We start from the raw sequence: 48,229 nt of genomic DNA on the forward strand, positions 1-48,229 counted from the left end.
CAACAACACCTTGCTCAAACAAGCCATTTACTTAGCAAGCTACCAAATCATATAACAGAGTCCTGCACACGCCTTGCTGCAGATAACTTGAGATTTGGAGCTAGCAGATGACTGTAAAAGTAACTGAACGCGACGATTCACACATGTCCCACGAAGGCGTAGCCGCCGGTATCCGCATCTGGGATGTGCATCAACAAGACTTGCTGGTCGGCATGTTTCACAACGAGACCGATGCCCAGAACTACAAGGCCGAACTCGAAGTGCTGGAGCAGCAGCGGGATCTGAAATCCGCCTGATTCAACCACAGCATTGAAAACGACAAACCCCGCCATGCGCGGGGTTTGTCGTTGTTACAGCTTCACCGATTTACCACATCAGATCATCAGGGATCTGATAGGCCGCGTATGGATCGTCCTCGACGCTGACTTCTTCCGTCTGCACGTTGAGCTGCACGATGCGCTGTGGATCGCGCTCCTGAATCTTCAGGGCCGCTTCACGGGGGATCACTTCGTAGCCGCCGGCATGGTGCACGATGGCCAGCGCACCGCTGCTGAGCTTGTTGCGCATCAGCGCGTTGACGCACAGGCGCTTGACCTTCTTGTCATCGACGAAGTTGTAGTAGTCCTCGGTGTTGAGCTTCGGCAGGCGGGTCACTTCGATCAACTGCTTGACCTGCGCGGCACGGGCCTTGGCCTCGGCCTTCTCCTGCTGCTGACGGTTCAGCTCCTGGTCGCGCTTGACCTTCTCGGCCATCGCTTCCTGGGCGGCGCGCTGCTGCGAATCGTCCAGTTCGATCTGGCCTTTGTGGGCCAGACGCTGCTGCTTCTGCTTGTCTTTGCTGACCTGTTTGGCCTGCTTCTGGTTGACCAGGCCTGCTTTGAGCAACTGGTCGCGAAGGGAAATGCTCATCAATGCTTACTCACTTGGGCAACGGCTCAGCCGCAGCTGGGCAAATTCTTTTCCTGGCGTTTGGCTTCGCCCCACAGGGCGTCCAACTCTTCGAGGGTGCAATCTTCCATGGGACGGCGGGTGTCGCGCAATGCCTGTTCGATAAAACGGAAACGTCTTTCAAATTTGCCGTTGGCGCCGCGCAACGCGGTTTCCGGGTCAACCTTCAAGTGCCGGGCCAAGTTGACCACGGAAAACAACAGATCGCCGATCTCGTCGGCCACGGCCACCGGATCGTTTTCGGACATGGCTTCGAGGACTTCGTCGAGCTCTTCACGCACCTTGTCGAACACCGGCAAGGCGTCCGGCCAGTCGAAACCGACCTGCCCGGCCCGCTTCTGCAACTTGGCTGAACGGGACAGCGCTGGCAACGTGGCCGGCACGTCGTCGAGCAATGACAGTTGCTGCGGCGCGGTGGATTGCTCGGCGCGCTCTTCGGCCTTGATCTCTTCCCAGCGCTGCTTGACCTGTTCTTCATTCAAGCGCGGCACGTCGAGCGGTGCATACAGATCGCCCGTTGGAAAGACATGAGGATGACGACGAATCAGTTTGCGGGTGATGCTGTCGATCACCCCGGCAAATTCGAACCGCCCTTCTTCGCGAGCCAACTGGCTGTAATACACCACCTGAAACAGCAGATCGCCCAACTCGCCCTGTAAATGATCAAAGTCTGCGCGCTCAATGGCATCGGCCACTTCGTAGGCTTCTTCGAGGGTGTGCGGGACGATGGTCGCGTAGGTTTGCTTGATGTCCCACGGGCAACCGTGCTGCGGATCACGCAGACGGCTCATCAGGTGTAGCAGGTCTTCAAGGCTGTACATCATTTTTCTGTCTCACCACAAAACCCATGTGGGAGCGAGCAGGCTCGCTCCCACAGTTGATCGGCGTCGATGTTCACGGGGTGCGGTTACGCCGCGTTTCGATGATGTTCGGCAACTGCGAAATCCGCCCCAGCAAGCGCCCCAGCGCGTCCAGCCCCGGAATCTCGATGGTCAGAGACATCAGCGCGGTGTTGTCCTCCTTGTTCGAGCGGGTGTTGACCGCCAGCACGTTGATGCGCTCGTTGAGCAGAACCTGCGAGACGTCGCGCAACAGGCCGGAACGGTCGTAGGCGCGGATGATGATGTCTACCGGATAGGTGAGCACCGGCACCGGGCCCCAGCTGACCTGGATGATCCGCTCCGGTTCACGCCCGGACAGTTGCAGCACCGAGGCGCAGTCCTGACGGTGAATGCTCACGCCACGGCCCTGAGTGATGTAACCGACAATCGCATCGCCTGGCAGCGGCTGGCAGCAGCCGGCCATTTGCGTCATCAGGTTGCCGACGCCCTGGATCTGAATGTCGCCGCGCTTGCCCGGTTTGTACCCGGTGGCTTTGCGCGGGATCAGCTCCAGTTGCTCGTTGCCGCGCTCCGGCTCGACCAGTTGCTGCGCGAGGTTGACCAGTTGCGCCAGACGCAAATCACCAGCACCGAGGGCGGCAAACATGTCTTCAGCGGTTTTCATGTTGGCCTTGTCGGCCAGCTTGTCGAAATCCACCGCAGGCAGACCCAGACGCGTCAGTTCGCGCTCGATCAGGGTTTTACCAGCAGCGACGTTCTGATCGCGCGCCTGCAACTTGAACCAGTGGACGATCTTCGCCCGCGCCCGCGAGGTGGTGACGTAACCGAGGTTCGAGTTCAGCCAGTCGCGGCTCGGCGTACCGTGCTTGCTGGTAATGATCTCGACCTGTTCACCGGTCTGCAGGCTGTAGTTGAGCGGCACTATGCGGCCGTTGATCTTCGCGCCACGGCAGTTGTGACCGATCTCGGTGTGCACGCGGTAGGCAAAGTCCAGCGGCGTCGCGCCTTTCGGCAAGTCGATGGCGTGACCGTCGGGGGTGAAGATGTAGACCCGATCCGGCTCGATATCGACGCGCAACTGTTCGGCCAGACCGCCGATGTCGCCCAGTTCTTCGTGCCACTCGAGCACCTGACGCAGCCAGGAGATTTTCTCTTCGTAGTGGTTCGAACCGGATTTGACGTCGGTGCCCTTGTAGCGCCAGTGCGCGCAGACGCCGAGTTCGGCTTCCTCGTGCATCGAGTGCGTGCGGATCTGCACCTCAAGCACTTTACCCTCAGGGCCGATCACCGCCGTGTGCAGCGAGCGGTAGCCGTTTTCTTTCGGGTTGGCGATGTAGTCGTCGAATTCTTTCGGGATGTGCCGCCACAAGGTGTGGACAATGCCCAGCGCGGTGTAGCAGTCGCGCATTTCCGGCACCAGCACGCGCACCGCACGCACGTCGTAGATCTGGCTGAATTCCAGACCCTTGCGCTGCATTTTGCGCCAGATCGAATAGATGTGCTTGGCCCGGCCACTGATGTCAGCCTCGACGCCGGTGGCCTGCAATTCGTCTTTGAGCTGGGTCATCACGTCGCTGATGAAACGCTCGCGATCCAGCCGTCGCTCGTGGAGTAACTTGGCGATCTGCTTGTATTGATCCGGCTCCAGGTAACGGAAGGACAAGTCCTCCAGTTCCCATTTGATATGACCGATGCCGAGGCGGTGCGCGAGCGGCGCATAGATGTCGAAGACTTCCCGGGCGACACGGTTACGCTTTTCGTCGTCGGCGGTTTTCACTGCGCGAATGGCACAGGTGCGTTCGGCCAGCTTGATCAGCGCGACGCGCACGTCATCGACCATTGCCACAAGCATCTTGCGCAGGTTTTCCACCTGCCCTTGCGTGCCCATGACCATCGACTGACGCGGGCTGAGGCTGGCGCTGATGGCCGCCATGCGCTGCACGCCGTCGATCAGCTTGGCCACCACCGGGCCGAAGCGCTGGCCGACGGCAGCGAGTTCGATCTGGCCTTCGCGAACACCGCGATACAGCACCGCTGCGACCAGCGAATCCTGATCGAGCTTGAGGTCGGCGAGAATCTCGGCGATCTCCAGTCCAGTGCTGAAGCTGCCGGAGCCTTCGGCCCACAGATTCTTTTTCGCATTGGACTGCTGTTCGGCCTCGCGAGCGTACTCGCAGGCTTCCTTCAAGGCTTCGCGATCCAGTGCCAGATCGACACTGACCGCATGATCGAGCCAAGCCTCGAGATTGATACTGCCGTCAGTGTTGATCGGCTGGTGTGCTCTCACCTGTACCATCTTGCTTTACCTTCCCTACGACGCAGACTCAATGCGTCAAATCGCTGACCTTCGTTGCCCGCTTGCGCTCGTGGGGCTGGATCGAGCGCTGCACGGGCAGGTCAGGCGGATTCAGACGAGCCATCCTGGCTCGCTTCAAATAACGCCATGGCCTCGACATGTGCCGTCTGAGGAAACATATCGAGAATCCCGGCACGTTTTAACCGGTAGCCCTGCTTGATCAATTCCACCGTGTCGCGCGCCAGCGTGGCCGGATTGCACGACACATACACCAACCGTTTGGCACCCAGGGTCGCCAGCTTGCGTACCACCTCGAAAGCACCGTCTCGCGGTGGGTCCAAGAGTACCGCAGAAAAGCCGCTTCCGATCCACTGGGCATCGCTCAAAGGCTGGGATAAATCGGCTTGAAAAAACTTTGTGTTATGCAAATTGTTACTAGCGGCGTTCGCTTCGGCGCGCTCGACCATGGTCTGCACACCTTCCACCGCGACAACTTCACGCACGGCTTTGGCCAGCGGCAAAGCGAAGTTGCCCAGGCCGCAGAACAGATCCAGCACGCGCTCGTCGCTGCCCGGTTTCAGCCAGTCCAGCGCCTGCGCCACCATCGCTTCATTGACGCCGGCATTGACCTGGATGAAATCCCCTGGCCGGTAAGCCAGATCCAGACCCCACTGCTCCAGGCGATAGCCGAGCGACTGGCTGGCCTCCACCGGTTGCGGCTCGCCTTCACCATGCAGCCACAATTGCGCTTCATGGAACGCGCAGAAATCCTTGAGGATCGTCAGATCCGCTGCCGACAGCGGCGCCATGTGCCGCAGCAACACCGCCAGTGACGAGCCGCTGAACAACTCGACATGCCCCAGCGCCTGCGGCTTGCTCAAACGACGGAGCATCTCCGGCAAACGGGTCATGATCGGCTGCAAGGGCTGTACCAGCACCGGGCATTCGCTGATCGCGACGATGTCCTGGCTGCCGGCAGCGCGCAAACCGACTTCGAGTTTCTTCGCCTTCATGTCCCAGCGCACCGCAATCCGGGCACGACGGCGATAGCCGAATTCAGGACCGGTCAGCGGTGCTGCCCACTCTTCAGGTTCGACAGCGGCAACGCGCGACAATTGCTCGGCGAGCATGCGCTGTTTCAGGGCGAGTTGTTCGTCATGGGGCAGATGCTGAACGCTGCAACCGCCGCAACGACCGGCGTGCTGACACGGTGCCGGGCGGCGCAGTTCGCTGGTCTTGAACACACGCTCGGTGCGCGCCTCGACCACTTTGCCGCGAGCGCCGAGCACCCGCGCCTCGACCTCTTCACCGGCAAGGGCGCCGAGGACGAACCAGGTTTTGCCTTCGAAAAACGCGATACCGCGCCCGTCATTGGCCAGGCGCTCGATGCTCAAGCGCTGCTTTTTGCCGGTCGGGATTTGCGCGGCCTTGCTACCGCCGGTGGGCTGGAAGCGCAGGCCTCTCTCGTGCTTGGCCATCAGTTGGGCGCGTCGAAAATGCCGGTCGACAGGTATCGGTCGCCACGGTCGCAGATGATCGCGACGATCACCGCGTTTTCGACTTCCTTGGACAGGCGCAGCATCGCTGCCACCGCACCGCCCGAGGACACGCCACAGAAGATGCCTTCTTCACGGGCCAGACGACGGGTGACGTCCTCGGCTTCGCTTTGCGCCATGTCGACGATGCGATCAACGCGGTCGGCCTGATAAATCTTCGGCAGGTATTCCTGCGGCCAGCGGCGGATGCCGGGAATGGCCGAGCCTTCCATCGGTTGCAGGCCGACGATCTGCACGCTGTCGCTCTGCTCTTTCAGGTAGCGCGACACGCCCATGATGGTGCCGGTAGTGCCCATCGAACTGACGAAATGGGTGATGGTGCCCTGGGTCTGACGCCAGATTTCCGGGCCAGTGGTGGTGTAATGCGCTTCGGGATTGTCGCCGTTGGCGAACTGATCGAGCACCTTGCCACGGCCTTCGGCCTCCATGCGCTGCGCCAGATCGCGCGCGCCTTCCATGCCCTCTTCCTGACTGACCAGAATCAGCTCGGCGCCATAAGCGGTCATCGCCGCCTTGCGCTCGGCGCTGGAGTTGTCCGGCATGATCAGGATCATCTTGTAACCCTTGATCGCCGCAGCCATGGCCAGCGCAATGCCGGTGTTACCCGAGGTCGCTTCGATCAGCGTATCGCCGGCGTGGATCTGCCCACGCAATTCGGCACGGGTGATCATCGACAGTGCCGGGCGGTCCTTGACCGAACCCGCCGGGTTATTCCCTTCGAGCTTGAGCAATAGGGTGTTGCTGGTAGCACCGGGCAGGCGCTGCAAACGCACCAGCGGCGTGTTGCCGACGCAATCGGCGATGGTTGGGTACTGCAGGATCATGGCGTATTCGCAATCCAGACGTGCGGGGGCGCCTATCATACCGGCAAACCCGCGCAGGCCATATCACGCAAAGTGCGGTACTTATGGTTTATGGGAATAAGCAGCAAGAGTCTCACCACTGGTGAGACTTTTACGCTGGGTCATCTTGATTGGCGGTGTTGCGTATGGCCTCTTCGCGAGCAGGCTCGCTCCCACAGGGAGTAGTGTCATTCGCAGAATAGTGTCAGCAGTGATGACACTATTAACTGTTGTTCACACAATCTGCGCCGATCCGAGTTCCAAGGTGGGAGCGAGCCTGCTCGCGAAGGCGTCAGTCGGCGCAACACCATCATCCGCGACCAACCGCAAATTCAGCCGCAACCCCGCCCCGCCATTCTCCGCCCACAGACTCCCCCCCTGACGCTGCACGGCATTGCGCGCGATGCTCAACCCCAAACCAAATCCGCCATCACCGGGCCGCGAGCCATCCAGCCGAATGAATGGCGAAAAGATCCGCTCCAGATCACCTTCCGCTACGCCACCGCCCTGATCTTCCAGCCACAGATGCCAGTAATCGCCATCGCGCCGGCCATCGAGCCGCACCATCCCGCCCTGTGGCGAATGGCGAATGGCATTGCGCAAAATGTTCTCCAGTGCCTGCGCCAGGGTATTCAGATTGCCACGCACCCAGCACGACGCCTCCACCGAACACCGCAATTGCAGACTCGGCCAGCCGCTTTCATAACAGGCGTTGTCGGTGAGCATTTCCCACAGGGCCTGGATCTGAATCGCCTCATCCGGCAATGGCGTGCGGTCGGTGTCGAGCCAGGCCAGTTGCAGGGTGTCTTCGACCAGCCGTTGCATGCCGTCGACCTCGCGACCGATGCGCTCACGCAACTGCAACAGTTCCTGCTCGCTTTCGCTGGCCACGCGCAGTCGGCTCAGCGGTGTGCGCAATTCGTGGGACAGATCGCGCAGCAGTTGTTGTTGCAGGGCGACAGTCGATTGCAGGCGCTCGGACATCGAGTCGAAGGCCCGCGCCAGCTCGCCAAGTTCATCCGGGCGTTGAGTGATGCCGCTCGACAGGCGCACGTTCAACTGATCGGCGCGCCAAGCGTTGGCCTGTTCACGCAGGTTGTTCAGCGGCACCACCAGCAAGCGATAGAGGCCGACGCAGAGCAGCAAGGTAAACAGCCCGGGAATCACGCCATTGGTGATTACCCGCCAGAACACCCGGTATTTGCCCGGCAAGAAGCGCTCGGGCAGTTCGATCACCAGGCTGCCGGCAGACGACTCTTTGGGAAACGGTATGCGTAACCATGGCCGGCCTTTCGTGTGAATCGGCCAGTCGAGGCCGCGCAAGAACGTCAGGCGCTGGAGCTCCTGATCAGTCAGCGGATCACGGCCCAGCGACTGCAAGTTGCCGCCAATGACGCCCACCCAACTGGCCTCGCGCAATTCCATGCTCTGCAACCAGTCAGCGACCCCGTCACGCCCGCCCCGCTGCCAGGCGCGCTCGGCTTCACCGGCATATCGCGTCAAGGTGCCGCGCGCCTCGTCGGAGAGGAACTGATTGCGCTCCTCCATGTAACGACCCCATGACCAGCTCAACCAGATCATCAGCAGACAGAACGCCACCAGCAGACACGCCAGTTTCCAGAACAGCGAATGCCACCCCGGAAGCTCAGAGCGTTTCATCGGCGGCACTCAACACGTAACCCTTGCCCCACACTGTTCGCACTTCCCGCTCGGTGTAACCGATGGCCTTGAGTTTGCGCCGGATCTGGCTGATGTGCATGTCGAGGCTGCGATCATGGGCGGCGTAACCGCGCTGCAGCACATGCTGATAAAGGAAGGCCTTGCTCAGCACTTCTTCGCCATTGCGATTGAGGGTTTCCAGCAGGCGGAATTCGCTGCGCGTCAGCCCGGCAGGCTGTTCGCGAAAGAACACTTCGCACTGCCCGTCGTCGAAGCGCAACGTGCCCGTCTCCACAGGCTCGGCGAGCGCTGCAGGGCGACGATCAAGAGCGACCCGGCGCAGGATGGCTTCGATGCGCACATGCAGCTCGGCCATGCTGAAGGGCTTGGGCAAGTAATCATCGGCGCCCAGACGAAAGCCGCTGATGCGATCGGCTTCGGCGCCCAGGGCCGACATCAGCAACACCGGCGTCGAATGGCTCTGGCGCAATTGCGTCAGTACGTTCAAACCGTCCAGCCCCGGCAACAGAATGTCCATCAGCACCACGTCGAACGGCTGACGCCTGGCGATGTTCAGGCCTTCCTGGCCGTTCTGGCACCACGTCACCTGAAAACCGCTGCGGCCCAGATGTTCGTGCACATAGGCGCCGAGCACCGGGTCGTCTTCGATGGAAAGAATGCGTGGCTGGCCAGCGGAAACAGGAGTCATGAGTATCTGCAAGTAATTCTCAGTTGGGCGCAATTATTCAAGATTGTCGGGCACCGGGCAACTCAAGGTTCAGCGATCTGACCAACGAGCAGACCGATCAGCCACGCATTTTTCCGAAGATTGCCCGCGAGCAAATCGCTACACTGCGCCAATGTCGCGTGCCGGATGCACGCATGAGTCAACGGATCAGCGGGATGCAGGAGATAGGCGTGCTCAAGAAACTGGGAATCAAAGGTCGTGTGTTGTTGCTGACCTTGTTGCCGACCAGCCTGATGGCGCTGGTGCTGGGTGGCTATTTCACCTGGACGCAGCAGGCCGACTTGCAGACCCAATTGATGCAGCGCGGCGAGATGATTGCCGAGCAACTGGCCCCACTGGTGGCGCCCGCCATGGGCCACGGCAACACTGAATTGCTCGAACGCATCGCTACCCAATCCCTCGAACAGCCCGACATGCGCGCCGTCACTTTCCTCGCGCCGGATCGCTCGCCGCTGGCCCACGCCGGCCCGACCATGCTCAATGAGGCGCCGAGCGGTAACACTGCGCAACTGCAACGGCGCAGCGGCAATGACGCGACCCGCTATCTGATGCCGGTGTTCGGCAAGCACCGCAATCTGGCCGGCGAATTGATTCCGCAAGAGTCCGAGCGCTTGCTCGGCTGGGTCGAACTGGAGCTGTCGCACAACGGCATGTTGCTGCGCGGCTATCGCAGCCTGTTCGCCAGCCTGCTGCTGATCGCCGCCGGACTTGCCGGTGCCGCCCTGCTCGCCTTGCGCATGGGCCGCACGATCAACCGCCCGCTGGGCCAGATCAAGCAAGCCGTTGCGCAGCTCAAGGACGGCCACCTCGAAACCCGCCTGCCGCCACTTGGCAGTCAGGAACTGGATGAACTGGCGTCGGGCATCAACCGCATGGCCGGCACCCTGCAGAACGCCCGGGAAGAATTGCAGCACAGCGTCGATCAGGCCACCGAAGACGTGCGCCAGAACCTGGAAACCATCGAGATTCAGAACATCGAGCTGGATCTGGCGCGCAAAGAAGCGCTCGAAGCGAGCCGGATCAAATCCGAATTCCTCGCCAACATGAGCCACGAGATCCGCACGCCGCTCAACGGCATTCTCGGCTTCACTCATTTATTGCAGAAAAGCGAGCTGACCCCGCGCCAGCTCGACTATCTGGGCACCATCGAAAAATCCGCCGACAGCCTGCTCGGGATCATTAACGAGATTCTCGACTTCTCGAAGATCGAGGCCGGCAAACTGGTGCTCGACCATATTCCGTTCAACCTGCGCGATCTGTTGCAAGACACCCTGACCATCCTCGCCCCCGCCGCGCACGCCAAACAGCTTGAGCTGGTCAGTCTGGTGTATCGCGACACGCCGCTGTCGCTGGTCGGTGATCCGCTGCGCCTCAAACAGATCCTCACGAACCTGGTGAGCAACGCGATCAAATTCACCCGCGAGGGCACCATCGTCGCCCGGGCGATGCTGGAAGATGAACACGAAGACAGCGTGCAACTGCGTATCAGCATCCAGGACACCGGCATCGGCCTGTCGAGTCAGGACGTGCGCGCACTGTTCCAGGCGTTCAGTCAGGCGGATAACTCCTTGTCACGCCAACCCGGCGGTACCGGTCTGGGGCTGGTGATTTCCAAGCGCCTGATCGAGCAGATGGGCGGCGAAATCGGCGTCGAAAGCACGCCGGGCGAAGGCTCGGAATTCTGGATAAGCCTGAGCCTGCCGAAAACCCGCGACGATGCCGAAGACCTGCCGTCGCCCCCCCTGCTCGGACGCCGCGTGGCGGTGCTGGAGAACCACGAACTGGCGCGTCAGGCCTTGCAGCATCAACTGGAAGACTGCGGCCTCGACGTCACCACCTTCAACACCCTGGAGAGCCTGACCAATGGCGTGACCGGCGCCCACCAGACTGATCAGGCAATCGATCTGGCGGTGCTCGGCATCACCAGCAACGACATGCTTCCGGAGCGTTTGAACCAGCACATCTGGGACCTCGAACACCTCGGCTGCAAGGTGCTGGTGCTGTGCCCGACCACCGAGCAGACGCTGTTCCATCTGTCGGTGCCGAACCCACACAGCCAGTTGCAGGCCAAACCGGCATGCACACGCAAATTGCGCCGCGCGCTGTCGGATCTGGCCAACCCGCGCCAGCCGCGCAACGAGCCCGGCGAGCCGCTGTCGAGTCGCGCGCCGAAAGTGCTGTGTGTTGACGATAACCCGGCCAACCTGTTGCTGGTGCAGACCCTGCTCGAAGACATGGGCGCCAAGGTGCTTGCGGTTGAAAGTGGCTACGCGGCGGTAAAAGCGGTGCAGACCGAATCCTTCGACCTGGTGTTGATGGACGTGCAGATGCCGGGCATGGACGGTCGCCAGAGCACCGAAACCATTCGCCAATGGGAAAGCGAGCGGCATTGCACACCGCTACCGATCGTCGCGCTCACCGCGCACGCGATGGCCAACGAAAAACGCGCACTGCTGCAAAGCGGCATGGACGACTACCTGACCAAACCGATCAGCGAGCGGCAACTGGCGCAGGTGGTGCTCAAATGGACCGGCCTGGCCCTGCGTAACCAAGGGCCGGAGCGGGTCGACAGCGCCGCTGGCGGCAACGACCTGCCGGTGCTCGATCATGAGGAAGGTCTGCGCCTCGCCGCCGGCAAGGCGGATCTGGCGGCGGACATGCTGGCGATGCTGCTGGCCTCGCTGGAAGCCGATCGTGAAGCCATTCGCAATGCCCGCGACAGTCACGACCAAAACGCCTTGCTGGAACGGGTGCACCGCCTGCACGGTGCCACCCGTTACTGCGGTGTACCGCAGTTGCGCGCCGCCTGCCAGCGCAGCGAAACCCTGCTCAAGCAGGACGATCCGAAAGCGTCGATGGCTCTGGATGAACTGGAGCGAGCGATCAACCGTCTGGCTGCGCAAGCGCGGATCAGCGCCTGATCCACGGCAATACCGGGCATCGCGCGGGCGGCTAAAGTGGGTGCAGGTGATGCAACCCGCGTCGATGCTCCAGGAGGATTTCATGCGCACAATCGTTTTCAGCAGCCAGACCTACGACCGCGACAGTTTTCTCGCCGCCGATTGCCCGGCGGATCTCGAACTGCATTTTCAGCCGGCCCGGCTCAGCCTCGACACCGCGCCGCTGGCCGACGGCCACGAAGTGGTGTGTGCGTTCATCAATGATGACCTTGGCGCGGCAGTGCTTGAACGCCTGGCCGCTGGCGGCACACGCCTGATCGCCCTGCGCTCGGCGGGCTACAACCATGTTGATCTGTCCACGGCAAAACGCCTGGGACTGGCCGTCGTGCGCGTGCCGGCCTACTCGCCGCACGCCGTCGCCGAACACGCCGTGGCGCTGATCCTCGCTCTCAACCGGCGCTTGCACCGCGCCTACAACCGCACCCGTGAAGGCGATTTCAGCCTGCATGGCCTGACGGGTTTCGATCTGGTCGGCAAGACCGTCGGCATCGTCGGTACCGGACAGATCGGCGCGACCTTCGCGAAAATCATGCACGGGTTCGGCTGTGAGTTGCTGGCTTACGACCCTTTTCCAAATCCGGAAGTGCTGGCCCTGGGCGCACGTTATCTGAGCCTGCCGGCGCTGCTCGCGCAGTCGCGGATCATCAGCCTGCACTGCCCGCTCAATGAACAGAGCAAACACCTGATCAACCGGGACTCCCTGGCGCACATGCAGGCGGGCGCCATGCTGATCAATACCGGGCGCGGTGGACTGGTCGACACGCCGGCGCTGATCGAGGCCTTGAAGGACGGACAGCTCGGCTATCTGGGGCTGGATGTCTATGAAGAAGAGGCGCAGCTGTTTTTCGAGGATCGCTCCGACCTGCCTTTGCAGGACGACGTGCTGGCACGCTTGCTGACCTTTCCGAACGTGATCATCACCGCGCATCAGGCCTTCCTGACGCGCGAGGCACTGGGCGCGATTGCCGCGACCACCCTGCACAACATCACGACCTGGGCGGCAGGATCGCCGCAGAACCAGGTCGAGGGTTAAGCGTTATTTTGGCGAGAGCGAGGACGCCAGAATCAACAGCGCCAGCCAGCCAAAACCAAACAGCCGGGCCTTGGCCGAATAGCCGCTGCGCAGCAGGAACCAGACGAACACCATCGGCAACAGAAACACCATGATCTTCAGCCAGCCCTCCACCGGACGACTGCCGGCGACAGCGCTCGGTGGCTGAACCGGTTCCTCGACCTGCTGGCGCCGACGACGCCCCGCCGCTGCGGGCATCACTTTCGGCAGCGGTTCAGGTTCCGGAGCAAGGGCAACGGCCTCGGGAACGGCGCGGTTACGCGGCAGACTGCCGAACGAAATCGTCGATGCCTGAGCAGGACCGGGTACGACCTGCGCCTGGGCTTGTGGCGGGACTTGCGCGCGGGCTTGCTGCTCCGCCATCGGAGCACCGCAATGAATGCACGCCGGGGCTTCGGAGCTGATGCTCTTCTTGCATTCATAACATTCGATCAGCGCCATGTTCCGTTCCTTCAGAGTAGAGGCCGGCAGTTTGCCATGTGCGCAAGTCGATTTGAACCGGATCGAAGGTCGCAAGCGCGCATCATTCTGCAATCGAGCCCGTGCTAGCATGTCGCGCATATTTGGAGGACCCATGGTCGAACACGATTTCCGCTACACCCTGATGAACCCGCAACACACCCTCACCGAATGCCGCGCCCTCGTTCCTGGCCGCTATCAGGTTACCGGCAACGGTGGCTCGATCCGCATCGGTGACGTCCTGTTGGTCACCCTCAAAGGCAGCAAGGACTTGTCCATGCGCCTGAGCGTTGAAACCGTCCGCCACCTGATCAACCCGCCGGGCCAATGGACCGCGATGACCAAGGGCCCGGTGTTCGGTGAACTGGCGATCCACACCTGGCAGGTCAACTGCGACAGCTGCGCCAAAGAACTGAGCTTCGAGTTTGCGGTAGATGCCAAGCTCGGCAAGACCGCCGAAAAACCGGCAGCCACGGCGCGCATTGCCGAGCTGGGCTGGAAAGCCGTCGGCGGCAAGCACCTGTGCCCGAAATGCCAGGAGCCTGCGTGATGAAACGCCTTGCCCTGACCGCTCTGGTCGGTGCCGGCCTGGTAGGCTGCGCCGCGGAGCCTGTGCAACTGCAACAGAACCGCAGCTACATTCTGGAGTGGATCGGCGAACGCCCATTGATGGATTACAGCCACCTGACCATTACCCTTGGCGATGATGGCCGTGCCTACGGCAACGGTGGCTGCAACCATTGGTTCGCGCCATACACCCTCGAAGGTGACAAGATCAGCTTCGGCAAGATCGGCAAGACCCGCAAGCTCTGTGCACCCGCGCTGATGGAGCAGGAACAACGCTTCCTGCAGGCGCTGGAACATGTCCAGCGCTGGGACATCTCGCCAATCGAGCAGATGCGTTTCTGGCCAGCTGAAGGCAAGCCGCTGCGCTGGTGGCTGGAAGAGGGTTGAGTCTCAGGACCGCCAAGCCCTCACCCTGCCCCTCTCCCGACGATTGATCCGACGTTTCGGGAGGGCTGGGGTGAGGGGCTTTTGACGTTACTGGGTCGCCTGCAACGCCTCAAGCTTCGCCATCACCCCCGCCGCCGTCTGCTCGCCCATCAGTTGCTCACGCACTTTGCCCTTGTTGTCGATGATGTAAGTCACCGGCAGTGCCTCACTGCGCGGCACGTCAAACAGCTCCGCCGGATCTTGCGCCAGTACGGTGAACTTGATGCCGAGTTTTTCACTGGCCTCTTTCAGCTCCGCGCCCTGCACGTTATCGAAGTTAACCCCGAACACCCCGACATTCTTGCCCTTGAGCTCATCCGCCAAATGGTTGAGCTCAGGAATTTCCGTGCGGCACGGGCCACACCATTCTGCCCAGTAATTGAGCACCACCCATTGCTTGTCCAAACGTTCGGACGCAACTTTCTGCCCGTTCTGGTCAATGCCATAGTCGTTGCCGCAGCCCCCCAGCATCAACGCCCCGATCATCGTCAATGCCGCTGCCAATCGCCGTGTCATGTCTTGTTCCTTGTGAAAATTTGAATGCGCCTGCGACCCATCGCCTCCGAAGGTTCTGGATTGCGCGCTGCACAGTTAGAATAGCCGCCACTTTACGCCAGAAGCGACCCGACATGACCGATCTGACGCTTTATCACAATCCGCGCTGCTCGAAATCCCGCGGCGCGCTGGAACTTCTCGAAGCCCGCGGCCTGGCCCCAAACGTCGTGCGCTACCTCGAAACGCCGCTGAGCGCCGCGCAAATCAAGGCGCTGCTCGGCAAGCTCGGGATCAGCGCACGCCAACTGCTGCGCACCGCAGAAGATGAATACAAAATGCTTCAACTGGCTGACGAAAGTCTCAGCGAAGCGCAATTGATCGACGCCATCGCCCAACATCCGAAACTGATGGAGCGGCCGATTCTGGAGGTCGGCGACAAAGCCGTCATCGGTCGTCCGCCGGAAAATATTCTGGAGTTGTTGCCGTGAGCGCGCCGTACATTCTGGTGCTGTATTACAGCCGCAACGGCTCGACCCACGAGATGGCCCGGCAGATTGCCCGGGGTGTCGAGAAGGCCGGACTGGAAGCCCGCCTGCGCACTGTGCCGGCAATCTCCACCGAGTGCGAAGCGGTGGCCCCGGATATCCCGGACGAAGGCGCGCTGTATGCCACGCTCGATGACCTGAAGAACTGCGCCGGCCTGGCGCTGGGCAGTCCGACACGTTTCGGCAACATGGCAGCGCCGCTGAAATACTTCCTCGACGGCACCAGCAACCTGTGGCTGACCGGTGCCCTCGTCGGCAAACCGGCCGGGGTGTTCACTTCCACCGCCAGCCTGCACGGCGGCCAGGAAACCACGCTGCTGTCGATGATGCTGCCGCTGTTGCACCACGGCATGCTGATCACCGGTCTGCCGTACAGCGAGTCGGCGTTGCTGGAAACCCAGGGCGGCGGTACGCCTTACGGTGCCAGTCATCACGCCGGCGCAGACGGCAAAAAAGGCCTCGATCAGCACGAAGTGGCACTGTGCCGCGCGCTGGGTCTGCGGCTGGCGAATACCGCTCAGAAACTGGTGGGCTGAGATGGCGAAGAAGCCGAAGATTCTGCCCTCGGTCGAGTGGCTTGAGCCGAGGGTGAAGGCGATGCGGGTGCTCAGCCTGCTGAGTTTTTTTGCTCTTGCCGGTTTGCTGGCGGCCTACTACCTGCTGTTCGCCGACCTGCACGGTGCACGGCCGTGGGTGATTCTGCTGGTCGAGCTGATCCCGTGGATCATTCTCGCGCCGGCGATGATCATGGGCAGCGCACGCGGGCATTCGTGGATGTGTTTCGTGGTGAATCTGTACTTCATCAAAGGCGCACTGGCGGCGTATGACCCGAACCGGCAACTGTTCGGTGTGCTGGAGATGGTCGCGAGCCTGGCGGTGTTCTGCTCGGCGCTGCTGTATGTGCGCTGGCGGTATCAACTGAATCGCAGACTGGCCGGCGAGGGTGAGACTTCCGTCGCCTGACAGACCGCCATCGCTGGCAAGCCAGCTCCCACAGGGTCCGTGTTGAAACACAATATTGTGATCCATACAAAACCCTGTGGGAGCGGGCTTGCTCGCGAATGGGGCGACGCAGTCTTAATGATTCACTGTGTAGGCGAGCATCATCGAAATCTGGCTCATCGGCCGCCCACCGCTCTGTTCATGCCACTGATTGAAAGCGTCCTGCACAATCGCCAGATCACGCTGACTGGTTGGCACTTTGTCGACGATCTTCTGCGCATTCAGCGCCGCGACCACGTCGTAGCTCGGCACGAACGTATCCTTGCCGACCATGCGCAAAAAGCGCGGCGCCGACAGCCCGCCCAACTGATGACCATGCTTTTTCAGATAGGTCCACAGGCCGACGATATCGGTCACTGGCCAGTCGGCGATCAGCGCGCCGAAACTGCCCTTCTCCTTCTCGACATCAAGAATGAACTGCGCATTGCGCGGCACGCTCTTGAGCTTGCCGAGGTGGCGGATGATCCGCGCATCCTGCATCAGGCGCTCAAGGTGTTCGGCGCTCATCAGCACGACTTTTTCCGGGTCGAACTTGAAGAACACTTCTTCGAAGGCCGGCCACTTGGCGTCCACCAGGCTGTGCTTGAGGCCGGCGCGGAACACGCGCAGGGCCATGGTCGAGAGGTAACGGTCGTCGCTGATCTTGCGCAATTGCGCCGGGGTCTTGGGAACGGGCAGATGGGCTTCCAGTTCAGCCGCCGAACCGAAGCGGTTCAGACAGTATTCGTGCAGCCACTTGTAATCGCGCATGCCCTCTCCTATCGAATGAAGCGAAGAAACCAATGTGGGAGCGAGCCTGCTCGCGAAGTGGAAGTTTCAGTCAACAAATCAGTTGAATGACACACCGCTTTCGCGAGCAGGCTCGCTCCCACATTTGAATTGTGTTTACAGGTTGACGACGTTAACGAAGCGCGACGCGGCGGTCTCGTCGATCTTCAGGCTGGTGAAGTCGAACAGATTGCGGTCGGCCAGTTGCGAAGGCACCACGTTCTGCAGACTGCGGAAGATCGATTCGGTTCGGCCCGGCGTCTTGCGGTCCCACTCCTGAAGCATTTCCTTGACCACCTGACGCTGCAGGTTTTCCTGCGAACCGCAGAGGTTGCACGGGATGATCGGAAATTCCTTGAGGTCCGAATAGGCCTGGATGTCTTTTTCGTTGCAGTACGCCAGCGGGCGGATCACCACATTGCGGCCGTCGTCGGCGCGCAGCTTCGGCGGCATCGCCTTGAGGGTGCCGTTGAAGAACATGTTGAGGAAGAACGTCTCGACGATGTCATCGCGGTGGTGACCGAGGGCCATCTTCGTCGCGCCGATTTCATCAGCAAAGGTATACAGCGTGCCGCGACGCAGGCGCGAGCACAGCGAGCAAGTGGTCTTGCCTTCCGGAATCAGCTCCTTGACCACCGAGTAGGTGTCTTTCTCGACGATGTGGTACTCGACGCCCAGTTCTTTCAGGTAGGCCGGCAGCACGTGCTCGGGAAAGCCCGGCTGCTTCTGGTCCATGTTCACGGCGACGATCTCGAATTTGATCGGCGCAACCTTCTGCAGGTGCAGCAGCACGTCGAGCATGGTGTAGCTGTCCTTGCCGCCGGACAGGCAGACCATGACCTTGTCGCCATCTTCAATCATGTTGAAATCGGCGACCGCTTCGCCGGCCTGGCGGCGCAGGCGCTTTTGCAGTTTGTTCTGGTTGACCGTAAGAGTGCCCATGACGCGAAATCCGTGAGGTGTGACGAAAGGCCGGCATTTTACGCAAAAACCCCGGGGTTGTGGGCATAGGTTGTCGCCGCCCGCCGACTGCACCTGCACAGACCCCGAGGCGATTAAGCCCCGTGTTTACAGCGCGATTTGCTCTAAGCCCCTGATACCTGTGCGGGCAAGTCCTTTCTATACTGCAAATTAAGGTCGCACACATCTGAAGACCTGAATTTGCTCGGCCTCATTGGCCCGTAGGCGCTCCGCTGGGGGGCGATGGCAATAACAAGAGGAGTGACTGGCATGATCCATCACGTAGTGGGACTTTTTACCCACCCCGATCAGGAATGGAAGGAAATTCGTGGCGACCAAGAGGAAAGCATCAGCCACATGTACCTGACGCACACGCTGATTCTGGCGGCGATCCCCGCTGTCTCGGCGTTTATCGGCACCACTCAGGTTGGCTGGGTGATCGGCAACCGTGCGCCGGTGATGCTGACCGTCGAAAGCGCGATCTGGATGACGGTCATGTCGTATCTGGCGATGCTCGGCGGCGTTGCGGTGATGGGCGCGTTCGTGCACTGGATGGCGCGCACTTACGACGCCAACCCGAGTCTGGCGCGCTGCGTGGCATTTGCGACGTACACCGCGACACCGTTGTTCGTTGGCGGACTCGCGGCCCTGTATCCACACATGTGGCTGGGGATGATCGTCGGCACGGCCGCCATCTGCTACACGGTTTACCTGCTGTATGTGGGCTTGCCGACCTTCATGAATATTCCGTCGGATGAGGGTTTCCTGTTTTCCAGCTCGGTGCTGGCGGTGGGCCTGGTGGTGCTGGTGGCCATCATGGCGTTTACCGTGATTGTCTGGGGACTGGGCGTCGGGCCCGTGTACACCAACTGACTTCCCGAGAAAAACAACATCTGCCAATACAGGCCGCCGCAAGGCGGCCTTCTTGCAGGGAGCATGACCATTCGGCAGCTCGGCGATTCGCAAGCACACGGGGTTGCGGCATACTCGATGCCTCTGGAGACCCATCAAGCATGCCCGAGCAACTCAATACCCGCGTCGAAGACTGTTACCAACTCGCAGAATCCTTTTTCAAACGTTCCTTCCCACGCCCCGTCGTGAGCCTCAAGCTGCGCGGACAGAAAGCCGGGGTCGCGCATCTGCACGAGAACCTGCTGCGCTTCAACCCGCAGCTGTACCGGGAAAATGCCGAGCACTTCCTCAAGCAAACCGTGGCTCACGAAGTCGCGCACCTGATCGCCCATCAACTGTTTGGCGACCGCATCCAGCCTCACGGCGAAGAATGGCAACTGATCATGCGCGGCGTTTACGAACTGCCGCCGGATCGCTGCCACACCTATGCCGTGAAACGCCGCAGCGTGACGCGCTACATCTACAAGTGCCCGTGCGCCGACAGTGATTTTCCGTTCTCGGCGCAGCGCCACAGCCTGGTGCGGCAGGGGCGGCGGTATTTGTGTCGCCGATGCCGGAGCACGTTGGTGTTCAGTGGTGAGATGCGCGTCGAATAGTCAGTTTTTTATTGCCTGTTCTGGCCTCTTCGCGAGCAAGCTCGCTCCCACCCAGGAATGCAATCTCCTGTGGGAGCGAGCTTGCTCGCGAAAGGGTCGGTACAGGCACTAAAGAATCACTTTGGATGAACGCAATTCAGCAATCCGCTCAGCACTAAGCCCCAACTCCCCCAACACCTGATCCGTATGCTGCCCCAACACTGCCCCGACATGTCGCGGCGCCGGCAACGCTTCGGAAAACTTCAGCGGACAGGCCATCTGCGCCTGGGTCGAACCATCGCCACGCGGCACCTGCGTCACCAGCTCCCGAGCCTGCAACTGCGGATGGCTTACCGCTTCACCCAGACTCAACACCGGCTCCACACACGCATCGATCCCGGCAAACATTTCGCACAACTCGGCAAAGTCATGCTTCTCGAACTCGACCGTCAGCGCATATTTCAACGCCCGTTGCTGTTCAGGCCTGGGCGACAGACCCTGCGCTGCCAGCTCCGGCCGGCCCAGCGCCACACACAGTTGCTGCATGAACCCGGGTTCCAGACTGCCCACCGACATCCAGCGTCCATCGCGAGAGCGGTAATAGTCGTAAAAGCTGCCGCCATTGAGCATCTGGTCTTCCCAACCCGGCTCTTCGCCGCAGGCCAGATACCCCGCGCCAGACATGGCATTGAGGCTGAACGCGCAGTCGGTCATGCTCACATCCAGGTGCGTGCCCTGCCCTGTCTGCTGACGGGCAATCACTGCCGCGAGCAAGCCAATCACTCCGTGCAATGAACCTCCAGCGACATCCGCCACCTGCATGCCCAATGGCAACGGCCCGCTGTCGGCGCGACCGGTATGGCTGGCGAGCCCCGCCAGCGCCAGGTAGTTGATGTCATGCCCGGCGCGATCCTTGTACGGCCCGGTCTGGCCGTAGCCGGTGATCGACACGTAAATCAGCTTCGGGTTGATCGCCTTCAGCGCTGCATAACCCAACCCCAAACGCTCCATCACCCCAGGGCGGAACTGTTCAAGGACGATGTCGTAATCGGCCAGCAATTGCCTGACCACCTCCAGCGCCTCGGGCTGTTTCAGGTCCAGCGCCAGACTGCGCTTGTTGCGGTTCAGATAGGCGTGACTGGCCGAGACCCCGTCATCATGGGGCGGCAATACGCGCAGCAGATCCAGGCGCGTCGGCGATTCGATGCGCAGCACCTCGGCGCCCATGTCCGCCAGCAACAGCGAGGCGAACGGCCCCGGCAGCAGCGTCGAGAAATCGAGGATCTTCAGTGAGGCCAGCGGTGCAGACATGGGCGAACTCCTTGGGCGATGCTCTCAGCCTAGGCAGCGATACCACTAACGGCAATCACCGCAAGTGTCAGCAGGTGTGACCGTAATGCTCAAACAGCAGGCAAGAAAAAACCCGCCGAAGCGGGTTTTTTCATGCAGGCAATGCTTACTTCACACCGCTCGGGGTTGGGCCTTCAGCCACACCCAGGTCATCTTCTTCACGCTCGTCCGTGATACCACGACCGCCCGAGGCCAGCTCGGTTTGCAGTTGATCGGTATCCAGCTCCTTGACCCACTTGGCAACCACGATGGTCGCAACAGCGTTACCGACCAGGTTGGTCAGTGCGCGGGCTTCGGACATGAAGCGGTCGATACCGAGGATCAGCGCCAGACCGGCCACCGGCAGGTGACCTACTGCCGACAGCGTGGCAGCCAGTACGATGAAGCCCGAACCGGTCACGCCAGCCGCGCCTTTGGAGGACAGCAGCAATACCAGCAGCAGGGTGATCTGGTGGGTGATGTCCATGTGGGTGTCGGTCGCCTGAGCGATGAACACGGCCGCCATGGTCAGGTAGATCGAAGTACCGTCGAGGTTGAACGAGTAACCGGTCGGGATTACCAGACCCACTACCGATTTCTTCGCGCCCAGACGCTCCATCTTGATCAGCATGCGAGGCAATGCCGATTCCGACGAGGACGTACCCAATACGATCAGCAGTTCTTCACGGATGTAACGCACCAGCTTGAGCACGCTGAAACCGTGAGCACGGCAGATCGCACCCAGCACCACCACGACGAACAGCACGCAGGTGATGTAGAAGCAGATCATCAGTTGACCCAACTGCACCAGCGAGCCGACACCGTAGGCGCCGATGGTGAAGGCCATGGCACCAAACGCACCCAGTGGCGCCAGCTTCATGATCATGTTGATGATGTTGAACATCACGTGAGCGAAGCGATCGATCAGGTCCAGCAGCGGACGGCCATACGAGCCGAGGCGATGCAGGGCGTAACCGAAGATCACCGAGAACATCAGCACTTGCAGGATGTCACCGGTGGCGAACGCACCGACGATGGTGTTCGGGATCACATTGAGGAGGAAGCCGACAATGCTCTGGTCTTTACTGGCCGTCACATAAGTGGCGATTTTCGAGGCGTCCAGAGTGGTGACGTCGATGTGCATGCCGGCGCCCGGTTGCACAACGTTGACCACGACCAGACCGATCAGCAGGGCAATGGTCGAAACGATTTCGAAGTACAGCAGCGCATAGCCGCCGGTCTTGCCCACGGATTTCATGTTCTGCATGCCGGCGATGCCGCTGACAACGGTACAGAAGATGATCGGCGCGATGACCATTTTGATCAGTTTGATGAAGCCGTCACCCAGCGGCTTGAGGGCCACACCGGTCTGAGGGTAGAAGTGACCAAGCAGGATGCCGATGGCGATGGCAACGATCACCTGGAAATACAGGGATTTGTACAGTGGCTGACGAGTCGTCATTGCAGATTTCCTCAAGCGTCCCGCGTAGCAACATCCATCTGTTGGCCGCGAAACCTTAATTGCGAACCCTCCTGCACTGGAGGGATTTGTTGTTGGAGCAGCGTTTTTCCATGAGGTGAAACGCACGCTTCTGTGGCTTGTATGGCAAACGTCGTGCCACTTTGGTGCGACAGGCAGCAAGCCTTTTGATATCAGGGTTTTCGGGGGAATGGATGCCACCATCCCCGCGCGCAGGCTTGGCGGATTTCCGCCACCTCGCCGCTTCTCGTCCTACAATTTGGCGGAAATCCGCCTTGTTGCCCCGCGCCGTCCCCAGCTACCATCCGGCGCCTGAGGAAGGATCTGCCGCTTATGCGCGAACGCACCATTGCCAGTCATTTCGCCCGTGCCGCCCTGGGGGGCGCGCGGCGCGCGGGGTTCGACTACACGGAGCTGTTGCAGCAACTGGGCATCAGCCCCGAATTGCTCGACGAGCCACGCGCGCGGCTTGCTCCGGAACAGTTCACCCGGTTGATCCAGGGCCTGTGGCTGGCGCTGGACGACGAGTACCTGGGTTTCGGCAGCGGGCCGAGCAAAACCGGCAGCTTCGCCATGATGTGCCACGCCTCGATTCACTGCCGCAATCTGGAGAAGGCTCTGCAACGCGGCCTGTTGTTTTACAGCCTGTTCCCCGACGCCCCGCGCCTGAGCCTGCGCCGCGAAAACGAATGGGTGCGCCTGAGCCTCGATGATTCGTCATGGTGGGACCCGGATCACTTTCTCAGCGAAAGCCTGCTGGTGATCTGGCACCGTTTGGGCAGTTGGCTGATCGGCCAGCGCATCCGTCTCGAGCAGGCGACGTTCAGCTATGCCAGACCGGGCCACGGCGCCGAATACGATCTGCTGTTCCCCTGCCCTCTGACCTTCGGCACCGAGCAGAGCAGCCTGCTGTTTCACAGTCGCTACCTGAACATGCCGTTGTTGCAGGACGAGCGCACCCTCAAACACTTCCTCGAACGCTCCCCCGCCGACCTGCTCTCACGCCCGGATGACGGCGATAGCCTGAGCAGCCGTTTGCGCCGCTTGCTCAGTCGGGACACAGCGCGCTGGCCGGATCTGGACGCCGTGGCGGCGCACCTGCACATCAGCCCGCAGACCCTGCGCCGGCATCTGCGCGAGGAAGGCACCAGTTTTCAGGAGTTGAAGGATCAGTTGCGGCGGGATATCGCCATTTATCATTTGGGACGGGCGGATCTGTCGTTGCAACAGATTGCCGAGCAGTTAGGGTTTTCCGAACCGTCCGCGTTTCATCGGGCGTTCAAGAAGTGGACGGGGCTGACGCCAGGGGCTTATCGGGCGCAGGAGCATTGAAGTAATCCCTGAGTCCTGCGGTGAATTCACTCGGCCCATCGCTGGCTTGCCAGCGACTGGGCCGGCAAGGCCGGCGTCTAAACCGCCGGAAAATGAATCCTGAACGCCGCCCCGCCCATCGGCGAATCACCCAGCATCAGCTTGGCGTTGTAGCTTTCGATGATGTCCTTGACCACCGCCAACCCGATCCCCTGCCCCGGATGCTGCCGATCCAGTCGCTCGCCGCGCTCCAGAATCCGCGCCCGCTGATCCGGCGGAACGCCCGGGCCGTCGTCCTCGACGCACAACTCCACCCCGGCCAGGGCCTCGCGCACGCTGATGCGCACTTCGCCCAGACACAGGCGATACGCGTTCTCCAGCAAGTTGCCCATCATTTCCAGCAAAGCACCGTGCTCAATGGGCACGTAACAGTGCTCCGGCAGATCGAATGCCACGCGCACGTGTTTGTCGCGATAGACCTTGTCCAGCGTGTCGCACAGGCTTTTGAGTACCGGTTGCAGCCGCACCTGATGGCGCACCAGACCGCTTTTGCGCAGGCTGGCCCGCTGCAGTTGGTAGCCGATCTGCTGGCTCATGCGCTCGATCTGGCTTTGCAGCACCCAGGCCTGATCGCGATCTGCCGGGCGCTGGGCCATGTCTTCACTGACGCCTTGCAGCACCGCCAACGGGGTTTTCAGGCTGTGTGCGAGGTCATCGAGGGAGTCGCGATAACGGCTGCGTTGCTGCCGCTCGCTGAGCAACAAGCGGTTGAGCGAACCGGTCAGGCGCAGCAGTTCGCGCGGGTGTTGTTCGGTGAGGCTTTCGCGGGTGCCGCTTTCGATCTCGTCGAGTTCCTGGCTAAGCCGGCGCAAGGCCTTGAGGCCCCAGGTCAGGCCGATCCACAACAGCGCCAGGAGCACCAGCAACGCTGCACCGAAACCGAGGTAGAGATTTTCCCGCAGGCCTTCGAGGGTGCTTTCGTATTCGCGCACCGGTTGCAGGGCGACGATGCTGAACGCCGCACTTTTGCCGCCGAGCAGTTTGACTTCAACGTCGTAAACGAAGAATTCCTGGCCGTTGGACTCACGAATCCGCGCGAACTCGTTGCCGAGGCCGTCATAGCGCGGCGTGTAGTTGATGTGCTCTTCCTGGGTGGATTTCGAGCGCCAGACCAGATGCCCGTCGCGGTCGTAGATGTAACCGAGCAAACGGAAGTCGGCGAGATTGAAGCGCTCATCCGGCAACTGCATCGGCATCACCAGGCGGCCACCCTCAACGCGTGCGGCGGAGATCAGCGTGGTGACATCCGAAGCCAGCCGCTGCTCGATCGAGTCCTGCAACGCAAGGCTGAACGCGCCCTGCATCGCCGGGAGCAAGGCAAGCATGAACAACACCGCCAGCGTGGTGGCGGCGAGCATCAGCCTTACGCGAAGCGAACGGATCAAGTGCAGCGCTCATTGAACAGGTAGCCGAGGCCGCGCACGGTGTCGATGGGCTTGAACCCCGCCGGGCCTTCGAGCTTGCGGCGCAGGCGCCCGACCAGCACTTCGATCACGTTCGGATCGCGCTCGTCGTCGTCCGGGTACAGTTGCTCCATCAAGCGGTCCTTGGGCACCACTTGCTGGTGATGGCGCATCAGGTATTCGAGGATGCGGTATTCGTAGGCGGTCAGCGCCAGCGGTTGCTCATCGAGGGTTGCCTGTTTGCGGTTCAGATCGAGCAGCAACGGGCCGGCGACGATGGTCGACTGGGTGAAGCCACTGGAGCGGCGCAGCAGGGCATTCAGGCGCGCGTCAAGCTCTTCGAACTGGAACGGCTTGACCACGTAGTCATCAGCGCCGGCGGCGAGGCCCTCGACCTTGTCCTGCCAGTTGCCGCGCGCGGTAAGGATCAGGATCGGGAAGGTCTTGCCGCCCGAGCGCAACTGACGGATCAGGTCCAGGCCGCCCATGCCCGGCAGGCCGAGGTCGATCACCGCCAGGTCAAAATTGAACTGCCCGGTCTGGTACAGCGCCTCTTCGGCATTGGCCACTGACTCGACCACATGACCGCTCTCCGTGAGGCGGGTTTGCAGGTGATGGCGCAACAGCGCTTCATCTTCAACGACCAACAGTTTCATGACCTTCTCCTAATCACTTGAAATCTCCACAACCACCTGTGGGAGCGAGCTTGCTCGCGAAGGCGGTTATTCAGTCAACGATGATGTTGAATGAACCGTCGCTTTCGCGAGCAAGCTCGCCCCCTCAGGGTTCCAAGGCGATTCGCTCCTTAGAAATTGTAGTTGGCCGACAGGTAAGTCTGGGCGCTGCTGGTCAAATCCAGCGAGCCTTGCTTGCTGCCGCCGCGCTCGCTCATCTCGGTGCTGGCGTTGCTGCGCAGGTAACGGTAACCGAGTTCGACCGAGGTGTTTTGCGATACTTTCTGCAACACACCGAACTGGCCGCCGACGGCATAACCGATATCACTGTCGCGGCTGTAGCTCGGCGAATTCTGGGTCAGTTTGGTCAGACCGGCCGTGGCACCACCGAACAATTTGGTGCTGCCGCCCACCGGGTAGAACAGATCGTAGCTGCCCAGCAGGTTTTCCTGACGCAGTTTAATGCCATTGTGCGAGCCCGACACGTTGTCGTAGGTGGCGTAGTAGCGACCCTGACTGTTTTGCTGACCGACGCGCACGCCGTAGGTGTTATTGCCGTCGATGGCAGCCGTGGCGTCCGGGTGGCCGAGGTTGTCGTTCAGCGCGTTGGACTTTTTGATCTTGTCGCTGGTCTGGCCGAAAGTCAGGCCGGCGAAGTTCGAAGTGGTGTCGGCGTGGGCAGCGATACTGGCGGTCATTACGGTCATTGCCAGCAGCAGTTTATTCAAGCGGTTCATGGTGTTTCCTCTTTCACAGTGCTGTTTGGGTATGGCGCAAGATTACTGACCAGCCCCTGTACCGCCCCTGAACACTCTCTGAACCTGCGCTGAACCAGATCGACTAGGCTCAACTGACCACTTCGTTTAGGAGAGTTCAACCATGCGCCTGTTCCTCGCCCTCACTTTGCTGGCTCTCAGCAGCCTCACCCAGGCTGCGATCAAGACCGAAGAAATCCCCTACCTGAGCGCCGACGGCACCCGGCTGATCGGTTACTACGCCTATGACGATGCGATCAAGGGCAAGCGCCCGGGCATCGTCGTCGTGCATGAATGGTGGGGCCTGAACGATTACGCCAAGCGCCGTGCCCGCGACCTTGCCAGCCTTGGCTACAGCGCCTTGGCGATTGATATGTACGGTGAAGGCAAGAACACCGAGCACCCGAAAGATGCGATGGCGTTCATGCAGGCAGCGACGGCGGACGCCGCGGCTTCGAGCAAACGTTTCGACGCCGGGCTGAACGTACTGAAGAAACAGCCACAGACTGACGCCAACAAAATCGCCGCTATCGGCTACTGCTTTGGCGGCGGCGTGGTGCTGAACGCGGCACGCCGAGGCGAACCACTGGCGGGCGTGGTGAGTTTCCACGGTGCGCTGGCCACCAAGACACCGGCCACCCCCGGCAGCGTGAAGGCAAAGATTCTGGTGGAGCATGGCGCGCTCGACAGCATGGTCACCCCGGACAATGTCACCGCGTTCAAATCGGAAATGGACAAGGCCGGGGCTGACTACACGTTCGTCAGCCTGGAGGGCGCCAAGCATGGTTTCACCAATCCGGATGCCGATCGCCTGAGCCATGGTGAACACGGTGGCCCGGACATTGGCTACAACAAAGCGGCGGATGAAAAATCCTGGGCGGACATGAAAGCGTTCTTCCAGAAAATCTTTGGTTGATCAGCACAATCGCGTCGCGGCCTTCGCGAGCAGGCTCGCTCCCACAGGGGATCTACTGGGCGGCAGAGATCCGGTGTGTGCGAGCCTGCTCGCGAAAGCATCACCGCCAATCTCGACCTTGCCTCGACTAACCGGCAAAATGCCCGCCATGAATCTCACCCACACCCTCCCCGCCTGCTGCACCCCGCTCGACAGCCACTGGCCGTTGCCGACGGTGTTGCCCGACACCGTGCTACTCAGCACCCGCTTCGACCCGGCACAACTGCTCGGCGATGATTTTCAGCGCAGCGCCGTGGTGCCGCCGCCGAGCATTCAACGCTCCGTGGCCAAGCGTCAGGCCGAGTTTCTGGCGGGCCGGATCTGCGCCCGTGCGGCGTTGCAGCAGCTCGAAGGCAGCAGCGTCGTACCGGCAATTGGCGAAGACCGCGCACCGGTGTGGCCGGCGCATATCTGCGGCTCGATCACCCACAGCACCGGGCACGCGGCGGCGATTGTCGCCAACAAGCAACACTGGCGCGGTTTGGGTATGGATCTGGAAAACCTGTTGAGCAGCGAGCGCGCCGAGCGCTTGGCCGGGGAAATCCTCACGCCGGCGGAAATGCAGCGAATGGCCGCCGGTTCACGGGATCAGCTGGCGTTGTGGGTGACGCTGACGTTTTCCGTGAAGGAAAGTCTGTTCAAGGCGCTGTACCCGATCGTGCAGCAGCGCTTTTATTTCGAGCATGCTGAAGTGCTGGAGTGGACCGAAGCCGGTCAAGTGCGCCTGCGGTTGCTGACGGATCTGTCGAGCGAATGGTGCAACGGTACTGAACTGGAAGCGCAGTTCAGCGTGCGGGATGGGCAGTTGTTGAGTCTGGTCAGCATTCAAGCCTGAAATCTTTAGCGCCTGTCAGGACCTCATCGCTGGCAAGCCAGCGATGGGGGCCAGCACAATCAGCGCGACTACTTAGCGGCGCTCCTGATTCCTCGGCCAACTCAGGCTGAAACACGCCCCACCCAGGCTCTTGCTCTTGCCAATGATCGCCCGGCCGTCATGCCAGTGGATGATCCGCCGCACAATCGACAACCCCAGACCATGCCCGCCGGAAGCCCGGGTGCGGCTGTCATCCAGGCGCAGAAACGGCGTAAAAATCCGCTCCCACGCCACTTCCGGCACACCCGGGCCGTCATCCTCGACATCCACCCGACAGCGCAATTGCCCGACCTGATAACTCACCGTCACTTTCGAACGGGCGTGGCGCATGGCGTTGCTCACTAGGTTCTGCAACGCCCGATGCAGAAAGCGCGGTTCGGCTTCCACCCAGGCGTCATCGTTATCCGCGGCGGACAGGCACAGGCCGCGCTGCACGGTGACCTCGGCGCGCAGCGGCGCCAGCTCCTCGATCACCTGATTGACCAGTGCATCGAGATCAATGCGCTGAAAGGTCAGCGCCGGCGAGCCTTGCTCCAGTCGCGCGTAGGTGAGCATTTCATCGACCAGCTTATCGAGGTCCTCGATATCGTGATCCATGCCTTCGCGGTACTTTTCCAGGGCTTGCGGGGTGGTCGCCGAGCCGATCATCTCCAGGCCGAAACGCAGGCGCGCCACCGGCGTGCGCAATTCGTGAGACACCGCGCGCACCAGTTCACGCTGAATCGCCAGCAACTGTTGCAGGTGTTCAGCCATGCCGTTGAACGCCGCCGCCAGACGCCCGACCGAGTCGGCACCGCGCGCCGGCACGCGGGTTTCCAGACTGCCCTTGGCGATGCGCGTGGCGGCCGCTTCAAGGCCGCGTAGACGGCGTTCGAGCTGGCGCACCAGCAGATAAACAATCAGGCCGATCAAGGTCAGGCCGAGTGCAGCGATCAGCACCAGCCACTCCGGCGGGTACGGATTCATCTGGTACAGCGGGCCGATTTCCAGCACCCACGGCGTACCGACCATGCCGGCAAACACGCGAATCGAATCGCCGCCCTTGCCCAGCGCCATCACTGTATCGCCCTCGGCCACGCGACGGCTCTGGTCTTCGTCCATGTCGGCGTCATTTACCGTGACCAGGCGCAGATCGAAGCCGAAGCCCTTCTCTTCCTTTATCTGCGCCAGTCGTTTCGGCTGCTCGCCCACGGGCACGCGCACCAGTTCATCGGCCAACAGATAAATAGTCGCCCGGGCGAGCTGTTCGCTGATCTGCTGCACTTCGCCGGTGAGCACCCACTGTTCCTTGTCGCTGACCAGCCGGTAAACCTTCGCCGCGTGCGGCCCGGTCTGCTCGACCAACGCCTGGCCGCGCTGCAGACGGGTACGCTGGGAGAGGTCGAGACCGGTGTCGGCAACCTTTTTCAGCGCCAGCGGAATACCCAGCAAACGCTCCCACACCAGCAGCGCGCGATGCCGCTCGGTCTCGTTCATGGGGATCAGGTTGTCGGCCATCAATGAAAACGTGCCGTGGGCGAGGCGCTCGCGATACTGCTCGCTGCGCACCTGATTAAGCAGGTTCAATGCCAGCACGCCAAGCACCGCCACCAGAATCAGCGCAGCGCACATGCCGCCGTAGATGCGCAGGAAAATCGAGTTCACAGCGCCAGGTCTGCGCAGGCTTCAGGGACGAACAGGTAGCCTTTGCTGCGAATGGTCTTGATCAGGCGCGGGTGGTCCGGGTCGTCACCGATTTTCGGGCGGATGCGCGAAATACGCACGTCGATGGAGCGGTCCTGGCCGTCGTAGCCGATGCCGCGTAGGGCGGTGAAAATCTCTTCGCGGGACAGGATGCGTCCGGCGTTGGACACCAGCAGCCAGAGCAGATCGAATTCGGCGCTGGTCAGCTCGATGCCGTTATCGCTCAGCCACGCTTCGCGCAACGCGTTGTCGACCACCAGCGGACCGAATTGCAGGCGACGGCTTTTTTCCACACTCGGCTCAAGCGCGTCACTGCGTCGCAGCAATGCCTGGATTCGCGCCAGTAACAATCGCGGGCGCACCGGTTTACACACGTAATCATCGGCACCGAGGTCGAGCCCCTGGATCTGGTCGGCATCATCCGTGCGCGCCGTGAGCATGAGAATCGGCCCGTCATAGCGGTCACGCACCTTGCGACAGATACTCAAGCCATCCTCACCGGGCAGCATCAGGTCGAGGATCACCAGATCGGGCTGCTCGCTGATGATCCGCGCCGCCGCCAGCGCACCGTTGCCTTCTATTTCCACCCGCAGTCCATTGGCTTGCAGATAATCGCGGGTCAATTCGGCCAATCGCTGGTCGTCCTCGACGATCAATACCTGCCAGGCTTGTTGCTCCACCGGTGACCTCTGCTTTCTATTGTTATTAATAAAAGAGGAACGTCTGACTCGACACCATTTCTTGTGGGAGCGAGCCTGCTCGCGAAGGCGTCGTACAAGCCAGCATCTGAGTCATTTGACATACCGCATTTGCGAGCAGGTTCGCGCCCACTGGTTTGTATCCTCCCGTCCTTTTGTCATGTTCAAGGTGGATAACAATGCCTGCGCACGGGCCGATTGTATAAACGGCGCACAGCCAGAATACAAGTCGGTAAATGCGTTCGGACAAGGCGGTTTTTTGTGATAGGGTTCGCGCCCTTAAAAATCCGCTGAAGCGTTTTTTCGGGGGGAAAAACGGTGACAAACGGTCTAGCTCAGCAGGTTCGCGGCCTACACGGGACTTCGAAGTTTCTTACACAATTTACGCACAGGCTTATCCACAGGTAGTACGTTGCAATCACCCCCTAAAACGCATTATCTTGTAGCCCGCGCGCAAAAAAACCCTACATGTAGGGGTTGGCGCTAAAAAACCAAACACAAATCCGACAGTGAATTCAAGGCTTTTTATTGCCATTGTCGGGTTGAACCAAACGAATTTTCAGAAGCCCAAACCGCGCCTGCGGATGGCTACCGTTTTCAGCCGGTCACGGCGTTTACGGTACGGGTGTTGCAGTGGCGAAACTGCTCCCCGAAAGGAATGCGGTCACGCGCGTATCGCGCGGACCGAAGACTTCGGCATGGAAGCGGCGCTCACAAGGCCCACTTCCTGAACTGTCCCGAAGTCGTTATGCCCGGCGCGTGCCGGTTGTAGTGCTTCAGGACGGAACGGTGGGCACCGTGATGGTGCCCAAACAAACATAAAGAACGTGGAGACACCCATGCAAACCGACACAACTCGCGAGAACCCGCAGGGCACCTTGCCGCAGGCCGCCGATTCGAATTCGGATCTGGCAGCCACCGCGCCTGGCCAACTGCGCGTGATCAAGCGCAATGGCACTGTCGTTCCTTACACCGATGACAAGATCACCGTCGCTATCACCAAAGCGTTCCTCGCAGTTGAGGGCGGCACCGCTGCCGCTTCGTCGCGAATCCACGACACCGTTGCCCGCCTGACCGAACAGGTCACCGCGACCTTCAAGCGTCGCATGCCTTCGGGCGGCACCATCCACATCGAAGAAATCCAGGACCAGGTCGAACTGGCCCTGATGCGTGCCGGCGAGCAGAAAGTCGCGCGCGACTACGTGATCTACCGTGACGGTCGTTCGAAAGAGCGCGCTGCCCACGCGCCCGCCGCTGAAACGGTCAACGCTCACCCGTCGATCCGTATCACCCGTGCCGACGGCAGCCTGGCGCCGCTGGACATGGGCCGTCTGAACACCATCGTCACCGAAGCGTGCGAAGGTCTGGAAGAAGTCGATGGCGACCTGATCCAGCGCGAAACCCTGAAGAACCTGTACGACGGCGTGGCCCTGACCGACGTCAATACCGCTCTGGTAATGACCGCCCGTACCCTGGTCGAGCGTGAGCCGAACTACTCGTTCGTGACCGCCCGCCTGCTGATGGACACCCTGCGTGCCGAAGGCCTGGGCTTCCTCGGTGTGGCCGAAAGCGCCACTCACCACGAAATGGCCGACCTGTACGCCAAGGCACTGCCGGCCTACATCGCCAAAGGTATCGAGTTCGAACTGCTGAACCCTGTACTGGCCTCCTTCGACCTGGAAAAACTGGGCAAGGCGATCAACCACGAGCGTGATCAGCAATTCACCTACCTGGGCCTGCAGACCCTGTACGACCGTTACTTCATCCACAAGGATGGCGTGCGCTTCGAACTGCCGCAGATCTTCTTCATGCGCGTGGCCATGGGCCTGGCGATCGAAGAGAAGCAGAAAGAAGACCGTGCGATCGAGTTCTACAACCTGCTGTCGTCCTTCGACTACATGTCGTCGACCCCGACCCTGTTCAACGCCGGCACCCTGCGTCCACAGCTGTCGAGCTGCTACCTGACCACCGTGCCGGATGACCTGTCGGGCATCTACCACGCGATCCACGACAACGCCATGCTGTCGAAATTCGCCGGTGGCCTGGGCAACGACTGGACGCCGGTGCGTGCGCTGGGTTCGTACATCAAGGGCACCAACGGCAAGTCGCAAGGCGTTGTACCGTTCCTGAAAGTGGTGAACGACACCGCTGTAGCCGTTAACCAGGGTGGCAAGCGCAAAGGCGCTGTGTGTGCCTACCTGGAAACCTGGCACATGGACATCGAAGAGTTCATCGAGCTGCGCAAGAACACCGGTGATGATCGCCGTCGTACCCACGACATGAACACCGCCAACTGGATTCCTGACCTGTTCATGAAGCGCGTCTTCGATGACGGCAAGTGGACCCTGTTCTCGCCATCCGAAGTACCGGACCTGCACGACCTGACCGGTAAAGCCTTCGAAGAGCGCTACGAGTACTACGAAGCCCTGACCGAATACCCAGGCAAGGTCAAACTGTTCAAGACCATCCAGGCCAAAGACCTGTGGCGCAAAATGCTCTCCATGCTCTTTGAAACCGGCCACCCATGGCTGACCTTCAAAGACCCGTGCAACCTGCGCAGCCCGCAGCAGCACGTCGGCGTGGTTCACAGCTCGAACCTGTGCACCGAGATCACCTTGAACACCAACAAGGACGAGATCGCCGTTTGCAACCTGGGCTCGATCAACCTGCCGAACCACATCGTGGATGGCAAGCTGGACACCGCCAAGCTGCAACGCACCGTGAACACCGCTGTACGCATGCTCGATAACGTGATCGACATCAACTACTATTCGGTGCCACAAGCGAAGAACTCCAACTTCAAGCACCGCCCGGTCGGTCTGGGCATCATGGGCTTCCAGGACGCTCTGTACCTGCAGCACATCCCTTACGGTTCCGACGCTGCCGTCGAGTTCGCCGACAAGTCGATGGAAGCGGTCAGCTACTACGCGATCCAGGCATCCTGCGACCTGGCTGACGAGCGCGGTTCCTACGAGACGTTCCAGGGTTCGCTGTGGTCCAAAGGCATCCTGCCGCTGGACTCACAACAAATCCTGATCGAGGCTCGCGGCCAGAAGTACATCGATGTTGACCTGAACGAAACCCTGGACTGGGCACCGGTTCGCGCCCGTGTACAGAAAGGCATTCGTAACTCCAACATCATGGCCATCGCACCGACCGCGACCATCGCCAACATCACTGGCGTATCGCAGTCCATCGAACCGACCTACCAGAACCTGTATGTGAAATCGAACCTGTCGGGCGAGTTCACCGTGATCAACCCGTACCTGGTTCGCGACCTGAAAGCTCGCGGCCTGTGGGACTCGGTCATGATCAACGACCTGAAGTACTACGACGGTTCGGTTCAGCAGATCGAGCGCATCCCGCAAGAACTCAAAGAGCTCTACGCGACCGCATTTGAAGTGGACACCAAGTGGATCGTTGACGCCGCCAGCCGCCGTCAGAAGTGGATCGACCAGGCCCAATCGCTGAACCTGTACATCGCCGGCGCATCGGGCAAGAAACTCGACGTGACCTACCGCATGGCCTGGTACCGTGGTCTGAAAACCACTTACTACCTCCGTGCCCTGGCTGCGACCAGCACCGAGAAGTCGACCATCAACACCGGCAAGTTGAACGCTGTTTCCAGCGGCGGCAACCACGGCGAAGATTCGGTACTGGCAGCGCCTGCCGGTCCGGCACCCGTGCCAAAGGCTTGCGCCATTGACGAGCCGGATTGCGAAGCTTGCCAATAAGCTGAGCGCTCAGGCGTTGCGAGACGCCTGATACTTCCCGGACAAAAGAAACCCCCGACAGACTTCTGGTTCGTCGGGGGTTTTCTTTTGCCAGCATTTACCTGCGCCCACAAAACAAACGCACACAAAAAAGCCCCTCAAAAGAGGGGCTTCCTTGCACAATCAGAAACCGGAATCAGGTCATCTGAATGATGGTCTGCATGATGGTGCTCTGAGTCGAGATGGTCTTGGCGTTCGCCTGATAGTTGCTCTGGCCCTTGATCAGGTCTACCAGCTCGTTGGTCAGGTTAACGTTGGACTCTTCCAGCGAGTTGGAAGCGATAGAACCCAGGGTACCGGTTTCCGGTGCATCGTAGCCCGGGATACCCGAAGCAAACGTCTCTTTCCAGCTGGTGCCACCGACAGCCTGCAGGCCTTGTTCGTTGGTGAAGCTGGCCAGCGCAACCTGGCCGATGGCCTTGCTCTGGTTGTTGCTGAAGTTGGCAAACAAGGTACCCGTGCCGTCGATGGTCAGGTTGGTGATCTGGCCAGTGGCGTAACCATCCTGAGTCGGGATCGAACGCGCGGTATCAGCGTTGTACTGAGTGGTCTTGGCCATGGAGATGGTCACGCCAGCCGGGTTGGCCGCTGCGCCGTTAGGCGTAAAGGTGCCGTTGGTCACTGTGCCCGGTACCCAGCCGGTCAGTCTCAGGTCGCTGCTGATGATCGGATTGGCCGGATCTGCCGGGTCAGGCGTGCTGACCTGAGTCAGATTGCCCGAACTGTCAAACGTCAGTGTCGAAGCAGTCGGAGGCGTCGTGACTGGATTGCTACCGGTTGCATCCGGATTGCGCCCGTCCACCAGGGTGTAAACCTTCCAGGTGTTTTGGCCGGTTTTCACCATGTACTGATCCATGACGTGCGAGTTGCCCTGAGAGTCATAGATCGGCGTGCTGAACGACTTGGTGTACGTCTCGAGTTTTGCCGGGTCGAATACGACGGCGCTGGCGCCGGTATCAACAATGACCGGCGCAGTCGAGTTCAAGTTGATGCTCGAAGTCACCAGGGAAGTCGATTTCGGCGCCAGGTTCGAGGTGTCGATCTTCAGGTCGGTCAGTACGCCGTTGATGATCTTGCCGTTGGCGTCCACACCATAACCTTGCAGACGCGAGGTGTAGTCGGTGTTAGTGATGTAACCAGCGTTGTCGACCTTGAACGTACCGGCACGGGTGTAAGAAATCGAGCCGTTGTTGCTCATGGTGAAGAAACCGGAACCGTTGATGCCCATGTCCAGCACGTTGCCGGTGTTGTTGATGTCACCCTGGGTGAACTGCTGGGACACGTTAGCCAGACGCACGCCGTTGCCGATCACCTTGCTGCCGCTACCCAGGCGAGTGGCAGAGTAGACGTCTTCGAATTCTGCGCGGGACGATTTGAAACCGGCGGTCGCGACGTTGGCGATGTTGTTGCCGGTCACGTCCAGTTGTTTGTTGGCTGCATAGAGACCGCTAAGGCCGATATTGAAAGACATATTCCACTCCTTTGTGCCGGTTAGTCGGCTCTATATACCAATGGTTTGTACTTTGGACAGGGCCACGGAGCCCTTGCCGGCCAGGTTGAGCATCAGCTCGCCGCCGGTCTGGCTGATCGTCACGCTGTTAACGGTGGCCGGCAGGTAAGTGACCATGTCCGTTGCCGTGCCGTCGATCGGCGCGTTGGCCTTGAAGGTGTAAGTCCCGGCGGCCACCACGGTGCCGGAGGCGTCCTTGCCATCCCAAGTGAAGCTCGCAGCGCCGGCAGCGCGGCTGCCCAGGTCGATGGTGCGAACGGTCTTGCCGTCCTTGTCGGTGATGGTCACGGTGCCGCCAGCGATGGACGACGGAACCGTTACCGAACCGGTCAGGCCTTTGCTCGGATCATCGAGCTGTGCAGTGTTGGTCTGCACGATCACGTTGCGCCCCACCAGCGACGACGCCTGCAATGCCTGGGACGAGTTGTAGTTACCGGCCAGAGAACTCACAGTGCTGTTCAGCGTGGTGATGCCTTCCAGGCTGCTGAACTGCGCCAACTGCGCAACGAATGCACTGTTGTCCTGCGGATCGAGCGGGTTCTGGTTTTTCAGCTGGGTGACCAGCAGTTGCAGGAATGCATCCTTGCCCAGTGCTTGACCGCCAGTGGCACTATTGGTCGCCGAAGCGATGCCGCCGGTGGTCGAACTGCTGGTCGTCTTCGACGAGTTGGCCAGGATGTCGTTCATGCTCAGCGAGCTGGTGGTATCGGAAACACTCATGGCAGTCGCCCCTTATTACTGACCGAGGGTCAGTACCTTCTGCATCATGGTTTTGGCGGTGTTCATCATTTCAGCGTTGGTCTGGAAGGACCGGCTCGCGGAAATCATGTCAGCCATTTCTTCCACCACGTTGACGTTCGGGTAGTAGACGTAGCCTTTGGCGTCAGCCGCCGGATGGTTCGGCTCGTAACGCGCTTCGAGGTTGCTCTGGTCTTCGACCACACCGAGCACCTGCACGCCCTGACCGGCCGCATCCTGGCTCTGGAACAGCGAGTTGCTGCCGCTGTTCTGGCCGCCCTGGAACATGGTGGCGAACACCGGGTGACGGGCGCGGTAGGTCTGGTCAATGCTCGACGAGACGGTCTCGGCGTTGGCGATGTTCGAGGCCACGGTGTTCAAACGCGTGGTCTGTGCGCTCATGCCGCTGCCGGCAATGTTGAAAACGCTGGACAGGGACATGGATTACTCTCCGCGCAGGGCTGACACCAGCCCTTTGAATTTGCTGTTGAGCAGGGTGAAGCTGGCCTGGAAGCCGACGGCGTTTTCCGCGTAGTTCGACTGTTCCAGTTGGGCGTCCACGGTGTTCTGGTCGATCGAAGGTTGCATCGGCGTGCGATACATCAGCGATTCGTCGCCGTTGCCCAGACCTTCAGCTTCGATGTGACGGCTGTTGGTCATGTTCAACGCGATGGTGCCGTTGGCGTTTTTCTGGGTCTGTGCTTCCAGCACCTTGGAGAAGTCCAGATCCCGCGCCTTGTAGTTCGGGGTATCGGCGTTGGCGATGTTGTTGGCCAGCACTTCGGCACGCTGGGCGCGGAAGCCCAAAGCCTTTTCGTGAATGCCGAGCGCTTTATCGAAGCTGATGCTCATGTCGGGAACCTTCAGGTGACCGGTTTTTCGTAACTGAGCTTTAGCAAGCGCCGTGCCAAACCGAGAAAACCCCGTAAACCGGGGCTTTGCGGGGAATTGGCAATGCGGCAATGCCAGAAAAGCGGCAACCGGTTTCCGCTGGATGCCGCTTTTCTGCCGCTTGCCTCCCCTCTCACTATCAGCGCCGAACAACTGTGGGAGCGGGTTTGCTCGCCAAGGCGGCGTGTCAGTCGCCAACTGTTTTACTGACAGACCGCTTTCGCGAGCAAGCCCGCTCCCACAGGGGGGTGGTGTTCGTGGAGATCATTCAGGCACAAAAAAACGGCAGGCCTTTGCGGGCCTGCCGTTTTTTGTATTACCGCTGCAATCACTTCGCCTGGTAAATGATCCCCGGGCTGCACTGAACCATCTGATAATGGTCCGGCAACCCGTTCAGCGCTTCGGAAGCGCCAAGGAACAGATAACCGCCCGGCTTCAACGTGCTGTGAATGCGCAACAGAATGTCTTTCTTCACTTCGGCAGAGAAGTAGATCAACACGTTGCGGCAGAACACGATGTCGAACTTGCCCAGCGCCGCGTAGCTGTCGAGCAAGTTGAACGAGCGGAACTCCACCCGGTTCTTGATCGGCGCCTTGATCACCCAGCGTCCCGGCCCTTTCGGGTCGAAGTAACGCTGCAAACGATCGGCGGACAAACCACGACCGATGGCCAGGCTGTCGTACTCGCCGGTCTTGCAGTTGGTCAGCATGCTGCCGGACAGGTCGGTGGCAACAATCTGCACGCCCATCTTCAACTGGCCGAGGTTGCTGCGCTCGAACTCATCAATCGACATCGACAGCGAGTACGGTTCCTGACCCGACGAACAGGCCGCCGACCAGATCCGCAGACGCTGGTTGGGGCTGGCCTTGATCGCTTCAGGCAGCACCTTGTTCTTCAAGACTTCAAACGGATAGGTGTCACGAAACCACAGGGTTTCGTTGGTCGTCATGGCATCGACCACTTGCTCGCGCAAACCACTGCGCGGCTGGGTCTGGATGCGCTGAACCAGCTCACCCAGGGATTTGATGCCTTGCTGCTCCATCAGTTTGTTGAGACGGCTCGAGACCAGGTACTGCTTGTTTTCACCGAGCAAAATGCCACAGGCTTTTTCCAGGAAGACCCGGAACTGTTCGAAATCCAAATTACCCGTAGACAATGATGCCGCCTCTTAAATCGTGTTGACCGCCGGGAGCAAAACGCTCCTAGCTGATATCTGCTGCTTTGATCCGGTCGACTACCCGGGATGCCAGGTCATCAGGACGGAACTTGGCCAGAAAGTCATCTGCACCGACTTTCTTGACCATCGCCTGATTGAATACCCCGGACAACGAAGTATGCAGGATGATGTGAAGCTTTTGCATGCGCGGGTCAGCGCGGATCTCGGCCGTCAGGGTGTACCCGTCCATCTCCGGCATCTCGATGTCGGAGATCATCATCAGGAACTCTTCTTCCGGCTTCTTGCCCTCATCGACCAGCTTGCGCAGGTAATCCAGCGCCTGTTTGCCGTCGTTCAGCGCGACCACTTCAACGCCGACCGTCTGCAGGCAACGCGTGACCTGCTTGCGCGCCACCGACGAGTCATCGACCGTCAGCACCCGCAGCGACAACGCTTTGGTCTGGGTCTCGACATCGACCACGCCCACCGAAATCGCTTCCGGTGTCGGCGCAACTTCCGCCAGCACTTTCTCGACGTCGATGATTTCGACTAACTGATTGTCCACCCGAGTCACAGCGGTCAGGTAATGATCGCGACCCGTGCCCTTGGGCGGCGGATGAATCTCTTCCCAGTTCATGTTGACGATGCGCTCCACCGAGCGGACCAGGAAACCCTGGGTCTTGGTGTTGTACTCCGTGATGATCACGAACGGGTTGTTCTTGTCTTTCAATGCACCCGAGCCAGTCGCCATTGCCAGATCAAGGATCGGAATGGTCGCCCCCCGGATATTTGCCACCCCGCACACGACAGGACTGGACTTGGGCATCAACGTCAGTGACGGGCACTGCAACACTTCCCGTACCTTGAACACGTTGATTCCGTAAAGCTGCTGACCGTCGAGACGGAACAACAACAGCTCCAGGCGATTCTGCCCTACCAGTTGCGTGCGCTGGTTTACCGAATCCATTACACCAGCCATGCCCAGACTCCTACACCAACGCCAAGTGTTGTTGCGACGCACATTCATTGCTAAACGGCACGGCGCTTGCTTTTTAACTCGTATGAACGCTCAAACGACATTTTTCCGACACCTGACATCCCCTCTTCGCCGAGGGCTTTGCGCGGCGTCCGCCATTTGCTGCTTTTTCGCTGGCAGCCCTGCCATTGCTGATGCGGTTACCTTGCCTGACATGCTTATCGGCGTCACTCAGGGCTTTCTTGAGTTCACCGTAGAAGACTATCTGGCTACCAGTCAAACGGAAGGCCGCTACGAAATCGAAGTAAACCAGCTCGACCCCCGTATGCGCATGCCTATGTGCGACAAGGAATTGACAGCTTCCCTGGAGAGTCCGGCCCGTCCGCTGGGCCGGGTAACCGTCAAGGTTCGCTGTGAAGGGGCCTCCCCCTGGACGGTGTTCGTACCCGCTCAAGTCCGCCTGTTTCGCGAGATTGTGACCACCACCCGGCCACTCAAACGCGCCGGGATTATCGAGCCCCGCGACGTGACGCTGCGTGAACGCGACGTGAGCAAGATCAATCAGGGTTTCCTGACGTCGGTAGACGAAGCGATCGGGCAGAAATTAACCCGACCAACGGTAGCGGATCAGGTCATTACTCTGGTGCATCTGGAACAGGCGGAAGTCGTGCGCAAGGGTGATCAAGTGGTCATCATCGCCCGCAGCGGCACTCTCGCTGTGCGCATGCCCGGCGAAGCCCTTGCCAATGGCGGTCTGAAAGAGCAGATTCGGGTGAAAAACCTCAATTCCAACCGTGTGATCAAGGCGCAAGTCATCGCGCCGGGGCAGGTGGAAGTGGCCATGTAAAACCGCTGCCGAGAAAACTGGCGCGTACCCCGTCGCTTCCCTAAACTGTGCCGCAGCAGGACACGCAGCGGCGCAGGCAGGCTCATGGTAAATGTGCCTAAAGTTTTCCAGGGGATGGCCGAAAACATGGCAAGCGTCCAAATTCCCAGAGGTTTTTAACATGGTCATCGATTTCAGCCGTTTGAACAGCTCCTCGTCACTTACGGGCAGTACACGTACCAGCAACGCCAAGGAAACCGCCGAAACCGGTACCTCCGCGCCGCTGAATACCCCGGCCGAACAGGCCAGTACCGCAAAAAGCGGGGAATCGGTACACCTCAGCAATGAGGCTCAACAGTTGCAGAAGGTCACTGACAAGCTGCGCGATCAGCCTGCTGTCGACAAAGCCCGTGTGGCCGAGTTGAAAGCCGCGATTGCCGATGGCAGCTACAAAGTCGACAGCAACCGTGTAGCCAGCAAACTGCTCAACTTCGAAGCCCAGCGCTAGGCCTTTTTGCCTGCGCCAGGCTTTTGGACGCTTAAACCCCAAGGCCAGCCATGCACGACACTAATTTATTGCAACTGATCAACGACGACTTTGCTCCAGCTCAACAATTGCTGGAGTTGCTGCAAACCGAATCCCTCGCTTTGCACGGTCGCGACATGCCCCTGCTCGAAGAAATTCTGGCGCACAAACAGGCATTGATCATTCTGCTTGAACAGCATGGCCGCAAACGCAGCGAAATCCTCGCCAGCCTCAACTTGCCGACGGATCGAACCGGACTGGAGCAACTGGCCAGCCATTCGAGCGTCGGCGAGCAGCTCCTGACGCAAGGCGACGCATTGACCGATCTGATCGCTCAATGTCAGGCGGCCAACCTCAAGAATGGCCAGTCGATCCAGATCCAGCAGGCCGCCACGGCCAATCAGCTGAAGATCCTCACCGGTGGTGAAGCGCCAGCGCTTTACAACGCCAGCGGTACGTTTGCCAAACCCGCCATACCGCGTCCGCTCAGCCAGGCATGAGCTGTTGATGCGCCAGCTCTATCAACCCGCGAAACATGCTGGCAAAATGCTGGCTAGTCGTCATATTTTGTCTGGAGATTGATAAACCGTGTCCAACACCCTAAGCGCGGATGATGCGCCGCAGCCCCCAAAGGTGCTCACCACGCCACTGGAAATCTCCAGCAACCTGCGTCAACTGCAGGACAGCCACGACCCGCTGATCATCACGTTCCATGAGCGCAGCCAGCGCTTCCAGAGCTACCTGATCAAAGTTGACCGCGACAGCGCCACAATTGCGCTGGACGAAATGATCCCGCGTGATGGCGAACGCTTTCTGCTCGCCGGCGAGCCGTTCAAGGTTGAAGGTTTTCACGAAGGTGTGCGTATCGCTTGGGAATGCGATGGCACGTTGAACATCGAAGAGTCCGAGGGCGACCGTTTCTACACCGGCGCCCTGCCGACCGAAGTGGTTTATCACCAGCGCCGCAATGCTTTCCGCGCCGCACTGAAACTCACCGACCTGGTCAGCGTTGAACTGGGCGGCGAAAAGCTCAAGGCGCCGGTCAACGGCAAACTGCTGGACATCTCCGCCACCGGTTGCAAGCTGCGCTTTGAGGGCGACATCACCGACCGCCTGCAACTGGGCCAGGTCTACGACCGCCTGATCGCCGCGCCGCTGTTCGGCAACCAGCCAACGGCCGTCGAACTGCGTTACCTGCATTTCGAAGAAAAACTCAACATTACCTTCGCCGGTTTGCGCTTCCACAACATCAGTGGCCAGGCCGCACGCAATGTCGAGCGTTTCGTTTATCAGTTGCAGCGCGAAGCACGGCGTTTCGATAAAGACGACATGTGATTCCTCGCGGCAAATAAAAAGGGCAGTCCTGAACGGACTGCCCTTTTTTATGCGCGTTGTTTTTTCAGCTCAAGGCCGGCCGCCACTAAGATCGGGGTTCGGCTTGTCGTTGTCGGTGTCCGGCCCGGACTCTACCGCAGACTCAGGCTGGGCATCGAACGGAGGTTCTCGCTCGGGAGCCGGCGCTTGCACAGGGTCCTGCACCATCTGCTCCTGCACCACCTGCTCGTCAACCCGAGGGTCAAGGGCAGCCACCAGGGGTGAACTGGACATGCTGTCCGGCATCGCCACGTGATGCAGCGGCGCGTCGTCGACCTGGTGCAGATTGGTGACGGCTTTCGGACGAATCCGCCATACCAGCACCAATGCAAAAAAGCTGAAGAACGCATACAGGCTCTGGCTGCCGAACAACTTCATCAATACACCAGCCAACAGTGGCCCGATACTCGCGCCGACGCCGTAGGTCACCAGCAACATCGCGGTCAGCGATACCCGACGATCACCTTCGACGTGGTCGTTGGAAAATGCCACCGCCAATGGATACAGGCAGAACTGCACCAGCGAACAGAGAAAGCCCACCACGAACAATACCTCCAGCGGCACCTGCGGGAGTATCGCCAGCGGCAACGCTGCCACCGCCAAAAACGCGGCAAAACAGCGAATCAGCAGCGCCCGGTCGTAACGGTCGGATAACCAGCCCAGCGGCCACTGCACGAGCAATCCGGCAAAAATACAGCTACCCATGAACAGACCGACCTGCTCTGTCGACAGCCCCTGCTGCGAGGCATACAAAGGCGCCAGACCGTAGAAGGAACCGATGATCAACCCGGCACCGAGCACCGTACTCAACGACTGCGGCACTCGCTTGATGAAGAAACGCGGCTCCATGGGCGCAGGATGCAATGGCGCCGGGTGAATCCGCCGGGTCAACGCCACCGGCACCAGACACAGCGCGAAACACAGGGCCACCAGCATCAGCAATTCCAGACCCAGACCCGGGTGCATGACCAGAATCAACTGACCGAGCACCAGCCCCAGGTACGAAGCAATCATGTAGCCACTGAATACCAATCCACGCTGGTTGGCGTCAGCCTGCTCGTTGAGCCAGCTCTCGATCACCATGTATTGGCACATCATGCCCAGACCGACGATGGTCCGCAGTACCAGCCACGCCGGCAGCCAGTCGACCAGCCCGTGACCCAGCACCGCCGCCCCGACAATCCCAGCGCACGCCGAGTACGCACGGATATGCCCGACCCGGGCGATCAACCGATGGCCGATCTTGCCGCCCAGCACCAGGCCGAAGTAGTTGGCCGCCATCAACGCACCGACCCACAAGCCGTCAACGTTGTCAGCCGCCAGGCGCAACGCCAGATAAGTAGAGAGAAGGCCCGAGCCGATCAACATCATCAGCGAGGCAAAATACAACGCTCGAAAGGATTTCCAGATTTGGCGCATCGGCGTTCCGAGCGGCTCCTTGCAGTAAAGACCGGTTACCAAAACGATAGCCCGGTGGCGACATTTCGTCAGGCCTGGGCTGCCAGAACACGCCGTTCCCAGGGAGTTATTTCATCAAAGAAGCTGGTCAACTCCATGGTCTTCGAAGCGATGTAGCCTTCGATGAACTCTTGTCCGAACAGTTCCCTGGCCAATTGGCTACCTTTCAGACGCTCGAGGGCCGCGTGCAAGGTACACGGCAGCGAAAGATTGTCCGGCACCTCGAACTCACCCTGAATTGCTTCGGTCGGCTCCAACTTGTGTTCGATGCCATGCAAACCCGCGGCCAGACTGGCGGCGATTGCCAGATACGGGTTGGCGTCGGCGCCCGGCAACCGGTTTTCGACCCGACGGGCAACCGCTGAGCTGGCGGGAATACGTAAGCCGGCGGCGCGATTGTCATGGGACCAGCAGGCGTTGTTCGGCGATGCGAAGGGATGAAAAAGGCGCTGGTAGGAGTTCACGTTGGGTGCAAACAGTGCAGTGAACTCAGCCATGCCCGCCTGTTGGCCGCCGATGAAATGGCGGAACATCGCGGTCGGCTGACCTTCGTCATCGCTGAACACATTCTTGCCGCTGCTGATGTCGACGATGCTTTGGTGAATGTGCATCGAACTGCCCGGGGTGTTCGCCAATGGCTTGGCCATGCACACGACCGTCAGGCCATGTTTAAGGGCCACTTCCTTGAGCAGGTGCTTGAACAGGAATGTCTGGTCGGCGAGCAGCAGCGGATCACCGTGCAGCAGGTTGATTTCGAACTGGCTGACTCCCATTTCGTGCATGAAAGTGTCACGCGGCAGCCCGAGCGCCGCCATGCATTTATAGACCTCGCTGAAGAACGGTCGCAGACCGTTGCTGGAACTGACGCTGAATGCCGATTGGCCATCCTCGCGACGGCCATCAAGACCCACCGGCGGCTGGAACGGTTGCGCCGGATCGGTGTTGGGGGCGAAGACAAAGAATTCCAGCTCAGTCGCCACCACCGGCGCCAGACCGCGCGCCGCGTAACGGGCGATGACCCTCTTGAGCTGACCTCGAGTCGACAGGTTGGAGCTTTCGCCACTCAGTTCGTCGGCGTCGCAGATCGCCAGGGCGCGCGGATCGTCACTCCACGGCAAGCAATGGATTTGGGTCGGTTCGGCAATCAGTGCGAGATCGCCGTCATCGCTGCCGTAAAACCGCGCAGCTGGATAACCACCCATGATGCATTGCAGCAGTACACCACGCGCCAGTTGCAAACGCCGACCTTCCAGGAAGCCCTCGGCGGTCATCACCTTGCCCCGTGGTACGCCGTTCAAATCCGGCGTTACACATTCAATCTCATCAATGCCCGTCAATCGCTGCGCGAGTGAACGCTGGCCATCGGTTGTCATGACGCAATCCTTGTTATTGTGCGAGCCGCGAACGGCGACCCGTACAAAATAGGCTTCGGCTGTTCGGAATATCAAGCAGCGTCAAACAAAAAGGCGCGTCACGGCAGGTAAAGGCTGAACACGCCGCCGCCCAATGGGCCGCCGTTGCGAATTTCGGTGCGACCTTCAACACCGTTGCGCTGATGCAGCGCGGCAATCCGATTGGCGAAATACAGGCCCAACCCGGTGCTGCCGCTGCTGTGATTGATGCCCTGCACGTAATCGGCCTGGCGTTCGAGCATTTCGGCTGGATAGCCGTCACCGTCATCGTTGATGCTCAATACCAGTTGCCCGGCCTCGTCGCTGACGGTGATCAGCAGAGATTCGCGAGCGTAACGAATGGCATTGTTGATGCAGTTACCCAGCACCGAGGCGATCAGCTCGCGATCAAAAAAACCTAGCGGGCTAAGCGGATCGACTTCAAACGTGGCAACGATGCCACGGCTGGCGAACACCTCCTGATGCGCCGCCAGTTGCGCCTCGATAAAGTCGTCAAGTTCGTGATACGCCGGCTGCACCGGCATCTGGTTGACACCGAGCTTGTACAGCCCGAGCAACTGCACCAGCATGCCGTTGAGGTGGGCGAACTCGAAATCGATCACGCCCTGCTCCGTGCTCTCGCGCTGCGCTTGCGGCAGGCGCGCCAGCCATTGACTGTGAGCCTGCATCAGCATAGCCAGGGAGTTTTTCATATCGTGGACGGTGGAGGCGATCACCGTGGAGAAATCGAGAGCCTGCTCGTCGTGGTTCATTCGCCAAACGCCTTGCTTTTCAGCTTCTGATATCGCGCAAAACGCGCGTCGGTGTCGGGCATCAGGCCGACCATTTTCAGGCACGCCCGACACTCTTCCAGCTCCGGCGAAGGCACACTGGTGTCGGTGCCATGCAGCAGTGACTGGGCCATGTTGAGCGCGATACTGATGTTCTTCGGTTGCATTTTCAGCGCTTTGCGGAACACGTCGCGGGCCTCCACCAGGTTACCGGTCTTGTAGACGCGCACGCCCTGACGGTTAAGGTCGGCAGCCGCGTTGCTGGAGCTGAGAATAGTCGGGTCATCGGTCAGTTTGGCGATGTCTTTCATCACCGCCGGATCGTCGCCGTAGATTTCTGCACAACTCTTGAGCATCGATGTACCCGCCTCGGCCTGGCCAAGCATCTGCAACTGTTTAGCCACCAACAGCGCGGCTTCGGGACTCATGAACTGCTCCATGCCGTCGAGACGCATCAGCGCTTGCTCGGTGAGCTTGTCGGCGGTCTCGGCATCGTTGAGCAGCAGGCTTGTGGCCTTCATCAAGCGTGCACGAATCTGCAGGCCCGGGTCGGTCGGGTTTTCCTTGGCCACGGCGCTGAGGGTGGTGTTGATCTCCAGCCGAGTACGCGTATCGAGACCTCGTTCGCTGCCCTTGCTGATCAATGCGTGGGCCAGACCGAGGTTGCTTTCCGGGTCTTTGAAACGTGACTGTGCACCTTGCGCAACGGCCTGGCGATAGGCGCGCGAAGCGGTGTCGAAATCTTCGTTGGTCATCGCCAGTTTGCCAAGCAATGCCTGCCGGCGCACGGCCAGCGGCGAAAGGCGGATGGCCTCCTCCAGCACCTGCTGTGCGCCCTTGGTGTCACCTTCGGCGACCAGCACGTCGGCCATGCCGTCATACAGCGCCGGCATCATCGGAAATACTTTCAGGGCTTTCTCATAGACGCCTTTAGCCTGCGCGACATGACCCCGTTTGAACAGCAACTTGCCCAAGCCGGCAAACGCCCAAGGCAATGGCCGGTCGGCAATGATGCTGTCATAGAGGCGCTCAAGCGCTTCGTTCTGATTCATGTCACGCAAGGCGTCGGCACGGTAACGCAGGCACAACGGCGAATAACGAATGTCCTGCTTGCACAGTGCGATGCACGCGTTGAGCACCTCGACGGGCTTACCACGGTCGAGCGCTTGCAGAATCGGTTTGAGCAACGTCTTGCGCTGCTCCAGACGCTCGAGGCGCTGGGCCAGGCCCGAACGGTTGAAGGGCTTTGTCAGATAAGCGTCCGGTTCGTGCTCCAGGGCACTGAGTACCATCGCCTGACTGGTCTCGGCGGTGACCATGACGAACACCGCTTCATGGCTGATGAGCTTTTCCAGCATCAGGTCTTCGAGCACCTGCTGGCCGTTTTTCTTGCCATCGCCAAGATGGAAATCCTGCAAGATGAAATCGTAGGACTTCTGCGCGCACATCTTCAGCGCTTGCTCACCGGTGTCGGCGGTGTCGACGTCCTTGACGCCAAGCTCACGCAGCATTGAACGAACGGAACTGCGGAAATCCGAGAAATCATCGACGATCAGAAAGCTCTTTTGGTGATACGACAGCATCGAAGATTTCCAGGCAATTGAAGTGAGGGCAATTTCAGGCGCGCAAATGATAGCTGGCGGCCAAATGCTATCAAGCGATTTCACGCGACTTTGAAGTCACCGATTGGGTTATCGGCCAGAAGTACCGTTCCCTGAAGGCAGTGCTTCAAGATTCCTCACTCAACGCCCCTCCCCGCTTGCACCTCTTTCCTGTTGGACCGCCCTCGCTTACATGAAAGTTGTCGGAAGCCTGAAGCTGGGCACAATCCTGTCAGAACTTTTCTACAGGCAAAACAAAACCCCAACTGCTTTCGCAATTGGGGTTTCGGAATTTAATCTTGACGATGACCTACTCTCACATGGGGAAACCCCACACTACCATCGGCGATGCATCGTTTCACTG

At 60.2% G+C, this 48,229-nt stretch carries 46 protein-coding genes; 18 read left to right on the forward strand and 28 right to left on the reverse strand.

The window, feature by feature from the left end; translation table 11 throughout:
• Positions 1-107 precede the first annotated feature (107 nt).
• A complete protein-coding gene (locus tag AACY19_RS17555) occupies positions 108-296 on the forward strand; it encodes a hypothetical protein (RefSeq protein WP_339452299.1) in 189 nt (62 codons plus the stop codon).
• 70 nt (positions 297-366) lie between these two features.
• On the opposite strand, the gene AACY19_RS17560 is transcribed toward AACY19_RS17555, so the two are convergent.
• From AACY19_RS17560 to AACY19_RS17590, 7 genes are all read right to left on the reverse strand, one after another.
• Complete coding sequence (locus AACY19_RS17560; protein WP_339452301.1) at positions 367-909, reverse strand: DUF2058 domain-containing protein; 543 nt, start codon at positions 907-909, stop codon at positions 367-369.
• 26 nt (positions 910-935) lie between these two features.
• Positions 936-1,769, reverse strand: a complete 834-nt coding sequence (mazG, locus tag AACY19_RS17565; RefSeq protein ID WP_339452388.1) for a nucleoside triphosphate pyrophosphohydrolase — start codon at positions 1,767-1,769, stop codon at positions 936-938.
• 73 nt (positions 1,770-1,842) lie between these two features.
• A complete protein-coding gene (gene relA / locus AACY19_RS17570) occupies positions 1,843-4,086 on the reverse strand; it encodes a GTP diphosphokinase (protein WP_339452303.1) in 2,244 nt (747 codons plus the stop codon).
• Between the two features lie 101 nt (positions 4,087-4,187).
• Positions 4,188-5,564 (reverse strand): 23S rRNA (uracil(1939)-C(5))-methyltransferase RlmD, encoded by a 1,377-nt coding sequence (gene rlmD / locus AACY19_RS17575; protein ID WP_339452305.1) that lies wholly within the window; start codon positions 5,562-5,564, stop codon positions 4,188-4,190.
• Entirely contained in the window at positions 5,564-6,466 is a 903-nt protein-coding gene (cysM, locus tag AACY19_RS17580) for a cysteine synthase CysM (protein ID WP_339452390.1), read from the reverse strand. The genes rlmD and cysM overlap by 1 nt, the downstream gene beginning before the upstream one ends.
• Before the next feature lie 252 nt (positions 6,467-6,718).
• Positions 6,719-8,143 (reverse strand): sensor histidine kinase, encoded by a 1,425-nt coding sequence (locus tag AACY19_RS17585; protein WP_339452307.1) that lies wholly within the window; start codon positions 8,141-8,143, stop codon positions 6,719-6,721.
• Complete coding sequence (locus AACY19_RS17590; protein WP_339452309.1) at positions 8,130-8,852, reverse strand: response regulator transcription factor; 723 nt, start codon at positions 8,850-8,852, stop codon at positions 8,130-8,132. The genes AACY19_RS17585 and AACY19_RS17590 overlap by 14 nt, the downstream gene beginning before the upstream one ends.
• A gap of 209 nt (positions 8,853-9,061) precedes the next feature.
• Here AACY19_RS17590 and AACY19_RS17595 point away from each other — a divergent pair, with 209 nt between their 5' ends.
• Positions 9,062-11,812 carry a response regulator gene (locus AACY19_RS17595; protein WP_339452392.1) on the forward strand — a complete coding sequence of 917 codons (2,751 nt, stop codon included), beginning with the start codon at positions 9,062-9,064 and terminating at the stop codon, positions 11,810-11,812.
• A gap of 82 nt (positions 11,813-11,894) precedes the next feature.
• Complete coding sequence (locus tag AACY19_RS17600) at positions 11,895-12,884, forward strand: 2-hydroxyacid dehydrogenase (protein WP_339452311.1); 990 nt, start codon at positions 11,895-11,897, stop codon at positions 12,882-12,884.
• A gap of 3 nt (positions 12,885-12,887) precedes the next feature.
• Here AACY19_RS17600 and AACY19_RS17605 read toward each other — a convergent pair whose 3' ends face one another.
• A complete protein-coding gene (locus tag AACY19_RS17605) occupies positions 12,888-13,364 on the reverse strand; it encodes a hypothetical protein (protein WP_339452313.1) in 477 nt (158 codons plus the stop codon).
• A gap of 133 nt (positions 13,365-13,497) precedes the next feature.
• On the opposite strand from AACY19_RS17605, the gene AACY19_RS17610 reads away from it, so the two are divergent.
• Together AACY19_RS17610 and AACY19_RS17615 are read left to right on the forward strand one after the other, a co-directional pair.
• The gene (locus tag AACY19_RS17610) at positions 13,498-13,932 is read left to right on the forward strand and encodes a hypothetical protein (protein ID WP_339452315.1); all 435 of its coding nucleotides are present in this window, start codon (positions 13,498-13,500) and stop codon (positions 13,930-13,932) included.
• Entirely contained in the window at positions 13,932-14,336 is a 405-nt protein-coding gene (locus tag AACY19_RS17615) for an META domain-containing protein (protein WP_339452317.1), read from the forward strand. The genes AACY19_RS17610 and AACY19_RS17615 overlap by 1 nt, the downstream gene beginning before the upstream one ends.
• Positions 14,337-14,423: 87 nt before the next feature.
• Here AACY19_RS17615 and AACY19_RS17620 read toward each other — a convergent pair whose 3' ends face one another.
• The gene (locus tag AACY19_RS17620; RefSeq protein ID WP_339452319.1) at positions 14,424-14,891 is read right to left on the reverse strand and encodes a TlpA disulfide reductase family protein; all 468 of its coding nucleotides are present in this window, start codon (positions 14,889-14,891) and stop codon (positions 14,424-14,426) included.
• Positions 14,892-15,004: 113 nt separating this feature from the next.
• Between AACY19_RS17620 and arsC the strand changes: the two genes are divergently transcribed.
• Genes arsC through AACY19_RS17635 form a run of 3 tightly spaced genes read left to right on the forward strand, consistent with a single transcriptional unit; the run spans position 15,005 to position 16,378 of the window.
• Positions 15,005-15,358 (forward strand): arsenate reductase (glutaredoxin), encoded by a 354-nt coding sequence (arsC, locus tag AACY19_RS17625; protein ID WP_339452321.1) that lies wholly within the window; start codon positions 15,005-15,007, stop codon positions 15,356-15,358.
• Positions 15,355-15,951 (forward strand): NAD(P)H:quinone oxidoreductase, encoded by a 597-nt coding sequence (gene wrbA / locus AACY19_RS17630; protein WP_339452323.1) that lies wholly within the window; start codon positions 15,355-15,357, stop codon positions 15,949-15,951. Before arsC ends, wrbA begins: the two co-directional genes overlap by 4 nt.
• A 1-nt stretch (position 15,952) precedes the next feature.
• Positions 15,953-16,378, forward strand: coding sequence for a DUF2069 domain-containing protein (locus AACY19_RS17635; RefSeq protein ID WP_339452325.1), 426 nt, complete (start codon positions 15,953-15,955; stop codon positions 16,376-16,378).
• A 114-nt stretch (positions 16,379-16,492) separates the two neighbouring features.
• Here AACY19_RS17635 and AACY19_RS17640 read toward each other — a convergent pair whose 3' ends face one another.
• Positions 16,493-17,167, reverse strand: a complete 675-nt coding sequence (locus tag AACY19_RS17640) for a DNA-3-methyladenine glycosylase I (RefSeq protein ID WP_339452327.1) — start codon at positions 17,165-17,167, stop codon at positions 16,493-16,495.
• A 135-nt stretch (positions 17,168-17,302) separates the two neighbouring features.
• Positions 17,303-18,127, reverse strand: coding sequence for a tRNA 2-thiocytidine(32) synthetase TtcA (gene ttcA, locus AACY19_RS17645; RefSeq protein ID WP_339452329.1), 825 nt, complete (start codon positions 18,125-18,127; stop codon positions 17,303-17,305).
• A 288-nt stretch (positions 18,128-18,415) separates the two neighbouring features.
• Here ttcA and AACY19_RS17650 point away from each other — a divergent pair, with 288 nt between their 5' ends.
• Together AACY19_RS17650 and AACY19_RS17655 are read left to right on the forward strand one after the other, a co-directional pair.
• Positions 18,416-19,018 carry a Yip1 family protein gene (locus AACY19_RS17650; protein WP_007917515.1) on the forward strand — a complete coding sequence of 201 codons (603 nt, stop codon included), beginning with the start codon at positions 18,416-18,418 and terminating at the stop codon, positions 19,016-19,018.
• Between the two features lie 140 nt (positions 19,019-19,158).
• Positions 19,159-19,653: a SprT family zinc-dependent metalloprotease gene (locus AACY19_RS17655; RefSeq protein WP_339452333.1), complete on the forward strand. Its 495-nt coding sequence runs from the start codon at positions 19,159-19,161 to the stop codon at positions 19,651-19,653.
• A gap of 108 nt (positions 19,654-19,761) precedes the next feature.
• On the opposite strand, the gene AACY19_RS17660 is transcribed toward AACY19_RS17655, so the two are convergent.
• Positions 19,762-20,943: a CaiB/BaiF CoA transferase family protein gene (locus AACY19_RS17660; RefSeq protein ID WP_339452335.1), complete on the reverse strand. Its 1,182-nt coding sequence runs from the start codon at positions 20,941-20,943 to the stop codon at positions 19,762-19,764.
• Between the two features lie 145 nt (positions 20,944-21,088).
• Complete coding sequence (locus AACY19_RS17665; RefSeq protein ID WP_339452337.1) at positions 21,089-22,423, reverse strand: dicarboxylate/amino acid:cation symporter; 1,335 nt, start codon at positions 22,421-22,423, stop codon at positions 21,089-21,091.
• A gap of 351 nt (positions 22,424-22,774) precedes the next feature.
• Here AACY19_RS17665 and AACY19_RS17670 point away from each other — a divergent pair, with 351 nt between their 5' ends.
• Entirely contained in the window at positions 22,775-23,773 is a 999-nt protein-coding gene (locus AACY19_RS17670) for an AraC family transcriptional regulator (protein ID WP_339452339.1), read from the forward strand.
• A gap of 77 nt (positions 23,774-23,850) precedes the next feature.
• Here the strand turns inward: AACY19_RS17670 and AACY19_RS17675 are convergent, their stop codons facing one another.
• The 3 genes from AACY19_RS17675 to AACY19_RS17685 form a co-directional block, all read right to left on the reverse strand.
• On the reverse strand, positions 23,851-25,197 hold the full coding sequence (locus AACY19_RS17675) for an ATP-binding protein (RefSeq protein ID WP_339452341.1): 1,347 nt from the start codon (positions 25,195-25,197) through the stop codon (positions 23,851-23,853).
• The gene (locus AACY19_RS17680; RefSeq protein ID WP_008079190.1) at positions 25,194-25,871 is read right to left on the reverse strand and encodes a response regulator transcription factor; all 678 of its coding nucleotides are present in this window, start codon (positions 25,869-25,871) and stop codon (positions 25,194-25,196) included. Before AACY19_RS17680 ends, AACY19_RS17675 begins: the two co-directional genes overlap by 4 nt.
• 149 nt (positions 25,872-26,020) lie before the next feature.
• Complete coding sequence (locus AACY19_RS17685) at positions 26,021-26,626, reverse strand: hypothetical protein (RefSeq protein ID WP_339452344.1); 606 nt, start codon at positions 26,624-26,626, stop codon at positions 26,021-26,023.
• Positions 26,627-26,768: 142 nt separating this feature from the next.
• Between AACY19_RS17685 and AACY19_RS17690 the strand changes: the two genes are divergently transcribed.
• Positions 26,769-27,560, forward strand: coding sequence for a dienelactone hydrolase family protein (locus AACY19_RS17690; protein ID WP_339452346.1), 792 nt, complete (start codon positions 26,769-26,771; stop codon positions 27,558-27,560).
• A 148-nt stretch (positions 27,561-27,708) separates the two neighbouring features.
• Positions 27,709-28,434 (forward strand): 4'-phosphopantetheinyl transferase family protein, encoded by a 726-nt coding sequence (locus tag AACY19_RS17695; RefSeq protein WP_339452348.1) that lies wholly within the window; start codon positions 27,709-27,711, stop codon positions 28,432-28,434.
• Between the two features lie 72 nt (positions 28,435-28,506).
• Here the strand turns inward: AACY19_RS17695 and AACY19_RS17700 are convergent, their stop codons facing one another.
• Entirely contained in the window at positions 28,507-30,117 is a 1,611-nt protein-coding gene (locus AACY19_RS17700; protein WP_339452350.1) for an ATP-binding protein, read from the reverse strand.
• Complete coding sequence (locus AACY19_RS17705) at positions 30,114-30,836, reverse strand: response regulator (RefSeq protein WP_339452352.1); 723 nt, start codon at positions 30,834-30,836, stop codon at positions 30,114-30,116. Before AACY19_RS17705 ends, AACY19_RS17700 begins: the two co-directional genes overlap by 4 nt.
• A gap of 857 nt (positions 30,837-31,693) precedes the next feature.
• Between AACY19_RS17705 and AACY19_RS17710 the strand changes: the two genes are divergently transcribed.
• Positions 31,694-34,588, forward strand: coding sequence for a ribonucleoside-diphosphate reductase subunit alpha (locus AACY19_RS17710; protein ID WP_339452354.1), 2,895 nt, complete (start codon positions 31,694-31,696; stop codon positions 34,586-34,588).
• Positions 34,589-34,763: 175 nt separating this feature from the next.
• Here AACY19_RS17710 and flgE read toward each other — a convergent pair whose 3' ends face one another.
• From flgE to AACY19_RS17740, 6 genes are all read right to left on the reverse strand, one after another.
• Positions 34,764-36,098 (reverse strand): flagellar hook protein FlgE, encoded by a 1,335-nt coding sequence (flgE, locus tag AACY19_RS17715; RefSeq protein WP_339452356.1) that lies wholly within the window; start codon positions 36,096-36,098, stop codon positions 34,764-34,766.
• Positions 36,099-36,128: 30 nt separating this feature from the next.
• Positions 36,129-36,857, reverse strand: coding sequence for a flagellar hook assembly protein FlgD (gene flgD, locus AACY19_RS17720; protein ID WP_339452358.1), 729 nt, complete (start codon positions 36,855-36,857; stop codon positions 36,129-36,131).
• Between the two features lie 15 nt (positions 36,858-36,872).
• Positions 36,873-37,316: a flagellar basal body rod protein FlgC gene (gene flgC / locus AACY19_RS17725; RefSeq protein WP_003227217.1), complete on the reverse strand. Its 444-nt coding sequence runs from the start codon at positions 37,314-37,316 to the stop codon at positions 36,873-36,875.
• A 3-nt stretch (positions 37,317-37,319) separates the two neighbouring features.
• A complete protein-coding gene (gene flgB / locus AACY19_RS17730; RefSeq protein ID WP_007917581.1) occupies positions 37,320-37,727 on the reverse strand; it encodes a flagellar basal body rod protein FlgB in 408 nt (135 codons plus the stop codon).
• 367 nt (positions 37,728-38,094) lie between these two features.
• Positions 38,095-38,922, reverse strand: a complete 828-nt coding sequence (gene cheR / locus AACY19_RS17735) for a protein-glutamate O-methyltransferase CheR (RefSeq protein WP_123453389.1) — start codon at positions 38,920-38,922, stop codon at positions 38,095-38,097.
• 46 nt (positions 38,923-38,968) lie between these two features.
• Positions 38,969-39,901, reverse strand: coding sequence for a chemotaxis protein CheV (locus AACY19_RS17740; RefSeq protein ID WP_008083695.1), 933 nt, complete (start codon positions 39,899-39,901; stop codon positions 38,969-38,971).
• Between the two features lie 82 nt (positions 39,902-39,983).
• Here AACY19_RS17740 and flgA point away from each other — a divergent pair, with 82 nt between their 5' ends.
• The 4 genes from flgA to AACY19_RS17760 all read left to right on the forward strand — a co-directional run bounded on the left by flgA (position 39,984) and on the right by AACY19_RS17760 (position 42,585).
• Positions 39,984-40,745: a flagellar basal body P-ring formation chaperone FlgA gene (gene flgA, locus AACY19_RS17745; RefSeq protein WP_339452364.1), complete on the forward strand. Its 762-nt coding sequence runs from the start codon at positions 39,984-39,986 to the stop codon at positions 40,743-40,745.
• A 160-nt stretch (positions 40,746-40,905) separates the two neighbouring features.
• On the forward strand, positions 40,906-41,232 hold the full coding sequence (flgM, locus tag AACY19_RS17750) for a flagellar biosynthesis anti-sigma factor FlgM (RefSeq protein ID WP_007960324.1): 327 nt from the start codon (positions 40,906-40,908) through the stop codon (positions 41,230-41,232).
• A 50-nt stretch (positions 41,233-41,282) separates the two neighbouring features.
• The gene (locus AACY19_RS17755) at positions 41,283-41,750 is read left to right on the forward strand and encodes a flagella synthesis protein FlgN (protein ID WP_339452366.1); all 468 of its coding nucleotides are present in this window, start codon (positions 41,283-41,285) and stop codon (positions 41,748-41,750) included.
• A gap of 88 nt (positions 41,751-41,838) precedes the next feature.
• Positions 41,839-42,585, forward strand: coding sequence for a flagellar brake protein (locus AACY19_RS17760; RefSeq protein ID WP_339452368.1), 747 nt, complete (start codon positions 41,839-41,841; stop codon positions 42,583-42,585).
• Positions 42,586-42,654: 69 nt separating this feature from the next.
• On the opposite strand, the gene AACY19_RS17765 is transcribed toward AACY19_RS17760, so the two are convergent.
• The 4 genes from AACY19_RS17765 to AACY19_RS17780 form a co-directional block, all read right to left on the reverse strand.
• Entirely contained in the window at positions 42,655-44,043 is a 1,389-nt protein-coding gene (locus AACY19_RS17765; protein ID WP_339452370.1) for an MFS transporter, read from the reverse strand.
• 68 nt (positions 44,044-44,111) lie between these two features.
• The gene (locus tag AACY19_RS17770; RefSeq protein ID WP_339452394.1) at positions 44,112-45,353 is read right to left on the reverse strand and encodes a glutamine synthetase family protein; all 1,242 of its coding nucleotides are present in this window, start codon (positions 45,351-45,353) and stop codon (positions 44,112-44,114) included.
• A gap of 200 nt (positions 45,354-45,553) precedes the next feature.
• Positions 45,554-46,246 carry a sensor histidine kinase gene (locus AACY19_RS17775; protein ID WP_339452372.1) on the reverse strand — a complete coding sequence of 231 codons (693 nt, stop codon included), beginning with the start codon at positions 46,244-46,246 and terminating at the stop codon, positions 45,554-45,556.
• Positions 46,243-47,847, reverse strand: coding sequence for a response regulator (locus AACY19_RS17780; RefSeq protein WP_339452374.1), 1,605 nt, complete (start codon positions 47,845-47,847; stop codon positions 46,243-46,245). The genes AACY19_RS17775 and AACY19_RS17780 overlap by 4 nt, the downstream gene beginning before the upstream one ends.
• Positions 47,848-48,229: the final 382 nt, after the last annotated feature.

The sequence above is a fragment of the Pseudomonas sp. EA_5y_Pfl2_R50 genome, from assembly GCF_963970475.1.
In the GTDB taxonomy this organism is placed as follows: Bacteria; Pseudomonadota; Gammaproteobacteria; order Pseudomonadales; family Pseudomonadaceae; genus Aquipseudomonas.

Bases quoted from the DNA above. Each gene is read 5' to 3' on its own strand.
- flgB (WP_007917581.1), bottom strand. From the start codon at position 37,727: ATGAGCATCAGCTTCGATAAAGCGCTCGGCATTCACGAAAAGGCTTTG.
- AACY19_RS17660 (WP_339452335.1), bottom strand. From the start codon at position 20,943: ATGTCTGCACCGCTGGCCTCACTGAAGATCCTCGATTTCTCGACGCTG.
- AACY19_RS17655 (WP_339452333.1), top strand. From the start codon at position 19,159: ATGCCCGAGCAACTCAATACCCGCGTCGAAGACTGTTACCAACTCGCA.
- flgE (WP_339452356.1), bottom strand. From the start codon at position 36,098: ATGTCTTTCAATATCGGCCTTAGCGGTCTCTATGCAGCCAACAAACAA.
- AACY19_RS17560 (WP_339452301.1), bottom strand. From the start codon at position 909: ATGAGCATTTCCCTTCGCGACCAGTTGCTCAAAGCAGGCCTGGTCAAC.
- AACY19_RS17585 (WP_339452307.1), bottom strand. From the start codon at position 8,143: ATGAAACGCTCTGAGCTTCCGGGGTGGCATTCGCTGTTCTGGAAACTG.
- AACY19_RS17780 (WP_339452374.1), bottom strand. From the start codon at position 47,847: ATGCTGTCGTATCACCAAAAGAGCTTTCTGATCGTCGATGATTTCTCG.
- AACY19_RS17605 (WP_339452313.1), bottom strand. From the start codon at position 13,364: ATGGCGCTGATCGAATGTTATGAATGCAAGAAGAGCATCAGCTCCGAA.
- arsC (WP_339452321.1), top strand. From the start codon at position 15,005: ATGACCGATCTGACGCTTTATCACAATCCGCGCTGCTCGAAATCCCGC.
- ttcA (WP_339452329.1), bottom strand. From the start codon at position 18,127: ATGGGCACTCTTACGGTCAACCAGAACAAACTGCAAAAGCGCCTGCGC.
- AACY19_RS17670 (WP_339452339.1), top strand. From the start codon at position 22,775: ATGCGCGAACGCACCATTGCCAGTCATTTCGCCCGTGCCGCCCTGGGG.
- flgC (WP_003227217.1), bottom strand. From the start codon at position 37,316: ATGTCCCTGTCCAGCGTTTTCAACATTGCCGGCAGCGGCATGAGCGCA.
- cysM (WP_339452390.1), bottom strand. From the start codon at position 6,466: ATGATCCTGCAGTACCCAACCATCGCCGATTGCGTCGGCAACACGCCG.
- AACY19_RS17620 (WP_339452319.1), bottom strand. From the start codon at position 14,891: ATGACACGGCGATTGGCAGCGGCATTGACGATGATCGGGGCGTTGATG.
- AACY19_RS17665 (WP_339452337.1), bottom strand. From the start codon at position 22,423: ATGACGACTCGTCAGCCACTGTACAAATCCCTGTATTTCCAGGTGATC.
- flgA (WP_339452364.1), top strand. From the start codon at position 39,984: ATGAACGCTCAAACGACATTTTTCCGACACCTGACATCCCCTCTTCGC.
- AACY19_RS17555 (WP_339452299.1), top strand. From the start codon at position 108: ATGACTGTAAAAGTAACTGAACGCGACGATTCACACATGTCCCACGAA.
- AACY19_RS17640 (WP_339452327.1), bottom strand. From the start codon at position 17,167: ATGCGCGATTACAAGTGGCTGCACGAATACTGTCTGAACCGCTTCGGT.
- AACY19_RS17755 (WP_339452366.1), top strand. From the start codon at position 41,283: ATGCACGACACTAATTTATTGCAACTGATCAACGACGACTTTGCTCCA.
- AACY19_RS17695 (WP_339452348.1), top strand. From the start codon at position 27,709: ATGAATCTCACCCACACCCTCCCCGCCTGCTGCACCCCGCTCGACAGC.
- AACY19_RS17740 (WP_008083695.1), bottom strand. From the start codon at position 39,901: ATGGCTGGTGTAATGGATTCGGTAAACCAGCGCACGCAACTGGTAGGG.
- AACY19_RS17770 (WP_339452394.1), bottom strand. From the start codon at position 45,353: ATGACCGCCGAGGGCTTCCTGGAAGGTCGGCGTTTGCAACTGGCGCGT.
- AACY19_RS17615 (WP_339452317.1), top strand. From the start codon at position 13,932: ATGAAACGCCTTGCCCTGACCGCTCTGGTCGGTGCCGGCCTGGTAGGC.
- AACY19_RS17685 (WP_339452344.1), bottom strand. From the start codon at position 26,626: ATGAACCGCTTGAATAAACTGCTGCTGGCAATGACCGTAATGACCGCC.
- rlmD (WP_339452305.1), bottom strand. From the start codon at position 5,564: ATGGCCAAGCACGAGAGAGGCCTGCGCTTCCAGCCCACCGGCGGTAGC.
- flgM (WP_007960324.1), top strand. From the start codon at position 40,906: ATGGTCATCGATTTCAGCCGTTTGAACAGCTCCTCGTCACTTACGGGC.
- AACY19_RS17710 (WP_339452354.1), top strand. From the start codon at position 31,694: ATGCAAACCGACACAACTCGCGAGAACCCGCAGGGCACCTTGCCGCAG.
- flgD (WP_339452358.1), bottom strand. From the start codon at position 36,857: ATGAGTGTTTCCGATACCACCAGCTCGCTGAGCATGAACGACATCCTG.
- AACY19_RS17590 (WP_339452309.1), bottom strand. From the start codon at position 8,852: ATGACTCCTGTTTCCGCTGGCCAGCCACGCATTCTTTCCATCGAAGAC.
- AACY19_RS17765 (WP_339452370.1), bottom strand. From the start codon at position 44,043: ATGCGCCAAATCTGGAAATCCTTTCGAGCGTTGTATTTTGCCTCGCTG.
- AACY19_RS17690 (WP_339452346.1), top strand. From the start codon at position 26,769: ATGCGCCTGTTCCTCGCCCTCACTTTGCTGGCTCTCAGCAGCCTCACC.
- AACY19_RS17680 (WP_008079190.1), bottom strand. From the start codon at position 25,871: ATGAAACTGTTGGTCGTTGAAGATGAAGCGCTGTTGCGCCATCACCTG.
- AACY19_RS17775 (WP_339452372.1), bottom strand. From the start codon at position 46,246: ATGAACCACGACGAGCAGGCTCTCGATTTCTCCACGGTGATCGCCTCC.
- AACY19_RS17635 (WP_339452325.1), top strand. From the start codon at position 15,953: ATGGCGAAGAAGCCGAAGATTCTGCCCTCGGTCGAGTGGCTTGAGCCG.
- AACY19_RS17610 (WP_339452315.1), top strand. From the start codon at position 13,498: ATGGTCGAACACGATTTCCGCTACACCCTGATGAACCCGCAACACACC.
- mazG (WP_339452388.1), bottom strand. From the start codon at position 1,769: ATGTACAGCCTTGAAGACCTGCTACACCTGATGAGCCGTCTGCGTGAT.
- relA (WP_339452303.1), bottom strand. From the start codon at position 4,086: ATGGTACAGGTGAGAGCACACCAGCCGATCAACACTGACGGCAGTATC.
- AACY19_RS17600 (WP_339452311.1), top strand. From the start codon at position 11,895: ATGCGCACAATCGTTTTCAGCAGCCAGACCTACGACCGCGACAGTTTT.
- AACY19_RS17650 (WP_007917515.1), top strand. From the start codon at position 18,416: ATGATCCATCACGTAGTGGGACTTTTTACCCACCCCGATCAGGAATGG.